Source organism: Nocardioides furvisabuli (assembly GCF_021083185.1).
Lineage (GTDB): Bacteria > Actinomycetota > Actinomycetes > Propionibacteriales > Nocardioidaceae > Nocardioides > Nocardioides furvisabuli.
This window is the reverse complement of the sequence record NZ_JAIGQB010000012.1, coordinates 1-54,768: the sequence shown is the minus strand read 5'-3', so window position 1 is coordinate 54,768 and position 54,768 is coordinate 1. Positions and strand designations below refer to the sequence as shown.

The window sequence follows — 54,768 nt, the reverse complement described above, 5'->3', positions numbered from 1 at the left end:
CGTCGAGCAGGAACCGCCCCGAGCCCGTGGTCACCACGGCCCGCATCAGCCCGCGGAGGGTGCCGGCCTCCCGGCCGGTCAGCGGCACCTGTGGCGCCACCTGCTGCACCTCGTGGTCCGGCAGCAGGACCGGCAGGACCGTGCGGCCCTCGACGACGGAGGAGGCGACCGTGGCCATCGCGAACGGGCTGGCGAGCACCGTCCCCTGGCCGATCAGGTCGGCCGCGGCACCGGTCTCGGTCTCCGCCGGCGGCACCTGGCCGAAGTAGACGCCGAAGCCGAGGTCGTGGTCGACCCCGAGACCGAGCGCGGCCGCCGCGGCGGAGAGGTCGCTCGGGTCGAGGCGGTCGGCGTTGGTGATGAGGGCGGTGTTGCACGACTGCGCGATCGCCTGGACGAAGGGGATGTCCCCGAGCGCGGAGGACGGGTAGTCGTCGTAGTTCTTGAAGGAGCGGCCGTCGACCACCGTGGTGGCCGGGCAGGACACGACGTCGTCGACGGCGAGCCCGCTGCGCAGGAGAGCCAGCGAGCTGACCACCTTGAAGGTCGAGCCCGGGGCGTACTGCCCGGTCGCTGCGAGGTCGGCACCCGCCGCGCCCTCGCCGTTGGCGGTGGCGAGGACCGCCCCGTCCGAGGGGCGGATCGCGACCAGCGCGGCAGCTGGAGCACCGGCGCCGAGGGTGGCGAGCGCGTCCTCGGCACGCTGCTGGAGATCCGGGGACAGCGTGGTGACCAGGTCGGCGCCGTCGGTGGCAGGCACCTCGAAGAGCGTGCGGAGCACGTCGTCGGCGCCCCGGGCGACCACGGCCGTGCCGGGGCTGCCGCGCAGCTGCTCGTCGTAGCGCGCCTGGAGGCCGGACAGCCCCACCTCGTCGCCGGCGACGATGCGGCCACCGGACTCCTCGACCACCTCGGCGGTCGCCGGGCCCACGCGTCCCAGCAGGGTGGCGGCGAACTCGCGGGTCGGGGCCAGCGGGAGGGTGTCACGCACCGCGAGCGCGCCGGGCACCCGGCGGAAGGCGGGCAGCACGTCCAGGGCGTCGTCCTCGCGCAGCACGACGGCCTCGACGAAGGCCTCGGCCCCCATCGCCTCGGCGCGCTCGGCGTACGCCGCCGCGTCGACGTCGAGGATGCGGGCGATCCGACGGGCGCTGCGCGCGACCTGCGTGCCCTCGACCTTGGTCTTGTCGAGGCCGTAGCGCAGGACCGGGCGTTCGGTGACGAGCACCGCTCCCCCGTCGCCGGTGATGTCGCCGCGTTGCGGGGTCAGTGTCCGCAGCCCGACCGTCTCGCCCTCGGCGAGCCCGGGGGCGAGGTCGTCGGGCGACCAGGCGACCACCCAGGTGCTGCCGTCGCCACCCTGTGTCAGCGCCACGGTGGTCTCGTACTCCCACGCCGCGGCGTCCGAGACCTCCCACCGCCAGGCGAGGGTCGCCTCCGCGCGCCCCTCCTCCTCGACCTCCAGGACGTCGACGACATCGACGACGACGGGCACCTCGTCGAGCGGCGCGACCAGCTCCGCGAAGGCGGTCCGCTGCGCCTCGTCACCCAGCGGCACGTCGCCGAGCGAGTGCTCCGAGAGCGCCGCGGCGAGGTCGGCGGCGAGGTCGGCGGCAGGGTCGGTGTCATCGCCGCCGAGCGCGGAGCAGGCCGAGGCGACCCCCACGAGCACGGCGGTCATCCCGAGACGGAGTGAACGCATGGCTCCATCGTGCCGGGGTACGGTCGATGTCGTGAGCGAGACACGCACCGAGCACGACTCGATGGGCGAGGTCGAGGTGCCTCGCGAGGCACTCTGGCGGGCGCAGACGCAGCGCGCGATCGAGAACTTCCCGATCAGCGGCCTGACCCTCCAGCCGCGCCACGTCCAGGCGCTGGCGCACGTGAAGGCGGCGGCTGCGAGCGCGAACGCCGCGCTCGGCGTCGTCAGCCACGAGCAGGCCCACGCGATCGTGGCGGCCGCCGACGCGATCGTCGCCGGGGACCACGACGGGGAGTTCCCCCTCGACGTGTTCCAGACCGGGTCGGGCACCAGCTCCAACATGAACGCCAACGAGGTGATCGCCACCCTCGCCGCGCAGGCCGACGTCGAGGTGCACCCCAACGACCACGTCAACGCCTCGCAGAGCAGCAACGACACCTTCCCGACGAGCATCCACGTCGCGGCGACGCTCGCCGTGGTCGACGACCTCGTCCCCGCGCTGGAGCGGTTGGCGTCGTCGTTCGAGGCGAAGGCCGAGGAGTTCGCCGACACGGTCAAGGCCGGGCGCACCCACCTCATGGACGCCACGCCGGTGACGCTCGGCCAGGAGATGGGTGCGTACGCCGCCACGCTGCGCCTCGGCGTCGAACGGCTCGAGGCGGTGCTGCCGCGGGTGCGAGAGCTGCCGCTGGGCGGCACCGCCGTCGGCACCGGCATCAACACCCCGGCCGCCTTCGCCGAGCGCGCCATCGCGGCGCTGGCCGAGCGCACCGGGCAGCCCTTCACCGAGGCCCGTGACCACTTCGAGGCCCAGGGCACCCGCGACTCGCTCGTCGAGCTGTCCGGGGTGCTGCGCACGGTCGCGGTCGGCCTGACCAAGATCTGCAACGACCTGCGCTGGATGTCGTCGGGTCCGACCACCGGCCTGGCCGAGATCCACCTGCCCGACCTGCAGCCCGGGTCGAGCATCATGCCCGGCAAGGTGAACCCGGTCCTGCCCGAGGCGACGCTCATGGTCTGCGCCCGGGTCGTCGGCAACGACGCGACGATCGCGTGGGCCGGCGCGTCGGGCAGCTTCGAGCTCAACGTGATGATGCCGGTGATGGCGCACGCGCTCCTGGAGTCGGTCCACGTGCTGTCCACCTCGACCGTCCTGCTCGCCGAGCGCTGCGTCGACGGCATCACCGCCGACGCCGACCGGATGCGCCGCTACGCCGAGTCCTCGCCGTCGGTCGTCACGCCGCTCAACGCGCACATCGGCTACGAGCAGGCCGCCACGGTCGCGAAGAAGGCGCTCGCCGACGGTGCGACCATCCGCGAGACGGTGATCGCGATGGGCTTCGTCGAGCGCGGCGAGCTCACCGAGGAGCAGCTCGACGCAGCCCTCGACGTGGACTCGATGACCGGGCGCTGAACCGGTGGACAGCACGAACACGATGGCGATCTCCGCCACCCTCCATGCCTCACGGGCTGTGCCATCGGCGAGATCCTCGGGCTGATGATCGGCACCGCGCTCGGGCTCGGGCACGTGGACCACCATCGCGATCGCGGTCGGCCTGGCGTTCGGTTTCGGCTACACCCTGTCGACCCTGCCGCTGCTGCGGGCCGGCCTGGGTGTCGGCGCCGCGCTCAGCGTCGTGCTCGCCGCCGACACGCTCTCGATCGCGACGACGGAGCTGGTCGACAACTCCGTCATGGCACTCGTGCCGGGCGCGATGGAGGCCGGCCTGGTCAACCCGGTCTTCTGGCTGTCGATGATGCTCGCGCTGACCGTGGCCTTCTTCGCGGCCCGGCCGGTCAACCGCTACCTCCTGGCCCGCGGCAAGGGCCACGCCCTGACGCACGAGTACCACGGCGCCGAGCCCGCCGGGGCCCGCCGCCGCTTCATGCCCGACCTGGCGACGCCGACGCTGGTGGCCGCCATCACGGCCTTCCTGCTCGGGCTCGCGGTGTCGGTCGCCGACGACCGCGGTGCGGAGCCGACCGCACGGCACTCGGCGCCGGCTCTCCGGTGACGACCGCCGCCCGGGTCAGTACCAGCCATTGCCCTGCTTGAAGCTCCACGCGCTGCACGGGGTGCCGTAGGTGTCCTGGATGTACTCCAGCCCCCACCGGATCTGCGACTCCGCGGAGGTCATGTAGTCGGCCGGCAGGTCGTGGAGCTGCGTGAGGGCCTGCGGGATGCCGTACGCCGACGACGTCGGGTTGTCGGCGTCGACGCGCCAGTCGGACTCGCTGACGTAGAGCGAGTCGAGGCAGGAGAACTGGTCGGAGGAGAAGCCGTACGCCGGCAGCAGCGCGCGAGCGATGTCGCGCGGATCGCCCTCGGACAGCGTCTCGGAGCGGGTGACCGCGGAGCCGGCCGACATCTCGAGGGCCGCGGCCTTGGTGGCGTCGGTGCGCCGCCCGGAGCGGGAGACCGTGGTGCGCTCCCGAGGCTGCTCGGGCGCTGCCGCGCCGGCGCCGGCCACGCCGGACGCGTCGCTCGACGGCGTACTGCGGGGCGTCGCGGTGTCCGCCGGCTCGGCGACGTCGGCCGCGGCCGGGACGAGCACGTCGCGGTCCTGGATGGCCAGGCCGCCGCTGACGCTCACGCCGGTCGCCGCGGCGGCGAGGCCGGACAGGACGAGGCCCGTGCGCAGGGCGCGGCGCGGGGCACGCGGGGCCTTGTGCTTGCCGGGGGCGCGGTGCGTGGGGACGTACTTCTCAGGCTTGGGCACGAGAGCTCACGGGGGTCGACGACGGGGGTGCACGCGTCACGAGGACGCGCGGGCGACCGTCCCGGATCCGGGCGGTGCAACGAGGTGCTGGCACGCTCCCCCGACCCTGCCGACGACCAAGATCACGAAACGGTCACGAGCCACCATGCATGAGGCGCGGAGGCCGTGCAAACCGAACGGCACAACCGCTGACGCCTCATTGATCACATGGGCCTCTGGCGCCCCTTCGCTCTCATCCGTCACGGGCCGGGCGGGTCGGGCATTGCTCGGGATCCCCGGTCGGCCGGTGATCCCATACGTTGTCGGCCCTTGCAGAGCCTGACAACCTACGGAACCACCGGCCAGCCGGGGATCCCTCGAGGCGGACACGGGCCGACCCTCAGAGCGTCACGTCCTCCAGCATCTCGGTCACGAGCGCCGCGATGGGAGAGCGCTCGGAGCGCGTGAGCGTCACGTGGGCGAAGAGCGGGTGGCCCTTGAGCTTCTCCACGACCGCCACGATGCCGTCGTGGCGTCCCACACGCAGGTTGTCGCGCTGGGCGACGTCGTGGGTGAGCACGACCTTGGAGTTGGCGCCGATGCGCGAGAGCACCGTCAGCAGCACGTTGCGCTCCAGCGACTGCGCCTCGTCGACGATGACGAAGGCGTCGTGCAGCGACCGGCCCCGGATGTGGGTCAGCGGCAGCACCTCGAGCATCCCGCGGTCCATCACCTCGTCGATGACGTCCTTGCCGGTGAGCGCGCCCAAGGTGTCGAAGACGGCCTGGGCCCAGGGCGACATCTTCTCGTTCTCCGAGCCGGGGAGGTAGCCGAGCTCCTGGCCGCCGACGGCGAAGAGCGGGCGGAACACGACGACCTTCTTGTGCTGGCGACGCTCCATCACCGCCTCGAGCCCGGCGCACAGCGCCATCGCCGACTTGCCGGTGCCGGCACGTCCGCCGAGGGAGACGATGCCGACGTCGGGGTCGAGGAGCATCTCCAGCGCCACCCGCTGCTCGGCCGAGCGGCCGTGGATGCCGAAGGCGTCGCGGTCGCCACGGACGAGGTGGACCCGCTTGTCGGCGCCGACCCGGCCCAGGGCCGTGCCCCGTTCGGAGAGCAGCACGAGTCCGTTGTGGCACGGCAGGTCGCGCGCGTCGGCGAGGTCGATGACGCCGTCCTCGTAGAGCTCGTCGAGGTCGGCGGCCGGCACCTCCAGCTCCGTCATGCCGGTGTAGCCGGAGTCGCTGATCTTCTCGGCGCGGTACTCCTGGGCGTCGAGGCCGACGGCCGAGGCCTTGATCCGCAGCGGCAGGTCCTTGGAGACGAGGGTGACGCGGTGGCCCTCGTCGGCCAGGTTGCGCGCCACCGCGAGGATCCGGGTGTCGTTGTCGCCCAGCCGGAAGCCCGAGGGGAGCGAGGCGGCGTCGGTGTGGTTGAGCTCGACGCGCAGGGTGCCGCCCTGCGAGCCGATCGAGACCGGCTCGTCGAGGCGGCCGTTGACGACCCGGAGGTCGTCGAGCGCCCGCAGCGCCGCCCGGGCGAAGTAGCCCAGCTCGGGGTGGTGGCGCTTGCCCTCGAGCTCGGTGATCACCACCACGGGGAGCACGACCTCGTGCTCGGCGAAGCGGGTCAGCGCGCCTGGATCGGCGAGCAGGACGCTGGTGTCCAGGACGTAGGTCTGACGGTCACCGCGGGTGGAGCCGGACGATGCGGAGCTGGATGAGGACTTGCTGGCCACGACTAACCCCTTGCTGCGGGTCGGCGCGCGCACTCCTCGCCCGGCCCGTGTCATTCAACGGACCGGAGAGCTCCCATCTGAGTGCTCAAGGACTGCCTCCCGGTACAGCAGGCTTCCCCACCTGCCGATGTCGCGAAAGTACGCCCGTACGCAGGCCGATCCGGGGCGACACGCCCGAACGCGAGGTGACGCCTCGGTTGACGTCCGACGACGGGCTGGTCAGCCGCCGAAGCGGCGCTCGCGGGCGGCGTACGCACGGATCGCGCGCAGGAAGTCGACGCGGCGGAAGTCGGGCCACAGCGCCTCGCAGAAGTAGAACTCCGAGTTCGCCGACTGCCAGAGCAGGAAGCCGCCGAGGCGCTGCTCGCCCGACGTGCGGATCACGAGGTCGGGGTCGGGCTGGCCCTTGGTGTAGAGGTGCTCGGCGATGTGCTCGACGTCGATGAGGTCGGCGAGCTCCTCCAGGGAGGTGCCGCGCGTCGCGTGCTCGGCGAGCAGGGCGCGTACGGCGTCGGCGATCTCGCGTCGCCCGCCGTAGCCGACGGCGACGTTGACCAGGATCCCGTCGATGTCGCGGGTCGCCTCCTCGGCTGCCTTGAGCCGGGCGGCGGTCTCGGGCGGCAGCAGGTCCAGCGCGCCCACCGGGTGGATGCGCCAGCGACCGGCCTCGGCCAGCGACGCCACGGCGCCCTCGATGATCGCCAGCAGCCCGGTGAGCTGCTCAGGGGGGCGGTTGGTGAGGTTGTCGCTGGACAGCAGCCACAGCGTCACGACCTCGACCCCGACCTCCTCGCACCAGCCCAGGAGCGGGCGGATGTTGTCGGCGCCGGCCTGGTAGCCCTCGGCAGTGTTGAGGCCGACGGCCTTGGCCCAGCGCCGGTTGCCGTCGAGCATGACGCCGACGTGCTGGGGGATCTGGTCGGTCGGGAGGAACTTCACCACCCGGGACTCGTAGGCCGGGTAGAGCACCCGTCGCACCGCGTCCTTGAGCCTCACCACCCACCGATGGTAGCGCCGTGTGACGGAGCCCTCCGCGTCGCTCGGGTGCGCGCGTCACCGCTCAACGGGTAATTTCGTCCCATGGAGACCACGACATGACGCCACGCGACCGTGTCGAGCACGCCGTGGAGCGCGCCGGCGAGGTCATGGCCGACAAGATGGCCGAGGTCAAGCCCCACCTGCGCGGCTGGCTCCACGCCGGGACCGCACCGCTGGCCCTCGCGGCGGGCATCGTCCTCGTGGCCCTCTCGCCCACCCCGTTGACCCGCATCGGCTCGCTGGCCTTCGCCCTGTCGGCGCTGCTCGTCTTCACCGTGTCCGCGATCTACCACCGCGGCAACTGGTCCCCTCGCACGTGGGCGTTCCTGCGGCGCTTCGACCACGCCAACATCTTCGTGCTCATCGCCGGCACCTACACGCCCTACGCGCTCCTCTTCCTCGACGGCACCGCGCGCACGACGCTGCTGGTCGTGGTCTGGGTGGCGGCGCTCGCGGGCGTGATCTTCCGCGTCTTCTGGACCGACGCGCCGCGCTGGCTCTACACGCCGATGTACATCGCCCTCGGCTGGGCGGCCGTCTTCTTCATCCCGCAGTTCATGGAGGGCGCCGACCGTTTCAGCACCGGCGTCGCCATCGCCACCCTGGTCCTGGTCGCCGCGGGCGGCATCCTGTACACGCTCGGCGGCGTGGTCTACGGGCTCAAGCGCCCCAACCCGTCACCGCGGTGGTTCGGCTTCCACGAGGTCTTCCACTCCTTCACCGTGCTCGCCTTCGCCGCGCACTACGTCGGCGTCTCGCTGGCGACGTACTCCCTGCGCTGAGCCGTCCGCGCGCCTGCCGGGTGAGGTCGCTCACGCTCGGAAACGATCGGCGGGTCGCGGGCGTCGTACAGGGGTACGCCCTGTCGCCGACCCGAACCTGTGAGATGACCCCACCCGAGAAGATGCAGCCCGAGAAGACCCAGCCCGACGCCCGCAAGCCCTTGCTCGACCTGTCCCTGCCCCAGCTCGTCGCCGGTGCCGTGGCGGCCGCCACCGCTGCGATCCTGAGCAGGCAGATCGGCCTGCTCGGCACGGTCGTGGGCGCGGCCTTCGCCAGCGTGGTGTCTGCGGTCGTCACCTCCGGTCTCGTGGGCGGGTGGCAGCGCGTGCGCACGGTCCCGAGCCGCTTCCCGCGCAACGTCAGCGGCATGCTGGTGACCGCGGCGGCCCTCGGCCTCGTCGCCGTGGCGCTCCACACCGGCGTCGACCTGCTGACCCGCGACCTCCCGCGTGACACCTTCGCCGCGCGCTGGCTGGCCGAGATCGGCGTCGGCGTCAACCGAGGCTGATGCCCGAGAGGACGGCGAACACCGCGACCGCCCCGACCACGACCACCGCGGCCAACGCCCACGCCAGGAGCGCGGAGCGACGGGCCAGCCGCTCGAGCGCGAGGTAGGTCGCCGCGATGACGGCCACCCCGACCGTCACGTGCAGCAGGACGGCGAGCATGACCCCGGCGATGGCGCCGGCGATCCGCAGCCGCCCCCACAGCAGGCTCAGCGCGAGCGGCAGCACGATCGCCCCCGACAAGCCCCCGAGCAGCTCCTGCCACCACGGCCGGTCACCCATCCACGGCACGTCGACAGCGCCGACCCACGACCGGTCGAACAGGTCGCTGGTGGCGCTCCAGCCGAGCCAGACGATGGTCACGATCGTGACGGCGGCCGCCACCCGGTAGGACCAGTGGCGCGCCCGCGACCACGGCACGGCGCGACCGACGAAGATCGTCGCGACCGTGACCGCGGTCCACACGATCCAGCGCCTGATCACCCCGGTGCCCGTGTCGGCCATCGCGTCGCGGAAGACCCGGTCGGCCTCGACCCGGTCGACGGTGCGCCCCTCGGTGGAGACGTACGACGTCGGGTCGTCGCGCCCGGCCACCAGCGCGTCGTGCAGCAGGGCCGCCGGCAGGTGGGCGCCGGTCTTGGGCACCAGCCAGGTGAAGATCGCCGGCACGGAGGTCAGGTCGGTGCGAAACGCCGCGTCCGCCGGCACCAGCAGCTCGCCGAGGTGGCGGTCGCGGTAGGCCAGGCGGCGCTCCAGGGAGAAGGTCTCGACGCCCTCCTCGGCGTGGCGCTCGAGGACGATCCGCATCTCCTCGGCCGGGTCGGGCGGCTGGCTCGGAGCACCGTCGCGGGGCAGCGTGCCGCCGTCGTAGAACCTGCTGACCTGCGCCTGCACCTGGTCGGACACCCGGCCGACGCGTTCTGGAGCCTGCATGACTCCCAGTGTGGCGACCGGGACCGACAGGTGCCAGAGCCCGTCCGGACTCAGCGCGGCGGCAGGAGCAGGTCGTTGCGGAACACCCCGTCCGGGTCGAGACGCGCACGAAGGGCCTCGAAGGCGGCCACGTCGTACGCCCCGGCCGGTGCGCGGAGCTCGGGGGTGGCGGTGATCTTGCCCCAGTGCGCGCGGGGCTCCCAGGGCGCCAGGGCGTCCTCCACGGCTCGCAGCGCCGGCAGCACCAGCTCGGGCTCGGGCCGCCAGGTGAAGTGCGCCATGACCGAGTCGCGACCACGCAGCGGGCTGAGCCACAGGTCGTCGGCGGCTGCGGACCGGATCTCGTGGACGAGCAGCGCGGACGCGACGAGGTCGCTGATGCGCGCGAGCGCGGGCAGCAGGTGCGGGGCGGCCTCGCGGGGGAGGAAGAGCTCGCTCTGCAGCTCCTCCCCCACGCTGGGCACGTGCGAGGCGCGGAAGTGCGGGAGGCGTTCGTGCCACGGCCCCGGCGTCCCTTGCTGCGGCGAGGCAGCGGCCGGGTCCACCCCCGGCACCGGGTGCACCTCCCGGGCGGCCGGGACGCGGGAGGCCAGGCAGGGCGCCAGGGTCCCCGGGCGGTCGAGCCTGTCCTTGACCCACACCGAGGAGACCGTGGCGGGGTCGGACAGGTCGGTGAAGACGCTCACGCTGGTGCCGCTTCCCAGGACCGCCAGCAGCTGCTCGGCCACCTCCGACGCCGGCAGCCCCTCCCACACCCGCTGGCGGACCTCGTAGGTCGGCTCGGTGCGCAGCCACAGCCGAGTCACCACGCCCAGCGCGCCGAGCGAGACCACCGCACCGCGGAAGTCGGCGTGGGCGCAGTCGAGGCGCACCAGCTCCCCCGACGCGGTCACGAGCTCGACGGCGACCACGGCCGTCGCCAGGGACCCGAGGTCGTCGCCGGACCCGTGGGTGCCGGTCGCACAAGCGCCGGCGACGCTGATGTGCGGCAGCGAGCCGAGGTTGTGCAGCGCACGGCCGCGCGCCTGGAGCACCGGAGCCACCTCCGCGTACGTCATCGCGCCGGGGACGACCGCGACCGCACCGTCGGCGCCCTGGAGCTCGACGGACAGGCCGAGGTCACGGGTGCTGACGTGCACCCCGTCGGTGTCGGCCACGCTCGAGAAGGAGTGCCGCGAGCCGAGCGCCCGCAGCCGGTCGCCGGCTGCGGACGCGGCGGACACCACCGCCTGCAGCTCGGCGACGCTCGCTGGGCGGACGAGCTCTCGTGCGGCGTAGGTCAGGTTCCCGGACCAGTTGGTCCGGCGGCCGCGGTCGGGGGTGCTCACCAGGTGCTCCTCGGGGTGGGGGTGCCCGGCCACTGCGTGCTGCGTGACCCGGCAGAGCCCTAGTGTGCCGCCATGACCACCGCCCGCACCGTGCCCGTCACCACCGAGATGGACGGTGACGAGCTCGACGCCGAGGACGCCTGGCACCTCGCCCGCCACCACGGCCTGCGCAAGATCGCTGTCGAGTCGTTCGTGCGGTTCCGCTACGGCGACGGGTTCACCAACTCCCGCGCCCTCGCGCTGCAGGTGTGCCTGGCGGTCGTGCCGTTCCTGCTCGCGCTGACCGGTCTCGCCTCCGACATCGACGAGGAACGCCCGGCCGCCGTCGTCGCACACGTGGTCGACGCGCTCTCCCCCGGCTCCGGCGACGGCGACGCGCTGGCGTCCGCGGTGGAGGACTCCGACACCTCCGAGATCGCCGGCGAGGTGGCGCTCGTCCTGGGCCTGGGCTTCGCCCTGCTCTCCATGACGACAGCCTTCGCACAGGTGGAGCGCGGCGCCAACCGCATCTACGGCATCCGGCGCGACCGCAAGGCGCTGCACAAGTACGGCCGCGCCGCCGTGCTGACGGTCGTGCTCGCGGTGCCGGTCGGCATCGGCTTCGTGATGATCGTCGGCGGCCGGGCGCTCGGCGACGCGATGGCCGAGAACTACGGGTGGTCCGACGGCTCCGTCCTGTGGTGGAACGTCCTGCGCTGGCCGCTCGGGCTGGCCCTGCTGGTGTTCGCCATCGCGGTGCTGCTCGACCACGCCCCGCGGCGGCAGCAGCCCGCCCTCTCCTGGCTGGCCCTCGGCTCGGGCATCGCGGTGGCGCTCACCACCGTCGCGACCGCCGGGTTGGCGGCGTACGTCTCGCTGAGCGGGTCGTTCGGCAGCGTCTACGGTCCGCTGGCCGGCATCTTCGCGCTGCTGCTGTGGGCGCTGCTGTCGTCGGTCGCGTTCTTCTACGGCACCGCGGTCTGCGCGCAGCTCGAGGCGCTGCGAGCCGGCGAGACCACGCCGGTCCTCGACGACCCCGGCCGCCCGCACGCGCGGACCGTCGACGACGGCGCCGTCGACTGAGGCTCCTCGCGGGCGCTCAGCCCTTGGTCGACCCGAGCGTGAGCCCGGAGACGAACTGCTTCTGCAGGGCGAAGAACACCACCAGCACCGGCAGCGCGACGATGATGGAGCCGGCCGCAACCAGGTTCGTGTCGGTGAAGAACTGCCCACGCAGGTTGTTGAGCGCCGACGTCACCGGCAGCTTGTTGCCCTGCTGGATGAGCACCGTCGCCCAGAAGAACTCGTTGTAGACCCACGTCACCTGCAAGGTGGCCAGGGCCGCGAGCGCAGGGCGTACGAGCGGCATCGTCAGCTGCCAGTACTGGCGCCACACGCTGGCGCCGTCGAGCTCGGCGGACTCGTAGATCTCGTGCGGCAGGGTCTTCATGTAGTTGCTGAGCACGAAGGTGCAGAACCCCATCTGGAACGCGGTGTTGACCAGGATCAGCGCCCAGAAGCTGTTGAGCATCGAGCCGGAGTCGCTCATGAACAGCGGCAGCGGGATCTCGCGGAACATCCTGAACACCGGGATCAGCAGCGCCTGCGGAGGGAGCAGGTTCGCCGCGAGGAAGATCCCGAGCAGCGTCAGGTTGAAGCGATAGCTGAACCGGGCGAGCACGAAGGCGACCATCGACGACAACCACAGCGTCATCAGCACCGCCGGGACGGTGATGAGCAGCGAGTTCTTCAGGTGCAGCCCGAAGTTGCCGCGCGACCACGCCTCCTCGTAGTTGCTGGTCGTCCAGCCGCCGAAGGAGAGGTAGCCGTTGGCCTGGGTGTAGTTGTAGTCCCGGAAGGAGTTCGCCAGCGCCCAGATCAGCGGGAAGAGCCAGGCGAGCGCCAGCAGCGCGATGATCACGGTGGCGACCGTCCCACGACGCTTGCCCAGGACGCCCCCCTCCTGGCGGGTCGGGGGCGTCGCCCTGACCGGGGCGGGTGCTGCGGCGACCGGCGTCTCGTACGTCATCAGGAGCGCTCCTCTCGGAAGACCGTCCGCAGGTAGAGGGTGATGAAGACCGACGAGATCAGCATCATGACCACGGCCAGCGCGGAGCCGAAGCCGTACCGCGTCGCCTCGCCGACGACGTTCTGGGCGACCAGGGCACCGATGACCTCGAGTCCGTTGCGTCCCTTGTTGATGACCCAGACGAGGTCGAAGGCACGCAGCGACTCGATGACCACGATCACCACGACGACGAGGTTGATCGGTCGCATGACGGGGAAGATGACGTGGAAGAACGTCTTCACCTCGTTGGCACCGTCCACCGCAGCCGCCTCGCGCAGGCTGGCGTCCACGCCCTTGAGACCCGCCAGGTAGATGAGCATGACGTAGCCGGTGTGCCGCCACGCCGTGGCGACGAGCACGGCCCACAGGTTCACGTCGGGATCGCCGTACCAGTCGACCTCGCTCCCGAAGACCTGGTTGATCAGGCCCTGGTCGCGGGAGTAGAAGAGCTGCCAGATGAAGCCGATCAGCGCCAACGAGAGCACGACCGGCATGTAGAAGGCCGTCTGGTAGACCCGGCTCCCCTTCATCTCCCGGTCGAGGACGACCGCGAGCAACATGCCCAGGAGCGTCGGGAAGACGACCAGGAAGCCGAGCCAGATCAGGTTGTGCTGGATCGCCGGCCAGAAGGCCGGGTAGATGGTGACGATGTCCTCGTAGTTCTGCAGCCCGACCCACTCGATGGTGTCGAGGTCACCGAACCCGTTCCACCTGCCGAAGGACAGCACCACCGACAGCAGCGCCGGCACCCACACCAGCAGGACGACGAGGGCGAGCGGGACGGTCACCATCGTGATGACGGTGAAGCGGTCCCTCGCCGGGAGCTTCTTCTCCTTGCCCTGGGGCGGTGCGCTCGCGCCCTGCTGCGGCGCCTCCTCGACGTGTGCCATGGCTCAGCCGAGGATCGAGGCGGCCTGTTCCTGGATGCTCGCCGTGATCCCGTCGATGTCGTCGGGGTCCTTCAGGAACGCCTGGATCGAGGGGATCATCACCGTGTTGGCGAAGTCGGCGTTGGTGTCACGGTCCATGAACTGGGCGATGTTGGCGGCCGCGCCCACGACCTCGGCCGACTTCTTCTGCAGGTCGGTGTAGGGGCTGGTGCTGGCGTTCGAGTTGGCGGAGATGAACGGGGCGTCGGCGCCCGCGTTGGCAGCGTCGGCGGCCGCCGCGCTGCCGAGCCACTTGACCATCGCCTTGGCGGCGTCCTGGTTCTTCCCGGCCGAGGCCACGCAGAAGCCGTCGATCGGGGCGTCCAGGGCGTCGGCGCCGATGCTGGAGTCGAGCGCCGGGAAGGTGAAGAAGTCGAGGTCGTCGGCGACGTCGCTGATGGCGTCGACCACGAAGGTGCCCAGCAGGTACATCCCGGACTCGCCGTTCCCCATCGAGGTCGCGGCCTCCTGCCAGGTGCGACCGAGCGGGTCGGCCTGGTGGTAGGGAAGCAGGTCCTTCCAGGTCTGGAACACCAGCTTGACCTCGTCGCCGTCCCACGCCTCGTCGCCGGCCATCAGGCTCATGTGGAAGTCGAAGCCGTTGAGGCGCATGTTGAGGATGTCGAAGGTGCCCATCGCGGGCCAGCCGTCCTTGTCGCCGAAGGCGAAGGGGGTGATCTTCTTGCCCTGCATGTCGTCCATGAGGGCGAACAGGTCGTCGCTGGTCTCCGGTGCGGTCCAGCCGTTCTTCTCGAAGACCGACTTCTTGTAGAAGACCGCCCACGGGTAGTAGCTGGCCGGCACGAAGTACTGCTTGCCGTCGGGGGCCGTGGAGGCTTCCTTGAAGGAGTCGTTGAGCCCGTCGATGGGCCACTGGTCGCTCAGGTCGGAGATCAGGCCGGCCTCGGCGAACTGCGCCATGCGGAAGCCTGCGAACCAGGTGAAGACGTCGTCGGGGGTGCCCTGCAGGTAGGTGTTGATGCTCTCCTGGAAGGTGTTGTGGTCGACGGCGTTGAGCGCGACCTCCGTGTCGGTCTCGGCCGTGTAGGCCTCGGCCATGGCCGCCAGGCGGTCGTAGGCGGGACCGGACCCCTTGGCCTCGTTGATGCCGAACTTCACGGTGGCGCCGGAACCGGTCGCCGGACCGTCGTCGCCACCGCAGGCGGCGAGCAGGCTCGCCCCTCCGACGGCGAGACCACTGAGCCCGATGCCCCGGAGGACGGAGCGTCGCGTCGCAGCCATGGTGGCGACGGCGGAGCGGGGGATGGCGGTGGATGTGGTGCGGGACACGTCGGCCTCCAGAGGACAAAACCCAACAAGGATGGACAGCATGTGACGGCTGACACAGCCCCGTCAAGCCCCCAGCAGGTTCCAGGTAGTCACAATTCGAACATTTCCCAACTCTTTTCCATCTCCAAGCGTTGACTTTCCCCTGTGAGGGTCGCCACAGTTGCGGCATGCCGAGCCCTCTGCCCCCTCTGGCGTACGGCGGCGACTACAACCCTGAGCAGTGGTCCCGCGACGCCCACCTGGAAGACCGCGACCTGATGCGTGAGGCCGGCGTCGACCTGGTCACCCTCGGTGTGTTCTCGTGGGCGTGGCTGCAGCCGACGCCCGACACGTGGGACTTCACGTGGCTGGACACGCAGATGGACGAGCTGCACGACGCGGGCATCCGCGTCGACCTCGCGACCGCCACCGCCTCCCCTCCGCCGTGGCTGACGCACCGCCACCCCGAGATGCTGCCGGTGACCCAGGACGGGCGCACGCTCTCCCCCGGCGGCCGCCAGGCCTTCTGCCCCAGCTCGCCGGTCTACCGCGAGCACGCCCTCGCCCTCTGCACCGCGCTCGCCGAGCGCTACCGGGACCACCCGGCGCTCGCGCTGTGGCACGTGTCGAACGAGATCGGCTGCCACAACGCTCGGTGCTACTGCGACGTCAGCGCAGCGGCGTTCCGGACCTGGCTGCGCGCCCGCTACGACGACGTGGCCCGCCTCAACGACGCGTGGGGCACGGCCTTCTGGTCGCAGCGCTACGACGACTTCGAGCAGGTGCTCCCGCCGCGGGCGGCCCCCGCGCACGCCAACCCCACCCAGCAGCTGGACTTCCTGCGCTTCTCCTCCGACCAGCTCCTCGACAACTTCGTCGTGGAGCGCGACGTGCTGCACCGCCTGTCCCCCGGCGTTCCGGTGACGACGAACTTCATGGTGATGCGCCAGACGATGGAGATGGACTACCTGCGCTGGGGCCGCGAGCTCGACGTGGTCTCCAACGACCACTACGTCATCGCTGCGGAGGGCGACGCGCACCGTGAGCTCGCCTTCAGTGCCGACCTCACCCGGGGCACCGCGGACGGCCGGCCGTGGCTGTTGATGGAGCACTCCACCAGCGCCGTCAACTGGCAGCCGCGCAACCGGGCGAAGAGGCCCGGCGAGATGATCCGCAACAGCCTCTCCCACGTCGCGCACGGGGCGGACGCAGTGCTGTTCTTCCAGTGGCGCGCCTCGCGTGCCGGGGCGGAGAAGTTCCACTCCGGGCTGCTCCCCCACGCCGGCACCGACACCCGCCAGTGGCGCGAGGTGGTCGAGCTCTCCCGCGTCCTCGACGCGGTCGAGGACGTCACCGGCAGCACGGCGCGCAACGAGGCGGCGATCCTGTTCGACTACGAGGCGTGGTGGGGCTGCGAGCTCGACTCCCACCCGAGCGTCGACGTGCGCTACCGCGATCGTGCCGAGGACCTGCACCGGGCGCTGTCGGCCCAGGGTGTGGGCGTCGACGTGGTCCACCCCAGCGCCGACCTGTCGGCGTACCGCCTCGTCGTGGTGCCCACCCTCTACCTCGTCAGCGACGGGACCGTCGCGGCGATCGAGGCGGCCGCCGAATCCGGCGCGACCGTGGTCGTGACCTACTTCAGCGGCATCGTCGACGAGCACGACCACATCCGCCTCGGCGGCTACCCGGGTGCGTTCCGCAACCTGCTGGGCGTCCGCACGACCGAGTTCCTGCCGCTGCTGGCCGGCGAGTCGGTGCGGGTCGAGGGACTCGGCGACACGGTCGGCGCCGACACCTGGACCGAGGACCTCGAGCTCGTCGGCGCCGAGGCCGTGGCGACGTACGCCGACGGTCCTGCCGCCGGCCTGCCCGCGATCACCCGCCGCGAGGCCGGCCGCGGGACCGCGTGGTACGTCGCGACCCGGCTCGACCCGGCCGGCACCGACCGCCTCGTCGAGCGGTTGGTCGCCGAGGCGGGCCTCGAGCAGCTGCCCGGGGCCGCTCCCGACGTCGAGGTGACACGACGGGTCGGCGACGACGCGAGCTGGCTCTTCGTGATCAACCACGGCGACGCCGAGGCCCGGGTGCCGGTCCACGGCCAGGAGCTGGTGACGGGGCGGTCGGTCGGGGGCGACCTCGTCGTGTCGGGCGGAGGGGTCGCAGTGGTGCGCGAGGCCGGCGTGGACCAGGGGGCCTGATGCTCGCCGCCCAGCGCCGGGGTCGGATCCTCGCCGAGCTCAGCCGCGACGGGACGGTGCGCGTCACCGACCTCGTCGAGCTGCTGGGGGTCTCCGACATGACGGTCCGGCGCGACCTCGTGGCGCTGCACCGCGACGGGCTCCTGGAGAAGGTGCACGGCGGCGCGCTGGCCGTGGCCGAGCCCTCGTCGTCCGAGCCGGGCTTCGCCGCCAAGTCGGTGCAGCGCCGGCGCGAGAAGGAGGCCATCGCCGCCGCGGCGGCCGAGCTGGTGCACACCGGGATGGCGATCGCCGTCTCCGCCGGCACCACCACCCACGCCCTCACCGAGCACATCGCCCGCATCCCCCACCTCACCGTCGTGACCAACTCGGTGTGGGTGGCGGACGTGCTGCACCGCACCGGCGAGGCCACCACGTCGGTGCTGCTGACGGGCGGCCTCCGCACGCCGTCGGACGCGCTCGTGGGGCCGGTGGCGGTGTCGTCGCTGCGCAGCCTGCACGTCGACGCCTTCTTCATGGGCGTGCACGGCATGGACGTGCGCGCCGGCTTCAGCACGCCGAACCTGCTCGAGTCGGAGACCAACCGCGCGATGATCGAGCGCTCGCGCCGCCTCATCGTCTGCGCCGACTCCAGCAAGTGGGGCGTGGTCGGGCTGAGCAGCATGGCCGCGCTGTCCGAGGCCGCGGTGCTGGTCACGGACTCCGGGCTCTCCGCGCAGGCCAGCGGAGCCCTCGCCGACCACGTCGGCGAGCTGGTCGTCGTCGACCCGGTCGACGATCACGACGACACGTTCGAGGAGGCGCACGACGCATGAGCCGCGATCCCGTCCACCTGACCCGCGGCGGCGTCAGCGTCGTCCTCGCGCGCGACGACGCCGGCATCCCCTCCGCCGTCCACTGGGGCGCCGCCCTCGGTGACCTCGACGACCGAGCCCTTGCCGCGTTGGCAGCAGCACGCCGCCCCGGCGTCTCGCGCTCGTCGTACGACGTCCCGCGCCTCACCGGCGTGGTCCCTGACGTGACACGTGGGTTCTCCGGCACGCCCGGGCTCTCGGGCCACCGGGTCGGCGGCACCGCGGGTGCCGCCGCGCCGAGCCTCGTGGACTGGGAGGTCCTGGTCGGCGACGCCGCGATCACCGCCACCGCGGACGACGACGAGGCCGGCTGGTCGGTGACGCTCCAGCTCGGCCTCGACGACGCCGGTCTGATCCACGCGCGCACCTCGGTCACCAACACCGCCGAGGGGGAGCTCCACCTCGCCTCGGCCCTGACCGCGCTGCCGGTCGCCGCGCACGCCACCGAGCTCCTCGACCTCACCGGTCGCTGGTGCAAGGAACGCACCCCCCAGCGGCACCGCTGGGTGCAGGGCACCCACCGCCGCGACGCCCGCCACGGCCGGACCGGCCACGACGCCACCTTGCTGATGGTCGCCGGGACGCCCGGCTTCACCTTCGGCTCGGGTGAGGTCTGGGCGGTGCACACCGCGTGGAGCGGCAACCACACCCACTACGCCGAGCGCACGCCCGAGGGCGACTGCCTCGTCGGTGGCGGCGAGCTGCTCGAGCCCGGTGAGGTGGTGCTGGCGCCGGGCGAGACCTACCGCTCCCCGTGGCTGCTGGGCTCCTGGTCCGGAGCCGGCCTCGACCCGATGAGCCACCGCCTGCACGCGCACCTGCGCGCGGTGACGCCGCGGGCGCGCACCGAGCGCCCGGTCATCGCCAACTCCTGGGAGGCGGTCTACTTCGACCACTCCCTCGAGCGGATCGCGGAGCTGGCCGACGCCGCGGCCGGAGTGGGTGTCGAGCGCTTCGTCCTCGACGACGGCTGGTTCCTCGGGCGCCGCGACGACACCGCTGGCCTCGGCGACTGGCAGGTCGACGCGGAGGTCTGGCCGCAGGGCCTGGCCCCGCTCGTGGAGCACGTCACCGGGCGCGGCATGGAGTTCGGCCTGTGGGTCGAGCCGGAGATGGTCAACCTCGACTCCGAGACCGCCCGGCGACACCCCGAGCGGGTGCTGCGGGGTCGCACGGAGGTGCCACCGTCGTGGCGCCAGCAGCAGGTGCTCGACCTCCAGGACGAGGCGGCGTACGACGACCTGCGCGACGCGCTGCTGGCACTCCTCGACGACCTCGACATCGCCTACCTCAAGTGGGACCACAACCGCGACCTCACCGATGTCACCCACGACCGCCGCCCGGCGGTGCACGGGCAGACGCTCGCCGCCTACGGGCTCCTCGACGAGCTGCGCGAAGCCCACCCGGAGCTGGAGATCGAGTCGTGCTCGTCGGGCGGTGGTCGCGTGGACGCCGAGGTGCTGACCCGCACCGACCGGATCTGGCCCAGCGACACCATCGACCCGCTCGAGCGCCAGCACCTCCAGCGCTGGACCTCCCTGCTGGTGCCGCCGGAGCTGATGGGCTCGCACGTGGGCGGACCGACCTCGCACACCACCGGGCGCACCCACGCGCTGCGCTACCGCGCGGCGACGGCGCTGCTCCACTCCTTCGGCATCGAGTGGGACATGTCCCGCCTCGACGAGGCGACGCTCGCCGAGCTGGCCGCGTGGATCGACCTGCACAAGCAGGTCCGCCCGCTCATCGGCACCGGCACCCTGGTGCACCCTGACCACCCGGACCCCGCTGTGCTGGTGACGGGCGTGGTGGCCGCGGACCGCTCGGAGGCGTGGTACGTCGTCGCGACCGTCGCCGCGACCGAGACCCAGCACCCGGCGCCGCTGCTGCTCACCGGGCTCGACCCCGACCGCACCTACCGGCTCTCCGAGGAGCTGCCGCCCGCTCCGGGTGGCGCGGACCTCAGCGGGACCTGGTCGGCGCGCGGTGCGGAGCTCGGCGGGCGCGTGCTGGCCACCGTCGGCGTCGCCCTCCCCGTCCTCGACCCCGAGGAGGCGCGGGTGCTGCGACTGGTGGCCGTTGCCTGAGCACAGGTCCCGCGGACCGGCCTAGGCTGTCGGACATGGACGCCGACGCCTGGGACCAGCGCTACTCCGCCAGCGAGCTGGTCTGGTCGCGCGAGCCCAACCAGTTCGTCGCCACCGAGCTCGCCGACCTGCCGCCGGGCACGGCGGTGGACCTCGCCGCCGGCGAGGGGCGCAACGCGCTCTGGCTCGCCTCACGCGGGTGGTCGGCGACCGCCGTCGACTTCTCGCAGGTGGCGCTCGACAAGGGGGCCCGGCTCGCGGGCGACCTCGACGTCACGTGGGTCCGCGCCGACGCCACGACGTGGCAGCCTCCCGCACTCGTGGACCTCGTCGTGATGGCCTACTTCCAGGTCCCGGCCGCCGACCGCCGCCGGGCGGTGCGCGGCGCCGCGACGATGCTGGCGCCGGGCGGCACCCTGCTGCTGGTGGCGCACGACTCGACCAACCTCGCCGAGGGAACCGGCGGGCCGCAGGACCCGGCGGTGCTGATGAGCGCCGAGGACGTGCTGGCCGACCTCGAGGGGATCGAGGTCGAGGTGGTGCGCGCGGAGCGGGTGGCGCGGGAGGTCGACGCGGCGGACGAGCACGGCGGCACCGAGCGGCGTACGGCCTGGGATGTCCTGGTGCGGGTGGTCCGGGCTCCCGAGCAGGCCTAGCGGTCCTCGGAGTCGGTCGGCGCCGCGGACCGGTCGACCGGCTCGTCGCCGAACATCCCGGCGTCCTTGTTCGCCTGGGCCCTGCGCAGCTGCCGGACGAGGAAGAAGCCGATCGCCACCACGGCGAGGATCATGAAGATCCAGATCGCGAAGGCCAGCGGCCCCGCCTTGACCTCGGTGGGCTCGGGCGTGGGGTCGTCCACCAGCAGGATGAGCATCAGGTCGAGCATGGCTCCAGTCTCCCACCAACCGTCTAGGGAGCGGGGGTCGGGATGCCGGCGAAGAGGTCGTCCTCCGGCAGGGTGCTCTCGACCTGGGAGTGCACCAGCTCGTAGTCCTCGGTGGGCCAGACCTTCTGCTGGATCTCGCGCGGGATCGCGAACCACATGCCGTCGGGGTCGATCTGGGTGGCGTGGGCCAGCAGCGCCTGGTCACGGACGCCGAAGAAGTCACCGCACGGCACCCGGGTGGTGATGCGGTCGTCCCACTCGGGCTCGCGCTCCCAGGTGGCCAGGCGCTCGGTGTAGGGCGACTCGAGGTCGTGGGCGAGCATCGCCTCGTGCAGGGCGTTGGTCTTCGCCCAGCTCCAGCCGTGGTGGTAGTACAGCTTCAGCGGCTGCCACGGCTCCCCCGCGTCGGGGAACCGCTCCGGGTCCCCGGCCGCGTGGTAGGCGGCGACGGAGACCTCGTGGCAGCGGACGTGGTCGGGGTGCGGGTAGCCGCCGCGCTCGTCGTACGTCGTCAGCACGTGGGGGCGGAAGTCCCGGATCAACCGCACCAGGCGCTCGGTCGCCTCCTCGAGCGGGACGAGCGCGAAGCATCCCTCCGGCAGCGGGGGCTTGGGGTCGCCCTCGGGCCAGCCGGAGTCGACGAAGCCGAGCCAGTCCTGGCGGATGCCGAGGATGTCGCGGGCCCGGTGCATCTCCTCGCGCCGGATCTCGGTGATGTTCTCCCACACCTCGGGCCGGTCCATCTTGGCGTTGAGCACCGAACCGCGCTCGCCGCCGGTGCAGGTGGCGACGTGGACGTCGACCCCCTCGGCGACGTACTTCGCCGTCGACGCGGCGCCCTTGCTCGACTCGTCGTCGGGGTGGGCGTGGACGTGCATCAGCCGGAGCCCGGTGCGGGGCTTTGCGGCAGGGGGCTGGGCCATGGGCGTGAGTCTAGGAGGCGCCGCTTAGGCTTGGACGCGTGACCACCGACCTCGCCGACCGCTACGGCGCTCCCGCCCCGTGGCGGCGACCGGTGACCATCACCCTCGCGGTGGCCCTCGCCGTGGTCGGGCTCGGCTGGCTCGGCTGGACGGCCTGGTTCCACAGCACCCCGGCGGTGACGTCCGACCTGGTGACCTTCGAGGTCACCAGCGACTACGAGGTGGCCGCCCGCCTCGACGTGCGGCTCGACGACGGCGTCGACGCCAGCTGCCGGCTGCGCGCCCTGGCGGAGGACAAGACGGCCGTCGGCGAGCTCGAGTTCTCGCCCGCCGCAGGCGTCAACGAGGTGGTCATCCGCACCGAGCGGCGGGCCACGAGCGTGGAGAAGCTCGGCTGCACGGCGCCCGACCAGCCGCGCCCGCGCTGACGTCGGCCTGCGCTTTCGCGCCCGACTTGCTAACCTGATCGTTCTGCCCGTCCGGGTGCGCTGGCCGATGTCCGTCGCCGCGCCGACTCCGATCGGACGGATGACACCAACCGACCCGGTGCGGGGCCGCTGAGGCGCACCCGCACGTGGTCCGACGCGAAGCAGGAGCAACGACATGACCGACCAGGGCACCATCTGGCTGACCCAGGAGGCCTACGACAAGCTGCAGGCCGAGCTCGACGACCTCAAGGGCCCCAAGCGCCAGGAGATCATCGAGAAGATCTCCGCCGCGCGCGACGAGGGCGACCTGAAGGAGAACAGCGGCTACCATGCCGCCAAGGACGACCAGGGCAAGCAGGAGGCCCGGATCCGCCAGCTCGAGGACATGCTGCGGCGTGCCGAGGTCGGCGAGACTCCTCCCGACGACGGTGTCGTCGAGCCCGGCATGGTCGTCACCGTCGACTTCGGCGGCGGCGACACCGAGAAGTTCCTCCTCGGCGCCCGCGAGAACCTCTCCGAGGGCGACACCCTCGACGTCTACTCGCCCGAGTCGGCGATGGGCGCCGCGATCAACGGCAAGTCCAAGGGCGACAAGGTCTCCTACACCGCGCCCACCGGCAAGGAGCTGAGCGTGACGATCGTCGACGCGGAGCCCTACAAGGCCTGAGCGTCGGCTGACGCCGCCTCCGTCGGAGCGGTGAGTGAGACAGGTTCTGGGACCACAGAACCTGCACCACTCACCGCTCCTCGGCATTTCGGCGTAGGAGCGGTGGGTGAGGCAGGTTTCGACACCGCAGAACGTGCGGCACCCACCGCTCAGTCGGCGAGGCGGTAGCCCCGCTCGCGCAACCGGGACCTCAGGTGCTCGGCGTGCGCCTCTCCCCGGGTCTCGAGCTGGATCCGGACCTCGACCTCGTTGAGGGTCAGCGACGGGGAGATGCGCTCGTGGGCGACCTCGAGCACGTTGGCGCCCTCGGCGCCGACCTCGGCCAGCAGCGAGGCGAGCCCGCCGGGGAGGTCGGGGATGCAGACGCGGAGGTAGAGGTAGCGCCCGGCGGCGGCGAGGCCGTGCTGGATCACCTTGCTGAGCAGCAGCGGGTCGATGTTGCCGCCCGACAGCACCGCGACAGCCGGCGTCTCGAAGCCGGTCGGGTTGTCCAGCAGCGCTGCGACGGCGGCCGCGCCGGCGGGCTCGACCACCTGCTTGGCGCGCTCGATGAGGGCGAGGAGTGCGCGTGAGAGCGACTCCTCGGACACGGTGACGACCTCGTCGACGTGGTCGCGCACGGCGGCGAAGGTGATGTCACCCGGGCGACCGACCGCGATCCCGTCGGCCATCGTCTGCATCGACTCCAGCGCCACCGGCTCCCCCGCGGCCAGCGAGCCCGGGTAGGCGGCGGCACCCTCGGCCTGCACCCCCACCACGCGTACGTCGGGGCGCAGCGCCTTGATCGCGATCGCGACGCCGGCCAGCAGCCCGCCGCCGCCCGTCGGCACCAGCACGGTGCGTACGTCGGGGGCCTGCTCGAGCACCTCGAGGCCGAGCGTGCCCTGGCCGGCGACGATGTCGACGTGGTCGAAGGGGTGGATGAGCACCGCCCCGGTCTCCTCGGCGAAGGCGCGCGCCGCGACGAGCGAGTCCTCGAGGTAACGGCCGTGGAAGACGACGTCGGCGCCGTAGCCGCGGGTCGCCTTCTCCTTGGGGATCGGCGCGCCCTCGGGCATGAAGACCGTCGAGGCGATCCCGAGCGTGGTCGCGGCGAGGGCGACGCCCTGCGCGTGGTTGCCGGCCGAGGCCGCCACCACGCCGTGCGCGCGCTCGTCGGCGGGGAGGCCGGCGATGCGGACGTAGGCACCGCGCGACTTGAAGGACCCGGTGCGCTGGAGGTTCTCGCACTTCAGCGACACCGGGCCGCCGACGAGCGCGGAGAGCCAGCGCGACTCCTCCATCGGCGTGGTCACGGTGACGCCCTCGAGGAGCTCACGCGCAGCCACGATGTCGGCCAGGGTCACCTGCTCGGTCATGACGGGTCCTTGTGCGAGGGGAGGTCGGGGTCTGGCTGGAGGTCTGGCTGGAGGTCGGGCTGGAGGTCGGGCTGGAGGTCGGGGTGGTTGTCGCGCTGGGCGGACTCCCCGACCGGGCTGTCGTTGTCGGGCACCGCGTCGGGTGGGATCCCGTCGGTGGCGAGGTCGTCGAGGAGCGCCTCGTCGGCGTCGTCGCCGACGCCGGTGTAGGTCGCGAGGTGCTGCGCGACGGCGTTGGCGGCCGCGGCGAGGGGTACGGCGATGAGCGCGCCCGCGATGCCGGCCACCAGCACGCCGCAGCCGATCGCCACGATCACGCCCAGCGGGTGGAGCGAGACGAAGCGGCCCATCAGGAAGGGCTGGAGGATGTGGCCCTCGATCTGCTGGACGACGATGACGCCGATCAGCATGAAGAGCGCGGTCAGCGGGCCCTGGTCGACGAGCGCGACGAGGATCGCGACGCTGCCGGCGATGGTCGCACCGATCATCGGGACGAAGGCGCCGAGGAAGACCAGCACGCCGATGGCGACCACGAAGGGCACGTCGAGGAACCAGGCGACGGCCATGATGCCGATCGCGTCGGCCATCGCCACCAGCACCGTCGCGCGGACGAACTGCGTGAGCGAGACCCACGCCACCCGGCCCGAGGCGTCGACGCGCTCGCGGGCGGCGCGGGGCGCCAGCCGCACGATCCACGACCAGATGCGGTCGCCGTCGGCGAGGAAGAAGTAGGTGGAGAAGAGCACGATGAAGAAGCCGGCCACCACGTGCCCCACGGCGGTGCCCACCTCGGTGACGCGGGTGACAACGCCGTCGGTGCCGGTGCTGTCGGTGACGGCGCCCTGGATCTCCTCGATGTAGCCGTCGAGCTGGGACTCCGAGACCGCGAGCGGTCCGTTGCGCAGCCAGTCGCGCACCTGGTCGAGGCCGGTGACGACCGAGTCTGCGAGGTCGCTGGCCCCCTGGGCGACCTGCTGGCCGACGAAGGTGAGCAGGAGCGCGACGGTGCCGATGCCCAGGACCATCACGATCCCGGTCGAGGGCCCGCGCGGCAGCCCGATGCGGCGCAGCGCGTCGACCACCGGCACCGCGAGGGCGGCGATGAGCAGCGAGATCGCGATCGGCAGGGTGATGACGGCGAAGTAGCGCATCGTCCACAGCAGGCCGAGGCCGGCGACGACGATCACGATGAGGCGCCACGACCAGGCGGCGGCGAGGTCGAGGCCCCACGGCACCTGGGCGCGGCTGAAGTTGGACGGGCCGGTCGTGAAGGCCGGCTCGCTGCGGCGCTCGGCGCGGGCCTGGACCCACTGCGCGACGATCCGCTCGGTCAGGCCGTCCTCGACGTCACCGCGACCCAGGGCGGCGAAGAGCCGACGGCGCCGCGACTCCTCGCTCTCCACGGTCCCGTCGCGTCCGGACGGCTGGTCGCTCACGCCGCTCACGGTAGGCGATACCCGCCCGGCGCGAGGCGGCGCACCAGCCGGTGCGCCGCGAGGGGGTGCTGCTCGGCCAGCAGCCCGGCGGCGGCGAGCACGTAGTCGCGGTCGACGACCACCTCCGGGTCGCGCGGGAGCTGCCAGCCTCCCTCGAAGGCGTCACCGGTCGCGGGGAGCAGCACCCGGCGTACGGCGTCGGGGCCGCCGTGGCGCAGCACGCCACCGGAACCGACCAGCAGGTCGACCTCGCGCAGGTCCTTGCCGCTGCGCTCGACGACGCGCCCCTCGGGGCTGACGACGACCTTGCTGCGTCCGGCGTGGCGCTCCAGCGCGATCCGCACCGCGGCAGCGGCGATCTCGAGGTCGGCGTCGCGCTCGTGGGCGTCGTCGGGGAGGAAGTCGGGCTGCTCGCGGCGGCGTACGGCGGCGGCGTGGAGGTCGTCACGACCGGCGGCCTCGACCGTCGTGATCGCCGACCAGCGCATCCCGAGGTCGCCCTCGACGGTGCGGGTCACGGGCGTCGTGGCGACGACCTCGCGGGCGAGACCACTGTCCTCGGGGTCGAGCTCCACGACGCTGTGCACGTCGGTCGTGGCGCCTCCGACGTCGACGACGACGACGTCGCCCGCACCGGGGTGCTCGTCATCGAGCCCGTGTGCGAGCAGCTCGACGCCGGTGAGCACGACGTCGGGGGTGGCGCCGCGGACCAGGTCGGTGAAGGCACGGCCTCGAGCGTCGGTGCGGCTGCTGAGGTGCTTGCCGCCGATGACGTGGCTGAGGAAGATCTCACGGATCGCACGCCGGGCGCTGTCGGGGGCGAGCACGCCGATGCGCGGGACGACGTTGTCGGCCAGGACGTACGGCGTCTGCGACTCCGCGAGCAGCTCGGCGACCAACTCTCGGGAGTCGACGTTGCCGGCCACCACCACGGGGCCCGCCCACGGGGCCGCGGACAGGACGGCCGCATCGCCCTCGAGCACCTCGGCGTTGCCGCCGTCGGTGCCGCCGACGAGCAGGACGACGTCGGGCTCGGCCCGGCGGAGCGCGACGAGCTTGTCGGGGTCGAGGCCCCCGTGGAGCACCAGCACCACCTTGCCACCGCTGGACAGCGCCACGCGGCGCCCGGCCTCGGCGGTGACGAGCTCCTCGTTGCCGACGACCGCGACGCGCAGCCCGCCACCGGCGCTGGAGCAGGCCAGCACGTCGGACTCGGGGGCGCGGGAGTCCTGCTCGGCGAGTGCGCTCATGCAGGCGTCGTACCCGTCGAGGACGTCGCCATCCCCCGCCGCGTCCGGGAGGGTGGTCGGGTGGCTGGCCGACGCGAGCAGGTCGCCGGTCACCAGGTCGACCAGGGCGGCCTTGGTGAAGGTCGAGCCGAAGTCGACGCAGACCACGGCCGTCGCTGCGGTGCTCACACCACCACCGAGATGCCGGCGGCCACGACGACGACCAGGACGGCGAGGGCCATGAGGTGGACCGTGGTGCCGGCGGGCAGGTCGTGGCCGGCACGGATCGCGCGGTCCGCCTGCCGGAAGCGCAGCCAGCCCCCTGCAGCCGCCACAGCCGCGGAGGTGAGGAGCAGCAGGCCCAGCATGCGCTGGGACCACGACGGCTCGAGCAGGTGGAAGACCGCCAGCGAGGCGGCGACCAGGCCCACGGCGGTGCGCTCGTAGGCCAGGAAGGTCCGCTCGTTGGCGAGCGAGAAGCGGATGTCGGGCTCGGCGGGAGCGGCCACCGCGCTCAGCCCAGCGACCGGTCGAGGTCGGCGACGAGGTCCTCGATGCTCTCGATGCCGACGCTGAGCCGGATCAGGTCGGCCGGGACCTCGAGGTCCGTGCCCGCCACACTGGCGTGGGTCATCCGTCCCGGGTGCTCGATGAGCGACTCCACACCGCCGAGCGACTCGCCGAGGGTGAAGACCTCCGCACGCTCGCAGACCGCGAGGGCCTGCTGCTCGCCGCCGGCGACGCGGAACGAGATCATCCCGCCGAAGCGCTTCATCTGGCGCGCCGCGACGTCGTGGCCCGGGTGGGCCGCGAGACCGGGGTAGATGACCTCGGTGACCCGGGGGTCGCCGACGAGGAACTCCACGACCCGCTCCGCGTTGTCGCAGTGGCGGTCCATGCGTACGCCGAGCGTCTTGAGGCCCCGGTGGGTGAGGAAGGCGTCGAAGGGTCCGGCCACGGCGCCCATGGCGTTCTGGTGGAAGCCGATCTTCTCGGCGAGGTCGAGGTCACGGACCACGACCGCGCCGCCCACCACGTCGCTGTGCCCGCCGACGTACTTGGTGGTGGAGTGGACCACGACGTCGGCGCCGAGCGTCAGCGGCTGCTGGAGGTAGGGCGAGGCGAAGGTGTTGTCGACGACCAGCAGCGCACCGGCGTCGTGAGCGAGGATCGCCAGCGCCTCGATGTCGCCGATGGTGAGCATCGGGTTGGTGGGCGTCTCGACCCACACCAGCTTCGTGCGGCCCGGCTCGATCGCAGCGGCCACGGCGTCGGTGTCCGCGACCGGCGCGGGGGTGTAGGCGGTGCCCCAGAGCCTGGCGACCTTGTCGAAGAGACGGAACGTCCCGCCGTAGGCGTCGTCCGGGATGACGACGTGGTCGCCGGGGGCGGTCAACGCCCGGATGATGGCGTCCTCGGCGGCGAGACCGGAGGCGAAGGCGAACCCCTTCTCGCCGTCCTCGACGGCCGCCAGCGCCCCCTCGAGCGCCGTACGCGTGGGGTTGGCCGAGCGGCTGTACTCGTAGCCGCCGCGCAGGCCGCCGACACCGTCCTGCTTGTAGGTGCTGCTGGCGTAGATGGGCGGGTTGACCGCCCCGGTCATCGCGTCGGGCTCGTAGCCGGCGTGGATCGCACGCGTCTCGAACCCGGCCTTGTTGGCATGTTCCTGGCTCACACCGCGAGCGTAGACCCCGCGGCGCCCGCTGCGGACAGCGGAACGGCCACCGTGCCCCCCGGCGCGGCGGCCGTTCCTCCTGGAGACCGAGACGTCTGTCAGCGGACGACCCCGCCGGCGCCGCTGTCGACCGTGCCGTTCTTGGCGCCGGGAGCCGCGGGCGCGAAGACGGGGTTGGTCACGGGGCCGGAGGGGCGAGCCGCCCAGCTGCCGAGACCTTCTCCTCGCGCTCCGCCCGGCGCGAACGCAAACATGCTGAAACCGAAGACGTCGGATCCACTGCTCAGGTTGTGCCGCACGATGCTGACGGCACCGAGGGACGACGAGGCCTCGAACACGCAGAGGTTCCCCGGGGCAGCGTTCGGCGCTGCGGCGGTGCCTGAGCAGCCCGCGGGCAGAGCGGCGCCGGCCGGGATGAAGTGCACCGTCGGCTGCGAGGGGAACGTCGCGCCGTACGAGATCCCCGTGCTGGCGACAGTTCCGGCGGCCGCTGACATGAAGTAGTTCCCGCGGTAGAGCGGCTGGGCCGGCGCGTACTTCGCGTCGGTCTCGGCCTTGGTGTACGACGACCCGGCGCCCGCGTACTTCGCGTCGCTCTCGGCCTTGGTGTAGCCCGAGCCGGCGGTCTCGTAGGACCCCTTCGGCTGGAACCTCGCCTTGGTCTGCTTCTTGGTGTAGAAGCTCTTCTGCGCGAGCGGCTTGAGGTTCTTCTTCCAGATCTTCTTCCAGTTGGTGCCCACGGCCTGGCTGACCTCGGCCCCGGCGGGTGTGACGGCCATCAGGCCACCACCCACCAGCACCCCCAGGAGGACAGCGACCAGGAGCTTCCGAACAGATCGACGTGACGACATGATGCGTTTCCCTTCGACGACTTGGTCCTGAGATCTCCACCGTCCTCCCAGGCATCCGCGTCCGCATCCGTGACAGCGCGAGGACTAGTCCAGGTAGTTCTACCGATGGGTGGTCCGACCGCTTGTGCGACCGGGGACAATCGAGACATGTTCGGATTCGGCAAGCCCACCTCCCTGCCCACCCCCGACCAGGCGCTCCCCGGCCGCTCGGAGTCGATGTGGAGCCTGGGCGACCACGTGGTCCTCGACGCGCCGGTGATCACCCCCGACGCACCCGCCGGATTCGAGGTCGCGATCCTCGGCCTCGGCTGCTTCTGGGGCGCGGAGGAGATCTACTGGCAGGTCCCCGGCGTGTGGTCCACGTCGGTCGGCTACGCCGGCGGCAGCACGCCGAACCCGACCTACGAGGAGGTGTGCAGCGGACGCACCGGCCACACCGAGGCGATCCGCGTGGTCTTCGACCCGACCGTCGTGTCCTACGCCGACCTGATCAAGAAGTTCTTCGAGATCCACGACCCGACCCAGGGCATGCGTCAGGGCAACGACGTCGGCACGCAGTACCGCTCGGCGATCTACTGGACGACGCCCGAGCAGGAGCAGACCGCCCGCGAGCTGACCAAGGTGTACGGCGAGGAGCTCGCGCGCCGCGGCCTCGGCGAGATCACCACCGAGATCCGCCCGTCGAGCCAGACGCCGTACTACTACGCCGAGGACGCCCACCAGCAGTACCTGGCCAAGAACCCCTTCGGCTACCGCTGCCACGCCAACACGGGAGTGAAGTTCCCCGAGACCGCCTGACGGGCTGTCGATCCCGGCGCTCCTCGTCCGTCACAGTGGTGACAGGCCGCACGGGCGGCCCCGACGGAGGAGCTCCCATGACCCGATACGCCATCTACTTCCACCAGCAGTGGGTCGGGGACCACGACGAGGAGTGGTTCCGCAGCCGGGTCGAGCCGTCCACGGCCGTCGTCCGCGAGATGGAGCAGGCAGGTGTCCTCGTCTTCGCCGGAGGGCTCGTGGAGGACATGGACCAGGCGTTCAGCGCCGACGGGACCAGCGGGTCCATGGTCGTCAGCGACGGGCCCTACACCGAGACGACCGAGCAGCTCGGCGGCATCACGGTCATCGAGGTCGCGACGATCGAGGAGGCCCGTGAGTGGGCGGCCAAGGTCGCCGAGGGGTGCGGCTGGCCGCAGGAGGTCCGGGTCGTCGTGTGACGACCCGGACCACGGCTCACTGCGCGACCCACTCGGTGAAGCTGCGCGGCTCGCCGAGCCAGTCGCGCCGCGTGCTGCTGCCGTCGGGGCGCGATCCGGCGACCTTCACCGCGACGCGGACCTCGTCGGGCGATCCGAGGGCCGCACGGGAGATCCGCATCCGCACCTGCTCGCGGTCGTAGTCGATCCGCATCGCGTACGCCCCCTCGACGGGCGCGCCCCACGAGGCGTTGGAGAAGCCGTCGACCTCGACCAGCTGGTAGTCGGTGCCGACGAAGTAGCCGCCGGCGAAGACGTACTCGGGGCCCGGGTCAGCGGGGTCGGTGTCGAGGTAGACCGCGCCGGACGAGCCGGACCGGAAGGACTCGCGCAGGTCGGTGTGGGTCGTCGTGACGACGATGTTGCGGGCCTTGTGCTCGACCTGGACCGACCGGAGGTCGGCGCCGTGGGCGAGGTCCTTCGGGTCCTTGACGCCGATGCTGTCGGCGTTGGCCGGGGCGAGCTGGGTCAGGGCGAGGGTGGCTGCGAGCGCCAGGGTGGCGGAGCCGAGGATGGTGGTGCGCATGGTGCTGTTTCCGTTCTCACAGGTGCCCCCGCGAGCCGGGGTGCACAGTGAGGACGCGGCCACGCCGCCGGAGGTTGCCTCCGATCGCATCCGCGCCTGACATGATCCGGTTGCGCAGCAGGACCCGTCCGACCGAGGAGTCGCGTGCCCGCCCCATCGCCGTACCGTCACACCGTCGCCGCCTGGCTGGTCCACGCCTACACGGCCTCCGGGGTCGTCCTGGCCTTCCTGATGTTCGTCGCCGTCATGGAGGGGGACACCGTCCGGGCGCTCTGGCTGTTCCTCGTCGCGATGGTCGTCGACGGCACCGACGGGATGCTCGCGCGCTGGGTGCAGGTCAAGCGCTACGCCCCGTCGTTCGACGGCGCGCTCCTGGACAACATCGTCGACTACATCACCTACGCCTTCATGCCGATGCTCCTGCTGTGGAGCGCCGGCTACCTCGGCGACGGGACCCGGGCGACCGTGCTCGCAGCGATCCCGCTGCTCGCCTCGGCCTACCAGTTCTGCCGGGTCGACGCGAAGACCGAGGACCACCTGTTCCTCGGCTTCCCCAGCTACTGGAACATCGCCGCGTTCTACGTCGTGGTGCTCGACCTCCGGCCCGCCACCGTCGCCGTCGTGCTGCTGGTGTGCGCGGTGCTCGTCTTCGTGCCCGTCGGTTACGTCTACCCCTCGCGCACCACGATGCTGCAGAGGACGACGCTCGCCCTGACCTGCCTGTGGCTGGCGAGCTACGCCGTGCTCCTGGTCCAGCTCCCCGACCCCAGTCCGGTGTGGCTGGCGATCTCGGTGGCCTACGTCGTCTACTACGTCGCGCTCAGCCTCCACCTGACGACCCGTCGCAGCCGCACTGTCCCCGCAGGCACCTGACTACGCGCCGACCCAGACGCGTACGTCGACCACGTCGCCGAGGTCGACACCCTCGGCCCGGCGTACGGCGTCCTTCACGGGGAGGAACCACGTCTCCTCTCGGGGAAACATCGACGTGGTGAACGCGGTGTCCCCGATGCGGGCGCGCACCGGCACCACGCCCCAGTAGACGACATCGGCCTTCACCTCGTCGACGAGGTCGGCCGCGTCCAGCGGCAGGCGTACGAAGTGGAAGGGCGCGGGTCCGCGCCACTCGACCACCTCGCCGCTGAACACGATCTCCATGCCTCACCCCACCACATGCAGAAGGCGGGCGGGAGTCCGAGAACTCCCGCCCGCCGGTCCACCGCGCCCCTGTTGCGCAGTGTCCCTCCCCTGGAGAGGGTCTGTGGTCAGCCCCGGTGGGTCACCCGAGGGCTGCGACGGCGGCCACGACGTCGACGAGGCCGTGGCCCTTGTCGTACGACGTGGTGCCGGGCGAGCCGGCCTCGTAGGCCGCGCCGTCGGCGTACTTGTGCGCCGAGACCTTCAGCGCCCGCTCGATCTCGCCCGGCGTCGCGGACGGGTCGGCCTGGAAGAGCTGCGCCACGATGCCCGCGATGTGCGGGGCTGCCATCGACGTGCCACTGATGGTGTTGAAGGTGCCGAGGTCGAGCGCGCCCGGACCGTTGCGGAAGTCGAGGCCGGTCGAGCAGATCGCGAGGTAGAGCCGGCACGAGGAGGTGATGTTCTCGCCGGGCGCCGAGATGTCCGGCCACGTGGAGGCGTCGGACGACAGGCCGCGCGAGCTGTACTCCGAGACGACGCCCTCACGGGTGCCGGTGTCCTGGTCGTAGTAGGAGGCGACCGACAAGATGCCGCCGGTCGGGTCCTGGCCGGGCGGGTTGGTCAGGCTCGTCGAGCCGTCGCCCCCGTCGTTGCCCGCCGCCCAGACGGTCACGACGCCCTCCGCTGCCAGCGCGCGCTGGAGCTTCACGGTCGCGGACTCGGGGTCGAACTCGCCGCCGCCGGTGGGGCCGTAGGAGTTGTTGGTGACCTTGATGGGCGGGCAGGTGGTCGCGGGGACCCCGGGGCCGCACGGCGCCTCGTGGTTCTCCAGCACCCAGTTGAGGGCGGAGTCGGCGCCGAGGATCACGATGCCCGCGCCGGTCGAGACGGACACCAGCTTGGCGCCGGGTGCGGCGCCCTGGAGCGTGCCGCCGTCGGTCAGCGTGGTCGGCCGGCCGGCGACGATGCCGCTGACGTGGGTGCCGTGGCCGCCGACGGAGAGGGTGTCGGTGTCGATGACGCCGGGGAGCCGCTGGACCGAGCAGGTCTCGGTGAGCGGCTCGCACAGCGCCTTGAGGTTGGCGACGACGGCGCTCGAGCCGTCGGCCTCCTTGAAGTAGGGGTGCGTCGGGTCGACCCCGGAGTCGATGACCGCAACGCTGACGCCCTGGCCGGTGAGGGCGGTGCCGTCGGCGCCGGTCAGCGTGGCGGCGGCCTCGACGCCGCGAGTGGCGGTGTTGGAGGTCTCGGCCACGTCCTGGCTGAAGAACTCGATCGGCTGCGCCCCGCCCTCGACGTAGGTCACGCCGGGTGCGCTGCGCACGGCCTGGACCTGGCTCCTGGTCGCGTTGGCGATGACCACGCCGATCGAGGCGAACTCGCCCTTCTTCGTCATGCCCGCGGCCGCGACGGCGTCACGCGCAGCCGCGAGCGAGGTGCCGTGCACCATCACGGTGGTGCGGCCGGACAGTGTCGTCAGCTGGCGGGCGAGGAAGTCGGACACGTCGGCCTGGGCCGTGTTCGCGCCGGCCGGGTCGGCCGCCGAGGCGGTGCCGCCGAAGGCGAAGGTCGCCGAGGCGGCCAGGACGCTCGCCGCGCAGGCGAGAAGGGGCTTGTGACGCACGGGGTCCTCCCGAGATTGGAGTGTGGTTGCTCCGTCAACGAGGCACCGTGGCCCGGGTCACGGCGGAGGGACACCCGGGTTTGGCGGACCGACGACAATGGCCCCATGACCGAGCTCCCCCGCAAGGCCGCCGCGCGCACAGCCCGGCTCGCAGCCCTCCCACTGGGCTACGCCGGACGACAGGCCATGGGCTTCGGCAAGCGGCTGGGCGGCAGGTCCGCGGAGTCGGTGCTCACCGACGTGCAGCAGCGCACGGCCGAGCAGCTGTTCCGGACGCTGGGCGAGCTCAAGGGCGGGGCGATGAAGTTCGGCCAGGCGCTGAGCGTCCTCGAGGCCGCGCTGCCGGAGGACGTCGCCGCCCCCTACCGCGAGCACCTCACCGCGCTCCAGGACTCCGCCCCGCCGATGCCGACCGCGACCGTGCGGCAGCAGCTCGCCACCCATCTCGGCGCCGACTGGGCCGAGCGCCTGGTGTGGCTCGACGGCGCGCCCACGGCTGCCGCCTCCATCGGGCAGGTGCACCGGGGCCGGTGGCTCGACCACACGACGGGCGAGGAGCGCGAGGTCGCGGTCAAGGTGCAGTACCCCGGCGCCGGCGAGGCGTTGATGAGCGACCTGCGCCAGATCTCCCGGCTGGCCCGCGGGGTCGCGCCCGTCTTCCCGGGCCTCGACATCAAGCCGCTCGTGGCCGAGCTGCAGGCGCGGGCGGCCGACGAGCTCGACTACCACCTCGAGGCGGAGGCGCAGTCGGCGTACGCCGAGGCGTTCGAGGGACACCCGGACATCGCCGTCCCGCCGGTGGTCGCCGTCGGTGGCGAGGTGCTGGTGACCGAGTGGATGGACTCCGCCCACTCGCTCGCCCACGTCATCCGGGAGGGGACGCAGGAGGAGCGCGACCACTACGGCGAGCTCTTCGTGCGGTTCCTCTTCGAGGGCCCCCGGCTCACCGGCATGCTCCACGCGGACCCGCACCCCGGCAACTTCCGGGTCCTGCCCGGTCCCGACGGCGGCCTCGGCCGGCTCGGCGTGCTCGACTTCGGCGCCGTGGCCCGCCTCGAGGACGGCGGCATGCCACCGGCCACCGGTCGGCTCATGCGGATCGCGCTCGACGCCGACGAGGAGTCACTCGTGGCCGGGCTGCGCGCCGAGGGCTTCATCAAGGAGCGCATCGAGGTCGACGCGCGCCAGGTCATGGACTACCTCGCGCCCTTCGTCGAGCCGGCCGCCCTGGAGCGCTTCACCTTCACGCGGGAGTGGATGCGCGAGCAGTTCGAGCGCGTCAACGACCCGCGGTCGGAGGAGTTCACGCTCGCGATGAAGCTCAACCTGCCCACGTCCTACCTCCTCATCCACCGGACCTGGATCGGCGCCATCGGCCTGCTCAGCCAGCTGGGGGCGACCGCGCCCTTCCGCGAGATCCTCGAGGAGTCGCTGCCGGGGTTCGCCGAGGCTGAGCCCGCGTAGTCCACCGGGAAGTGGTTGTCCCGAGGACCGGCCGACGACCAGATGCCGGTGGACTACCCCGGCGCCGGGGAGTGGGGAGGCCCCGCGGGTGGCACGATGGCGGCCATGGATGCCCCCACCCCGGCCGAGCAGGCGCTGGCCCGCTGGCACGCCGTCGTCGAGAGCCGCGACCCGGCAGGCCTGCCGGGGCTCGTCGCCGAGGACGCGGTCTTCCGCAGCCCGGCGGTCCACACCCCGCAGGTCGGGCGCGACACCGTCGTGGGTTACCTCACCGCCGCCTTCACCGTCCTCGGCCCGGAGCTGACCTACGAGCGCGAGTGGCTGGGCGAGGACTCGGCGGTGCTGCAGTTCCGCACCGAGGTCGGCGGCCTCGACGTCTTCGGCATCGACATGATCACGTGGGACGTCGACGGTCAGATCGTCGACTTCACCGTGATGGTGCGCCCCGCCAGGGCGCTCCAGGCCGTGATCGAGCACATGGGCGCCGAGCTGCTGCGGATGCTCGAGGCCGCGGGCCACTGATCCGCTAGACCCAGAAGCCGCGCCCGCCGCCCCAGTCGCCGAAGTGGTCGCGGTACGACGACGCGGGACCGCGCGAGCCGAGGTAGGACCCGACGACCGCGGCGCCGAGGTCGTCGAGCTCGGGGCTCACCATCCGGCCGTCGACCCGCCGGGCCATCGAGTCGATGAAGCGCGCCAGCCCGGGGTCCTCGCCGAGCCGGAAGAAGGTCACCTGCGCACCCAGCCGGGAGGCCGCGTCGAGCTCGCGCACCGCGTGGGAGATCGTCAGCGGGTGCGGCGGGTAGGAGAACCACACCTCGCCGTCGGCCTCGAGGTGCGCCGTGGGCTCGCCGTCGGTGACGACCAGCAGCACGGGCTGGGCGTTGGGGTGCTTGCGGAAGAAGCGGTTGGCCAGCAGCAGCCCGTGGTGCAGGTTGGTGCCCTTGTCCCAGCGTGCGTCGAGGCCCGTGAGCTCCTCGATCTCCATCACCTGGGCGTGGCGACCGAAGCCGATCAGCTGCAGGTCGTCGCCGCGGAAGCGGGAGCGTACGAGCTGGTGCAGCGCGAGCGCAGTGCGCTTCATCGGCACCCAGCGCCCGTCCATCGCCATCGAGAAGGACGTGTCGACCAGGAGCGCGACGGCCGCCTGGGTGCGCGCCTCGGTCTCGACGACCTCGATGTCGTCGACCTGGATCCGCAGTCTCGACACGCCGGCTCGTCCCTCGCCGGCTCCTCGACCGCCGAAGGACGAGGGATCGCGCAGCACCGCGTTGGTGATGGTGCGCGGCACGTCCCACGGCTCGGTGTACCCGAACTCCCACCGCCGGCTCGCACCGGACGGCTCGCCGGCGAGCCCGGTCGTACGTGTCTCGCGGGCGCCGGAGCGTCCGCTCATCCGCTCCGCCACGTCGCGCAGCAGCGCCTTGCCGAGCTGGCGCATCGCGCGCGGCGAGAGCCGCAGCTCGCCGTCGGAGCCGCGCTTGAGGTAGCCGCTGTCGCGCAGCGCCCGCTCGAGGTCCTGCAGGGTCTTTGCCGACACGGCTGCGTCGGCGCCGAGCTGCTGGGCGAGCGCGTCGAGGTCGACGTCGTCGAGCCGCGCGCCGCGGTGCGACTGGGCGAGCTGCTCGGCCAGGGCGTCGAGCTGGGCGAGGTCCTGGAGCGCACCCGTCCCGTCGCCGAGACCCAGGCCTGTCCCCGGTCCGCCCTCGAAGCTCTCCGACCCCGACCAGTCCTCACCGGGCCGGAGCGCCTGGAGGTTCGCGTCCATCCGGGCCAGCTGCTCCATCAGCTGCGGCGAGCCGAACGCCTGCTGCGAGAGCTCCATGAGCTCCTGGCGCTGCTCGGGTGTCATCGAGCTCATCATCCGCTGGGCCGCGGCCGCACGCTGGGCGAGGGTGTCGAGCAGCTCGTCCATGTCACGGGGGGTCCGCCCGTCGGAGTCCGCGAAGAAGTCCCCGTGCTTGTCCATGAAGTCACCGAACTCCTCGTCGGTGACGCCCCCGGCGGCGTGCTTCTCGAGCAGGTCGTTGAGGTCGGACAGCATCTCGCTGACGGCCGCGCGGTCCTCGTCGGTCGCGCCCTCCAGGGCCTGCTTCATGCCGGCGAAGCGCTGGTCCAGCAGCTCGCGGCCGAGCAGGTCCTTGATCGCCTCGAAGGCCTCGCGCGCCTCCGAGGACTGCCAGTCGTACGACGCCAGCTCGCTCACCGCGGCCGGCGTCGACGTCGGACCACCTTCGGGGTACGCAGAGTCGAGCACCAGCTCGCGGAAGGCCCGGTCGCCGTCGTCCATCGTGGTGTCGCGGGCGAGCTGCCCGCGCTCGGCCAGCACGGCCCTGTCGAGCAGCTCGCGGACCTCGCGCATCGTGCCGTCGAGGTTGTTGCGCCGGAGGATCTCTCGCCGGCGCTCCGCGACCCGCCGGGCGAGCTCGTCGAGGCCGGGCTGGTCGCTGCTGCCGCGACGCAGGAACTCCCGCATCGCGTGCTCGGGCGAGTAGCCGGCCATCACGTCCTGGCCGATCGCGTCCAGGGCCTCGGCGAGGTCGACGGGCGGGGCCAGCGGGTCGCCGCCGTCGTAGCGCGTGAAGCGACTCATCGCCCGGTCCGCCCCAGGCTCTTGCGGAGCCAGACGTCGTCGGGCCAGCGGCCGTCACTGACCCGCTCGACCTCGACGAAGCCCCGCGAGAGGTAGAAGTCGTACGCCTGGTCGTTGCCGTCCACGACCTCGAGCCACAGCTCGTCGCCCTCGACGAGCGCCTCGACCTCGGCGAGCAGCCGGCTGCCGATGCCGAGGCCCTGGTGGTCGGGATGGACGTAGAGCTTCCACATCACCTCGCGGTCGCCTGTGACGTGCGGATCGGTGACATGGGGGAAGGCGCGGTAGGAGCGCGAGAGCCGGCCGAGGTTGGCGAGCGCGACGACCTCCCCGTCGCGCTCGGCGACGAGGTGGGTGTTGCGCTCCAGGGACTTCTCGAAGATCTCGGGGATCCACCACTCGTCGAGCATCCGCTGGGCGTACGCCGCGTCGATGGGGCCGTAGGTCACGGGCACCACCGCCTCGCCGAGCGCGCGGAAGGCCGGGATGTCCGCGATCGTGCCGGGACGCAGCCGGACGGCGGACCCAGCCGCGGCTGAGTCACCCATAGACGGTCTCCCCCGCCTCGGTGTCCTTGCCGATCCTGCGGGCGAGGTAGAGCCCCTCGAGCGCGAGCTCCAGGGCGGCGGCGCGCTCGCCGTCGTTGGTGGCGCCGAGCCGGTCGCACACCTCGTCGTAGAGCTCGGACTCCCCGAGCACCGGCAGCCCTGCGAGAAAGTCGCGGGCGCCGACCCTGGCGCCCGTGCTGACCATCGCGCCGGCCTCGATGGCCTCGACGAGCAGGCGCAGGTCGATGCCGGCGAGGTGCGCGCGGACGGTCTCCGCCACGGCGGTGCGCAGCAGGTGGGTGAGGATCTCGGCCTCGCGACCCTCCTCGCCGGTCTCGAACTCGATCTTGCCGCCGAGCACGTCGACCGCGGTCTCCAGGTCGACCACGCGGGCGACCGCCTCGTCCTCGCGCTGGGTGGTCGCACGGTGCAGCGCCGCTGCCGCGATGGTCTCCGCGCCGGCGATCGCGAACCGGGCGCTGACGCCCGAGCGCTGGTCGACGGCCTGCGACTCGCGGAGCTGGCGGGTGAAGCGAGCCAACACCTCGAGCAGGTAGGCCGGCACCTCGGCGACGAGGTCGGCCTCCTGCCTCACGACGGCGATCTCGTCGGCGACCTCGCGCGGGTAGTGGGTGCGGATCTCGGCACCGAAGCGGTCCTTGAGCGGGGTGATGATGCGTCCGCGATTGGTGTAGTCCTCCGGGTTGGCGCTGGCCACCACGAGCACGTCGAGCGACAGCCGCAGCACGTAGCCGCGGATCTGGATGTCGCGCTCCTCCATCACGTTGAGCATCGCGACCTGGATCCGCTCGGCGAGGTCGGGCAGCTCGTTGATCGCGACGATGCCGCGGTGACTGCGCGGGATGAGGCCGAAGTGGATGGTCTCCGGGTCACCCAGGTGGCGCCCCTCCGCGACCTTCATCGGGTCGACGTCGCCGATCAGGTCGGCGACCGAGGTGTCCGGCGTCGCCAGCTTCTCGGCGTACCTCTCGTCGCGGTGGCGCCACGAGACGCGCAGGTCGTCGCCGTACGTCGCCACGGCCTGCTGCGACGTCACCGAGATCGGGTCGTAGGGGTGCTCGCCGAGCTCGGAGCCGGAGATGACCGGGCTCCACTCGTCGAGCAGCCCGACCAGCGAGCGCAGCAGCCGGGTCTTGCCCTGGCCGCGCTCACCGAGCAGCACGATGTCGTGTCCGGCGAGCAGCGCGCGCTCGACCTGCGGGATCACCGAGTCGGCGAAGCCGTGCAGGCCCGGCCACGGGTCCTCGCCGGCGCGCAGGCGCGCGAGGAGGTTGTCGCGGATCTCCTGGCGCAGCGGCTTGAGCTCGTGGCCGCTCGCGCGGAGCTCGCCGAGGGTGCTGGCTGCGGGGGCCTGCGTCTGGTGGGGCTGCGTCTGATCACTCTGGGGCTGCTGCAGGTCGGTCACGTCCTCCACGCTAGACCGGCGGGTCAACGTCGAGCGCGCTCGAAGCAGGCGGCCCAGCGGCGGACTCCGTCCCCTGCCCCTCGGGACCTTCGACCCTGCCCCCTGCCCCGGGCCCGGGCAAGGCTGGAGGTCCAGCTGAAGGAGGACCGATGACCACCACGACCCACGACCTCTCCCGGGAGGATTGTGCACGCCTGCTCACCGCCGGTGTCGCCGGCCGGGTGGCCATGGTCACTCCCACCGGTCCGCACATCGTCCCGGTGAACTACGCCGTCGACGGTGAGTCGATCCTGCTGCGCACCAGCGCCTACAGCCTGCTCGGGACCTACGGCCGTGACGCTTTGCTGTGCTTCGAGGTCGACCAGTTCGACTACGAGCTCAAGCGCGGCTGGAGCGTCGTGGTGCGCGGCCGGGCGTCGTTCGTCGACGACCAGGACGAGCTCGCCGAGATCGCCCGCACGTGGCAGCCGCGGCCGTGGGCCTCGGGCCAGCGCCACCTCGTCGTGCGCATCCCGTGGACCGAGATCACCGGGCGCCAGCTCGGCGGCGGCTGGGACCCCTGGGAGCACCTGCCCGTGCGCCGATTCGCCTGAGCGCTGACACCACGCCTCCGCGGAGGACAGACTGGGGCCCGTGACGCATCCCCAGACCCCTGACCTCGGAGCCGACGGCCGCCTGCTGCTGGAAGCCGTCACGGCGATCTCCAGCGACCTGGACCTGGCCAGCGTGCTGACCCGCATCGTCGAGGCCGCCACGGCGTTGACCGGGGCGCGCTACGGCGCCCTGGGCGTGTTGGGCAGCACCGGCCACCTCGTGGAGTTCGTCACCACGGGCCTCGACGAGCAGACCCGCGAGCTGATCGGCGACCTGCCGCACGGGCGCGGCATCCTCGGCGTCATCATCGACGACCCGTCGGGACTGCGTCTCGCCGACCTGTCGGCGCACCCCTCATCGGTCGGTTTCCCTCCCAACCACCCGCCGATGACGTCGTTCCTCGGCATGCCGGTGCGCATCCGCGGCACCGTCTTCGGCAACCTCTACCTCACCGAGAAGGCCGGCGGCGGGCCCTTCACCGAGGCCGACGAACGCCTCGTGGAGGAGCTGGCGCGCACCGCCGGCTACGTCATCAGCAACGCCCGGTCGTTCGCACTGAGCGAGCGCCGTCGCCAGTGGCTCGAGGCGTCCGCCGAGCTGTCCGAGCTGCTCCAGCCGCCGGTCGACCTGCCCAGCGCCCTCGACCAGATCGTGTCGACCGCGCGACAGGTCTCGCACGGGCAGGCCGTAGCCCTGTGGTCCTCGCGCGGCCCCGAGCACGACACCGTGAGCGTGGCCCCCGATGCCGATCCCGAGCAGATCGAGGAGCTGCTGGCCCGCGTCCGGCTGGACGCGACCCCGGTGGCGGGCGGGCCGGTGCACACCAGCACCATCGAGGGCGTGCCCGTCGTGGTCGTGCCGCTGCGCTCCCACCTCGCGCCCGTGACGGCACTGGTGGCCGTGACCAGGCCCGGGGCGGGGCTGCTCGACGTGCAGGACCGTGATCTCTTCGCCGGCTTCGCCGACCAGGTCGCGCTCTCCCTCGACCGCACCCAGGCGCTGGCCGACCGCCAGGAGCTGGCGCTCATCTCCGATCGCGAGCGGATCGCCCGCGACCTGCACGACGTGGTGATCCAGCGGCTCTTCGCCACCGGCCTCCAGCTCCAGGGCGTCGCCGCGATGGCCGGCGACGGCGCCGTCACCGAGCGGCTCGACAGCTCCGTGGCCGAGCTCGACGACACGATCAAGGCGATCCGCGGCACGATCTTCGAGCTCCAGGACCGCCGTGGCGACTCGTTGCGCGCGTCCGTGCGCCGCCTGGTCAAGGAGTACGTCCCGGTGCTGGGCTTCGCGCCGGTCGTGCGCACCTCCGGCCCGGTCGACACCGTCGTGCCGCCGACGGTCGGGACCCAGCTGCTCGCGGTGCTGCGCGAGGCGATCTCCAACGTCGCGCGGCACGCGCTGGCCGACAGCACCGAGGTCGACGTCTCGGTGACCTCCGTGCAGCTCGAGCTGCGGGTGGCCGACGACGGTGTCGGGCTGCCCGAGGAGGTCACCGAGAGCGGGCTGCGCAACGCACGCCGACGAGCCGCCGACCTCGGGGGCACCCTGGAGATCTCGCGGCTGGGCGATCGCGGGACAGTGCTGGTCTGGCGCGTCCCGCTGGTCTGAGCCGGGGCTCCGGACACGCCGAAGGGCCCGGCGCCGGGGAGGCGCCGGGCCCCTGGGGGCCTGGTGTCAGCGCAGGACGGGGTGGTTCTCGACCACCTCGGTGCGGTTCCACCAGTGACCCAGCCCCCACGTGGTGCCGGCCGCGCCGAGCGCGAGCACCGCCATCACGATGATGCCGACGAGGTGGTCGTCGACGACCGGGTTGTTCTCCAGCGGGAGCACGGCGGCGTACATGAAGGCGTACATCAGTGCGCCTGCCGCGGTGCCGATCCGCATGGCCACCCCGAGGAGGAGGGCGACGCCGATGCCGAGCAGGCCGAGCATGAACAGCCAGTCGACCACGGCGCTGCCGGCGAGACCGTTGAAGAAACCCTTGAACGGGTTGTTCTCCGGGATCGCGAAGGTGAGGAACCCTTCGGTGGGGCTCGCCCCGTTGATCCAGGCCGCGTCACCGAACCGGTCGAGGTTGCCCTCCTGGTCGTAGCCGGTGTGGAAGCCCAGCGCGAAGGTCTTGTCGAGGAACGCCCACAGGAAGGTGATCCCGAAGGCGATCCGCAGGGTGGCGAGGGCCCGGTCGAACCAGGGGCCTCGCGCGTCGTGGTCGGTGTGCGGCACGGCCCCGCCAGCTGCAGTGGCAGTGGTGGCGTCGGGCTCGTTGCGGTGACGATGGATGACGCTCATCGTCATCCCCTCCTTCGGTGGTGGGTGTTTCCGGGTCACCACCACAGTCGCGTGCGGCGCGGGCGCGCAGCAGGGCCTCCGGTCACCGTCCGGAGGGACCTTGGTCCCCCAGCAGCTTGGAGGCCAGCACCGCGGCCTGGGTGCGCCGTTCGAGACCGAGCTTGGCCAGGATGCTGGAGACGTAGTTCTTGACCGTCTTCTCGGCGAGGAACATCTGCTCGGCGATCTGCCGGTTGGTCAGGCCCTCGGCGATGTGGCCGAGCAGGATCCGCTCCTGGTCGGTCAGCGAGGCCAGCTCGTCCGGCGTGCTGGGGCCGCTGCGGATCCGCTCGAGGACGGTCGCGGTCATCGCCGGGTCGATCAGCGACTTCCCCGACGCCACGTGACGCACCGCGGTGACCAGGTCGGAGCTGCGGATCTCCTTGAGCACGTAGCCCGACGCGCCGGCCATGATCGCGGCGAAGAGCGCCTCGTCGTCGTCGTACGAGGTGAGGATGAGGGCGTTGATCGTCGGGTCGACGGCCCGCACCGCGCGGCACACCTCGATGCCTGAGCCGTCGGGCAGGCGGGCGTCGAGGACCGCCACGTGGGGCCGGAGCGCAGGGATCCGCGCCGTGGCCTCCGTGGCGCTGGCGGACTCGCCGACCACCTCGATGTCGTCCTGCTGCTCGAGCAGGAACCGGAGCCCCTGGCGTACGACGTCGTGGTCGTCGAGGAGGTAGACGCGGATCGTTTCGGGCATGTGGCACATTCCACCAGACATGCCGTCCGCGATGGGGAGATCGCACCCGGATCACCGGTCTGGATCACCGGTGCCGTCGCCGCGGATCGGGCGCACACTGGACAGATGTCGCTCACCCACCGCACGGTCGCGATGATGCTCCCGGTCACCGACGTCGACCGTGCCCGCACCTTCTACTCCGAGACCCTCGGTCTCGACTACACCGGCACCAACGACGAGGGCAGCGCGCTCTACGCGCTCGACGGCGGCACCACGCTCGTCCTGCTCCCCCGTCCCGACAGCGCCCCGTCCGCCAGCACGGCGATGAGCTTCGAGGTCGACGACATCACCTCCGAGATCGCCGACCTCGAGCAGCGCGGCGTCGTCTTCGAGGACTACGACCTGCCCGGGCTCACGACCGTCGACCACGTCTGCGTGCTGGGCTCCGAGAAGGCCGCGTGGTTCAAGGACCCGGCCGGCAACGTGCTCTGCCTGCACGAGCAGACCTGACGGCTCAGACGTCCGTCGCGCCGTCGATCGACTGGCGGATGAGGTCCGCGTGACCGGCGTGGCGGGCGTACTCCTCCACCATGTGCACCAGGACCCACCGCACGGTGACGGTCGGGCCCCGGGCCGGGTCGCGCGGCCGTGCGACCGGGCGGCCCGGGTCCGGGTCGGCGGCCAGCGTGGCGTCCAGGCACGCGTCCGAGCGCACGATCGCGGCGGCCAGCAGCGCGTCGAGGTCGGCGTGGGCCTCACCCGACGCGCTGTGCCAGTCCCAGTCCGGGTCGTCGTCCCACGGCGCGGTGTCCCACGGCGGGGCCGGGTCGTGGCCGGCGAGGTGGTGGGAGAACCAGTAGTCCTCGACGAAGGCGAGGTGCTTGAGCATGCCCCCGAGCGTGAGGTCGCTCGGCGCGAGCGACTGGTCGAGCTGCTCGTCGGAGAGTCCACTGGCCTGGAGCCGGATCGTGGCGCGGTAGTGGTCCAGGAAGCCGCGCAGCATCCCCACCTCGTCGGCGCTGTGGGGCGGGTCGGACCGCTCGATCGTCATGGACCCGAACCTAGTGCGTCAGAGCGCCGGGCCCTCACCGCGCAGCTTGTCGACCTCGGCCATCGCGTCCCGGAGCTGTCCCAGCCACTCGTCGGCGTGCTCCCCGACCAGCCGGACCGACCACGCGAGCGCGTCGGACCTCGACCGCGCGACCCCGGCGTCGACGAGGGTGTCGAGCACCCGTCGCTCGGGCTGGCGCAGGCGTGTCATGACCGGCGCGGCCACGTGGGTGAACAACACCTCGGTGTCGCCGAGCCGCACCCCCCACGAGACCTTGCGCTGGTAGCGCTCCTGCGCCTCCAGCGCGACCTCGATCCGCTCGGCGCGGGTCTCGGAGCGGAACCGGCTGATCCGGCCCTCCGCCTCCGCGCCGCTGGCGTCGTCGGCGGCGAGCGTGCCCACCACCAGGATCTCCTCGCGGTCGACGGTGACGTCGACCGCGCTGAACCATGCCTCGGGCAGGCGCCCGCGGAACCACTCGGACGCACTGCTCGCATCCGGCAGGTCGGCGACCTGCCACCCGCCGCGGCGACCGCGGCGGCTCTCGTCTGCTTTCATGCTTACATGATTACACCGCAACGCAAGCGACGTCGATAGGCTCACCCCGTGCTGACCACCCCCTGCCCGTGCGGCACCGGCGAGGCGTACGACGCCTGCTGCGCACCGCTGCTGGCGAACACCGCGCAGGCGACCTCTCCCGAACAGCTGATGCGCTCGCGCTACACCGCCAACGTCCGCGGCGACGCCGACCACCTGTTCCGGACCTGGCACCCGCGCACCCGTCCCGACGACGTCACGCCCGATCCGTGGACCCGGTGGACCGGGCTCCGGGTCCTGGCCGCGGAGGGCGACACGGTCGAGTTCGTGGCGTCCTTCGACGGCGGCTCGCTGCACGAGGCGAGCCGGTTCGCGCAGCGTGCCGGGCGGTGGGTCTACGTCGACGGTGACATCAGGTAGACAGGTCCACCCAGCGCTCCCCCACCGCCTCGGGCACCGAGGCGCCGCCCGTGGTCGCGGCGACCAGCTCCACGACGCGATCCACCTCGTCGGCCGGCGCGGCGAGCAGCAGCCGGACCCGGGCGTCGTACGTCGTCTCGAGGACCGTCACGCCCCGCGACCGCAGCTCGCCCTCCACCCGTCCCGCGTCCGCGTGGTCGAGGTCGAGCGCGAGCTCGGTGAGCAGCGCGCGGCGGAGCGTGCCTGCCTCGGCGAGCGCGGCGCGTACGGCGTCCCCGTAGGCACGCACCAGCCCGCCGGCGCCGAGCAGCGTCCCGCCGAACCACCGGGTGACCACGGCCGCGACGTCGCTGACCCCGGCGCCACGGAGCACGTCGAGCATCGGCGCCCCGGCCGTCCCGGCGGGCTCGCCGTCGTCGGAGGAGCGCTGGAACGCCCCGTCGGGGCCGAGCACGAAGGCCGAGCAGTGGTGCCGGGCGTCCCAGTGCTCGCGCCGCAGCGCTGCCACGAGCGCCCGGGCCTCGTCCTCGTCGGCGACGCGGCGCAGCGTGCACAGGAAGCGCGAGCCGCGGTCCTCCACCTCGCCGGTCGCGTCACGGGCGACGGTGAGGTAGCGCGTCACGCCGACCTGTCGGACGGCTCGTCGGGCTCCCGCTCGACCGGACCCGGCTCCCAGCGCACGACCACCTTCTCGAAGCCCTTGTGCCGCTGCATCCGGGCATAGAGGGCGTACGCCTCGCGATCGGCGTCGGTGAGCTGCACGTTGTCGGTGAAGGGGGTGAGCAGGGCCCGTGGCCACAGCCGCCGGGCGAGGACCACGTTGATCTCGGTCGCGAGCACCGCCATCACCGCACCGATCCAGAGGAAGCCGATGAGACCGAGGACCAGGCCGAAGGTGCTGGTCATCGACGAGGTGTTGACCAGCACCCGGTCGACGTAGGCGGCACCGCCGAGCTGGAGCAGCTGCCACAGCACGGCGAGGGTGTAGCCGCCCGGCGCCGCACGCCAGAACGAGTGCTGGCCGGTGGCGGCGAAGCGGAAGAGGTAGGTCAGTCCGGTGCCGACGACCAGCACCGTCAGCACCGGCAGGAGGGTCCTGAGACCGCCGCCGATGACGTCGGTGAACATGTCGGTGGTGCTGGCGATGGTGGAGACGATGGTGACGGCGAGCAGCGAGAGACCGGCGGTCAGGAGCAGCAGCAGCGTCTTGACGCGGGCGTAGAACGGGTTGGGCCGGCTGTTGCGCGGCACCGACCAGGCGACGTGCTGGGTGTTCTGCAGCGCCTGCCCCAGGCCCAGGGCGCCGTAGAGGGCGGCCAGACCACCGACCGCGACACCGGCGAACGAACCCTGGAGGCCGTCGGGCCGACCGAGCTCGTCGCCGATGATCGGGAACTGGGCGAGCGCGGAGTCGAGGATGGACTCCTGCCAGTTGGGCTCGCCGCGCAGGATGATGCCGAGGATCGACGTCCCGAGAAGCATCAGCGGGAAGATCGCGATGAAGGCGTAGTAGGTCAGCGCCGCCGCGAGGTAGGGACCTTGGTCGTCGAAGTACTTGTAGACCACCGCGAGGGGGAAGCCGAGGACGGGGTGCCGGCGCTGGAACGCGTCGACTGACCCCACTGCTCCCACGCAGGGAGGCTACCGCCTGGGTGAGTGGCGGCCGGTCACCACCAGCCGAGCAGGTCCGCGCCGATCCGCACCACGAAGCCGGACACGACGACCAGGAAGAACGCGCGCACGAACCTCGCGCCGCGCGCCATCGCCAGCCGGGCCCCGAGATAGCCGCCGGCGATGTTGGCCGCCGCCATCGGCAGGGCCAGCTGCCAGATCACCGCCCCCTGCGGGACGAAGACGACCAGCGCGGCCAGGTTGGTCGCCCAGTTGGCGAGCTTGGCCTTGGCCGAGGCCTCGAGGAAGTTGTAGCCCAGCAGCCCGACGAGGGCGAAGACGAGGAACGAGCCGGTGCCGGGACCGATGGCGCCGTCATAGAAGCCGATCGTCAGCCCGGTCAGCACGACGACCGTCAGGTGCCGGCTGCCGGCGAAGCGCAGGCTGGTCAGCTCGCCCACGCTCGGGCGGAACCAGACGTAGCCGCCGACCAGCACCAGCACGACCAGGATGATCGGGTCGAAGGCGCTGCGCGGCAGCAGCGAGGCCACCAGCGCGCCGCCCGCCGAGCCGACGAAGGCGGCACCCATCAGCGGCAGGAACGTCCGCGGGTCGGGGCGGATGCGCCGGACGTACGTCGCCGCGCTGATCGAGGTGCCGCAGAAGGACGCCAGCTTGTTGGTGGCCGCGATCTGGACGACCGAGGCCCCGGGCAGGCCGACGAGCAGGGCCGGCAGCTGGACCAGCCCCCCACCGCCGACCACGGCGTCGACGAAGCCAGCCACCAGGGCCGCGAGGACCAGGAAGCCGATGACCTCGCCCGAGAGGTCCCCCACGTCAGCGCACGAGCTCCTGGACGACCACGGCGTCGTACTCCTCGGGCATGACGGCGCTCAGACCCGGGCAGAGGAACTGCTGGGACTGGTCGGTGACCATGCTCGCGGCCGAGCAGCTCAGGGTCGCGACCGGCTCGCCGTCGGCGGAGAAGACCATCTCGAAGATGGCGGTCCGCTCCTCGTCGAGGGTGTTGGTGATCGTGCCCTTGACCTCGGGGGTGGTCACCTCCTCCATGTTGACCGCGCGGTCGATGCCGTTGATCTCCCAGCCGTCCTCGACGGTGAAGCCGTTCCACTCGAAGGCCTCGCCGACCTCGACCTCGACCGGGTCCGTGCTGGTGTTCACGTCGTCGCCGCACGCCGCGAGGGCGCCGAGGCAGCCCACGACGAGCAGCGCCCGCGTCAGGCGCTTCACGACGCCGCCACGAAGGTGAGGAGGTCCTGGCGGGTGAGCACACCGATCGGCTTGCCGTCCTCGTGGACCAGGACCGCGTCGGCCTTCTCCAGCAGGGAGACGGCGTCGGCGGCCGACTCGCTCGAGCCGACGGTCGGCAGGGGCGCGGACATGTGGTCCTCCACCTGGTCGGTCATCTTGGCGGTGCCGGTGAAGAGGGCGTCGAGCAGGGTCCGTTCGGACACCGACCCGGCGACCTCGGCGGCCACGATCGGCGGCTCGGCCCGCACGACCGGCATCTGCGAGACGCCGTACTCCTGCAGGATGTGGACGGCCTCGGCGATGGTCTCGCCGGGGTGGGTGTGCACCAGGTCGGGCAGCTGGCCGGACTTGCCGCGCAGCACCTCGCCGACCGTGCGGGAGTCGCCGTCGGCGCCGCTGGCGAAGCCGTACTGCGCGAGCCACTCGTCGTTGAAGATCTTGGTGAGGTAGCCGCGGCCCGAGTCGGGCAGCAGCACCACGATGACCGCGGACTCGCCCTCGGGCGTGCCGGCGAGCTCCTGCGCCACCTGGCGCGCGGCCCAGGCGGCCATGCCGCACGAGCCACCCACGAGCAGGGCCTCCTCACGGGCGAGGCGGCGGGTGAAGGCGAAGGAGTCGGCGTCGGAGACCTCGATGACGCGGTCGGCGACCCCGCGGTCGTAGGTGTCGGGCCAGAAGTCCTCGCCCACGCCCTCGACGAGGTAGGGGCGACCGGTGCCGCCGGAGTAGACCGAGCCGGCCGGGTCGGCGCCGATCACCTGGATGGCCGGGTTCTTCTCCTTGAGGTAGCGACCCACGCCGCTGATGGTGCCGCCGGTGCCCATGCCGCACACGAAGTGCGTGATGCGTCCCTCGGTCTGCTCCCAGATCTCCGGACCGGTGGTCTCGTAGTGCGAGCGCGGGTTGTGGGGGTTGGAGTACTGGTCCGGCTTCCACGCGCCGGGCGCGGAGGCGAGCCGGTCGCTGACGTTGTAGTAGGAGTCCGGGTGCTCGGGCGCGACCGCGGTCGGGCAGACCACGACCTCGGCACCGTAGGCCTTGAGCACGTTGCGCTTGTCGACGCTGACCTTGTCGGGGCAGACGAAGACGCACTGGTAGCCCTTCTGCTGCGCCACCATCGCCAGGCCGACGCCGGTGTTGCCGGAGGTGGGCTCCACGATCGTGCCGCCGGGCTGGAGCGCGCCGGAGGCCTCGGCCGCCTCGATCATCCGCGTCGCGATGCGGTCCTTCACCGACCCGCCGGGGTTGAGGTACTCGACCTTGGCGAGGACCAGCGGACCCCCCTCGGCGGTCGCGTCACCCCCCTCGGCGAGGTCGAGGGTGCGGCTGAGCCGGACCAGCGGGGTGTTGCCGATGAGGTCGAGGACGGAGTTCGCGTACTGCACCTGCTCAGGCTACCCATCCACCGCTCCGGAGCCCGCAACGCCGCTTGCGTAGCATCGTGGGCGTGGGGGCAACTGGAGCAGCACGCAAGCTGGCGTCGGCCGCCGCCCTGGGCGGGGGCGGACTGTCCGTGCTCGGGGCCGGGCTCTACGGAGTCCTGGTCGCCGAGGCGAGGTTCGCGCGCAGGGTGATCGGCGTGATCGGCGACGGCCCGCCGCCCGACGCGACCGGCTGGTACGGCCGCGGACGCCCCGGCCCGGCCATCCGCATCGCCCTGCTGGGCGACTCCAGCGCAGCCGGCTACGGCGTCGAGCGGGTGGAGGACACCCCCGGCGCCCACCTGGCCAGCAGCATCGCCGCCCAGGCCGACCGCCGCGTCCACCTGCGCTCGTTCGCCGTCGTCGGTGCCATGTCGAGCGCGCTGGCCGACCAGGTCGACACCGCGATCGCGACCCACCCCGACCTCGCCGTCGTGCTCATCGGGGCCAACGACGTCACCCACACCGTGCTGCCGTCCGCGTCGGTGCGCCACCTCGCCGAGGGCGTACGCCGCCTGCGCGAGGAGGGCATCCACGTCGTGGTCGGCACCTGCCCCGACCTCGGCACCATCCGGCCGATCCCGCCGCCGCTCAAGCAGGTGGCCCGTGAGTGGTCGCGCCGGCTGGCGGCCGCCCAGACGATCACCGTGGTGGAGAACGGCGGTCGCACGGTGTCCCTCGGCGACGTCCTGGGCCCGGAGTTCGACGCCGCACCCGCCGTGCTGTTCGGCCCGGACCGCTTCCACCCCTCCGCCGACGGCTACGAGCAGCTCGCCTCCGTGCTGGTCCCCTCCTGCCTCGCGGCGCTCGACCTGCTGCCCGAGGACGAGGTCCAGCCCGAGCCGCGGCGCCGCGAGGGCATCCTGCCCGTGGCGGCTGCGGCCGTGCGCGCCGCGCGTACGCCCGGCACCGAGGTCGACGGCACCGAGGTCGGCGGCAACCAGCGCGGCCTGCGCGGACGCTGGGTGGAGCTGCGCCACCGCCGCCGCCGTCCGTCCACGGACGCTGAGTCGCCGGACGAGAACGAGGAGCAGGACCAGGATCCCGACGCGGACGCAGCGATCGATCCCGTCCCCAGCCAGAGGTGAGCCGGACATGACTACGACCCGCCGAGCTGAGCTCGGCGGGCCGGAGTGTGGTTCAGGTGGTGACGATCAGCGGATCAGTCGCCACCGCGGATGATCGCGAGGATGCGGAGCAGGTTGGTGTAGATCCACACCAGGCTGACCGTGAGGCCGAAGGCCGCACGCCACGACTCGCGCTCCGGGAGACCGGCGGCGACGCCGTTCTCGACGAAGTCGAAGTCGAGGATCAGCATGAAGACACCGAGCACGAGGCCGGCGACGGCCATCAGCAGGCCGAGGGCACCGAAGCCGAAGAGGCCGGTGTTGATCCCGAAGAAGCTGAGCACCAGCGACAGCAGGCCGAGGCCCACCATGCCGAACATGCCGGCGATGACGAAGGTGCGGAACTTCTGGCCGACCTTGATGTCGAAGAACTTGTAGGCCGCGAGCGTGCCGACGAAGGCCGCGAACGTGCCGAGCACGGCCTGGGTCACGATCCCGTCGCCGAACTGGGCGTCGAAGAGCTTGCTGATCGCGCCGAGGGCCACACCCTCGATCGCCGCGAACGCCATCACGAGCGCCGGGCTGATCACCTTCTTGAACGAGTTCACCAGCGACAGGAGGAACGCGCCGCCGGCGCCAACGACGCCGAGCGTGGACGCGAGCGTCACGGCGTCGCTGTCGACGGTCGTGTTGCCGAGCGAGTCCGTCGTGATCATGTCGCCGATGGCCCACCACGTGGCGAACGCGGTGGCGAAGACCAGCGCGATCGAGATGGCGGTCTTCTGCACGACCGAGTCGACCGTCATCCGGCCCTGGTCGACCTGTCCGGGCGTGCCGGTGCCCCAGGTGGCGGGGTCGTTGGAGGTCTCGCCGTAGCCGGGGTAGGCGGCACCCCCACCGGCGTACGTCTGGTTGCCGTAGGCGTTCGAGGAGCGGTTGAACTCCTCGGAACGGTTGAAAATGGGATTGCTGCTCTTCATGGTCTCTCCTTGGAGGCCGCCCCTGTGTGTCCGGGGCTCCGACGCCGTCATGGTGACGGCACCTGTCGCGTCACACCACTCTAACCGGGGTGACACCAGTTCAAACGCGCACCGTGGGCCTGCTGTTCCCGCCACAGCAACTTCTCAGGTTGGGCGGTCCTGCTGCGAGAATGGGCGCGGTACGCCGACGGACTTGAGAGGACGGGCGATGGTGCTGGCACTGGTCGGTGCGTGGGGGCTGGTGACAGTCGCTGCGGCCATGTGGTTCGTCGCGGGGGCCGGCGAACGGGGCGACCTGTCGCGCAACGGCCTGGTCGGGATCCGTACGTCCGCGACGCGCGCCTCGGACCGCGCCTGGGAGGCCGGCCACCGTGCCACCTCCGGCCCCGCGCGCACGATGGCGCGCGTGGTCGTCGGCATCGCTGCGTTCGCTGCGAGGACGGGAATCCCGTCAGGCTTCTCGAGAAAGGCGACGTTCCGCATCCTTGTGCCCCGGACACACCCAGCGGAACAGGCTGAGGCCGGGACGTTGGCACCAGCAATCGTCTGCACAGTGACATCGCCTGGCGCCTGCGGCCTCCGCGACCTTGTTGCCCACGGCAAGCAGCACGTAGCCGCCGAGCAGGAACACCGCGGCTCGCCTCATGAGAGCGCGTCCACCAGCTGCGCCACGCTGGGCGACCCAGCCAGCCCGTGTGGGGTCGAATAGACCCGGCAAGCCAGGCCCACCCGCCCATCGCCGGTCGCGAACGGATCTTGTCCGTCCACCAGGATGGTCGGTGAACCGGTGAAGCCAACGGCGATTGCCTCTTGCTCAGTCTCTATCTCTCGCCGGTGCACCGTGAGGTCCTCGCGCGACACCAGCTCAGCAGCCTCGGCGATGCGCTCGTCGGCCACCGCCCAGTTCGGACATCCGTCGAAGTAGAGCAGCTCAACCTCCATGGCCTGACCCTCCTGCCTGCCCGGGGCCAGCGACCCTCGTCTCTTCAGTATCCACGGACGCCATCGCGCGGAGCTCGGCACGGCAGGACGTCGATCTGTGCCGGAGGAAGGCGCGGCAGTGCTGTCCGTCCGACCTCGGCCAGTTCCTGCTGTCCTTCGACGCTGAGACGCGCAAGAGCACCGGCTAGGACGCGAGGGTGAAGTTGCTGGCGAGCTGGCGCTCGGCCGGTGAGTAGTCGGTGGCCCCGGCTGGTCCTCCCGGGAGGGGTGGCGAGGTCGACCTGGTGATCCGGAGGTGCTCGGTGACGCCGTGGACCTCGTGGCGTGAGCGGGGAGGAAGGACCGGCACCCAGGAGGTCCAGCCGGGGGTCTCCTTCACGTAGTTGCAGCGCTCGCAGAGCCCTTGGCCGTTGACGGCAGAGGTGCGCCCGCCGTCGGCGTCCCGCTGGACATGGTCGAGGTGACGGATCACCGCATTGCAGCCAGGCGTGCGGCAGGTGCCGCCGTCGCGCAGGCGCAGCAGCTCGGCGAGGAGACCGTCGAAGCGGCGGCTGGAGGACTCCATCGCGACCAGCGACCGGCCGTCGGGAGCGGCGAAGAGGCGACGGAGCGTGGCCTTGGCGGCGGCGCTGGCACGGCGTACGAGATCGGTGCAGAGCGCAGCGGGCAGGAACCCCTCGCCGGGGATCAGGCCGGGCTCGGTGCCGGCGCCGAGGAGCGACTCGACGCCGATGACGAGGTTGACCCGCACCTGCGGGGACTCCACGGACGGATCGAGGCCGGTGACCCGCGCGGCGAGGACATCGGCGCGGACCTGTCCAGCGGTGCGCGGGTCGCCCTCCGCCCGGGCCGTCGCGACGGCGTCGTCCAGGCTCGCACGAACTCCAGCGAGGACCTCGAGCGGAAGCGTGGCGACCAGCTGGCCGGTGCCGTCGTCGAGGCGACGCGTGGTGACCCTGCGGTCGGCCCGCGCCCGGCGGTGGCGACCGGCCTCGGCGTCGGCGGCGGTGGTCTGGCAGGAGCGGCGCACGGCCTCGCGGATCCGGTGGTCGCCGAGCCCCGGGAGCCGGGGCTCGAGGTCGGCGTCCACGACGCGGCGCCGGGCAGGGTCGAGGTGGCCGACCTCGCGAGCGACCGCGAAGGCACGGTCCTCGGTGAGGTCTCCGCGGGCGAGCGCGGCACACGTGCACGGGAGGTCGTCACGCAGGCGTCGCGAGAGCAGCACCCGCTGCTCTCCGGCCCACGGGCTGGCGAGAGTCGCGAGGGCGACCTCGGCGCCGATCGACATCGCGCGTGGTGGCGTACGCCTGCCTCTCGTCTGGACCTGCTCGGCGTCGGCCTCATCGGCGAAGGCGGCGGTCACCGCCACCTGGGCGGCCGCGGCCGCGGCCTTGACCCGCTGCAGGGCCTCGAGCTGGTCGAGGAGGTCGGCCGGGAGGCCGGACGGGACGAGCCCGGCGAGGAGGTCGGCGAGGTCGTGCAGGTCGGAGGCCTGCCACGCAGCTCCCGCTCGGTCTGCTCCCACCGCTGCCTCCTTCCCCTCGTCGATCATGCGTTCGATCCTAGGGAAGGGGTCCGACAACGGTGCGTGTGATGTCTCAGGACATGGGTGACAGTTCTGTATCAGGACATCGGTGACAGTTCATGTCTCAGGACTTCGGTGACACTTCAGCGGTCTTGGGGCGGGGGCCAGGGCGTCGGCCGTTGCCGACGTAG

56 protein-coding genes and 1 pseudogene (1 of these 57 only partly in view) are annotated in these 54,768 nt (G+C 72.1%); 22 read left to right on the top strand and 35 right to left on the bottom strand.

Annotated features, from left to right (window positions below; translation table 11 throughout):
* A protein-coding gene (locus tag K4G59_RS18345; RefSeq protein ID WP_231252506.1) for a penicillin-binding transpeptidase domain-containing protein crosses the window boundary here: on the bottom strand, positions 1-1,702 show its 5' portion. The gene continues 185 nt to the left of window position 1, outside the view; the window shows 1,702 of its 1,887 coding nt (coding positions 1-1,702); its start codon is at positions 1,700-1,702; the stop codon falls past the left edge of the window.
* Between K4G59_RS18345 and K4G59_RS18340 the strand changes: the two genes are divergently transcribed.
* Both K4G59_RS18340 and K4G59_RS18335 read left to right on the top strand, forming a co-directional pair.
* On the top strand, positions 1,701-3,116 hold the full coding sequence (locus K4G59_RS18340) for a class II fumarate hydratase (RefSeq protein ID WP_231252505.1): 1,416 nt from the start codon (positions 1,701-1,703) through the stop codon (positions 3,114-3,116). The two genes, K4G59_RS18345 and K4G59_RS18340, sit on opposite strands and share 2 nt — an antisense overlap.
* Positions 3,117-3,231: 115 nt before the next feature.
* Positions 3,232-3,717: pseudogene (locus K4G59_RS18335) on the top strand (DUF4396 domain-containing protein); the annotation flags it as partial.
* A 15-nt stretch (positions 3,718-3,732) separates the two neighbouring features.
* Here K4G59_RS18335 and K4G59_RS18330 read toward each other — a convergent pair.
* From K4G59_RS18330 to K4G59_RS18320, 3 genes are all read right to left on the bottom strand, one after another.
* The gene (locus K4G59_RS18330) at positions 3,733-4,422 is read right to left on the bottom strand and encodes an aggregation-promoting factor C-terminal-like domain-containing protein (protein ID WP_231252504.1); all 690 of its coding nucleotides are present in this window, start codon (positions 4,420-4,422) and stop codon (positions 3,733-3,735) included.
* Between the two features lie 379 nt (positions 4,423-4,801).
* Entirely contained in the window at positions 4,802-6,142 is a 1,341-nt protein-coding gene (gene phoH2, locus K4G59_RS18325) for an RNA 5'-3' helicase PhoH2 (protein WP_231252503.1), read from the bottom strand.
* Between the two features lie 219 nt (positions 6,143-6,361).
* Positions 6,362-7,141 carry an isoprenyl transferase gene (locus K4G59_RS18320; protein WP_231252502.1) on the bottom strand — a complete coding sequence of 260 codons (780 nt, stop codon included), beginning with the start codon at positions 7,139-7,141 and terminating at the stop codon, positions 6,362-6,364.
* Positions 7,142-7,236: 95 nt separating this feature from the next.
* Between K4G59_RS18320 and trhA the strand changes: the two genes are divergently transcribed.
* Together trhA and K4G59_RS18310 are read left to right on the top strand one after the other, a co-directional pair.
* Positions 7,237-7,962, top strand: coding sequence for a PAQR family membrane homeostasis protein TrhA (gene trhA, locus K4G59_RS18315; RefSeq protein WP_231252501.1), 726 nt, complete (start codon positions 7,237-7,239; stop codon positions 7,960-7,962).
* Positions 7,963-8,066: 104 nt separating this feature from the next.
* A complete protein-coding gene (locus tag K4G59_RS18310) occupies positions 8,067-8,471 on the top strand; it encodes a hypothetical protein (RefSeq protein WP_231252500.1) in 405 nt (134 codons plus the stop codon).
* Here the strand turns inward: K4G59_RS18310 and K4G59_RS18305 are convergent.
* Together K4G59_RS18305 and K4G59_RS20270 are read right to left on the bottom strand one after the other, a co-directional pair.
* Entirely contained in the window at positions 8,458-9,402 is a 945-nt protein-coding gene (locus K4G59_RS18305) for a DUF1353 domain-containing protein (RefSeq protein WP_231252499.1), read from the bottom strand. The genes K4G59_RS18310 and K4G59_RS18305 overlap by 14 nt on opposite strands.
* A 50-nt stretch (positions 9,403-9,452) precedes the next feature.
* Positions 9,453-10,730: an FAD-binding protein gene (locus tag K4G59_RS20270; RefSeq protein WP_308189434.1), complete on the bottom strand. Its 1,278-nt coding sequence runs from the start codon at positions 10,728-10,730 to the stop codon at positions 9,453-9,455.
* A 72-nt stretch (positions 10,731-10,802) separates the two neighbouring features.
* Between K4G59_RS20270 and K4G59_RS18290 the strand changes: the two genes are divergently transcribed.
* The gene (locus tag K4G59_RS18290) at positions 10,803-11,792 is read left to right on the top strand and encodes a YihY/virulence factor BrkB family protein (RefSeq protein ID WP_231252498.1); all 990 of its coding nucleotides are present in this window, start codon (positions 10,803-10,805) and stop codon (positions 11,790-11,792) included.
* A gap of 16 nt (positions 11,793-11,808) precedes the next feature.
* Here K4G59_RS18290 and K4G59_RS18285 read toward each other — a convergent pair whose 3' ends face one another.
* Genes K4G59_RS18285 through K4G59_RS18275 form a run of 3 tightly spaced genes read right to left on the bottom strand, consistent with a single transcriptional unit; the run spans position 11,809 to position 14,996 of the window.
* Entirely contained in the window at positions 11,809-12,738 is a 930-nt protein-coding gene (locus K4G59_RS18285; RefSeq protein WP_231252497.1) for a carbohydrate ABC transporter permease, read from the bottom strand.
* Positions 12,738-13,667 (bottom strand): carbohydrate ABC transporter permease, encoded by a 930-nt coding sequence (locus K4G59_RS18280; protein WP_231252496.1) that lies wholly within the window; start codon positions 13,665-13,667, stop codon positions 12,738-12,740. Before K4G59_RS18280 ends, K4G59_RS18285 begins: the two co-directional genes overlap by 1 nt.
* A 3-nt stretch (positions 13,668-13,670) precedes the next feature.
* Positions 13,671-14,996, bottom strand: a complete 1,326-nt coding sequence (locus K4G59_RS18275) for an ABC transporter substrate-binding protein (protein WP_231252495.1) — start codon at positions 14,994-14,996, stop codon at positions 13,671-13,673.
* A gap of 167 nt (positions 14,997-15,163) precedes the next feature.
* Between K4G59_RS18275 and K4G59_RS18270 the strand changes: the two genes are divergently transcribed.
* From K4G59_RS18270 to K4G59_RS18255, 4 genes are read left to right on the top strand one after another with little or no spacing between them, the layout of a single operon-like run.
* On the top strand, positions 15,164-17,176 hold the full coding sequence (locus tag K4G59_RS18270; protein ID WP_231252494.1) for a beta-galactosidase: 2,013 nt from the start codon (positions 15,164-15,166) through the stop codon (positions 17,174-17,176).
* Positions 17,176-17,991, top strand: a complete 816-nt coding sequence (locus K4G59_RS18265; protein ID WP_231252493.1) for a DeoR/GlpR family DNA-binding transcription regulator — start codon at positions 17,176-17,178, stop codon at positions 17,989-17,991. Before K4G59_RS18270 ends, K4G59_RS18265 begins: the two co-directional genes overlap by 1 nt.
* Positions 17,988-20,114: an alpha-galactosidase gene (locus K4G59_RS18260; RefSeq protein ID WP_231252492.1), complete on the top strand. Its 2,127-nt coding sequence runs from the start codon at positions 17,988-17,990 to the stop codon at positions 20,112-20,114. The genes K4G59_RS18265 and K4G59_RS18260 overlap by 4 nt, the downstream gene beginning before the upstream one ends.
* A 35-nt stretch (positions 20,115-20,149) precedes the next feature.
* Positions 20,150-20,770, top strand: coding sequence for a class I SAM-dependent methyltransferase (locus K4G59_RS18255; RefSeq protein WP_231252491.1), 621 nt, complete (start codon positions 20,150-20,152; stop codon positions 20,768-20,770).
* Here the strand turns inward: K4G59_RS18255 and K4G59_RS18250 are convergent.
* Positions 20,767-21,000 (bottom strand): hypothetical protein, encoded by a 234-nt coding sequence (locus K4G59_RS18250; RefSeq protein WP_231252490.1) that lies wholly within the window; start codon positions 20,998-21,000, stop codon positions 20,767-20,769. The two genes, K4G59_RS18255 and K4G59_RS18250, sit on opposite strands and share 4 nt — an antisense overlap.
* Before the next feature lie 23 nt (positions 21,001-21,023).
* The gene (gene mca / locus K4G59_RS18245) at positions 21,024-21,923 is read right to left on the bottom strand and encodes a mycothiol conjugate amidase Mca (RefSeq protein WP_231252489.1); all 900 of its coding nucleotides are present in this window, start codon (positions 21,921-21,923) and stop codon (positions 21,024-21,026) included.
* Positions 21,924-21,961: 38 nt separating this feature from the next.
* Here mca and K4G59_RS18240 point away from each other — a divergent pair, with 38 nt between their 5' ends.
* Both K4G59_RS18240 and greA read left to right on the top strand, forming a co-directional pair.
* Positions 21,962-22,351: a DUF4307 domain-containing protein gene (locus K4G59_RS18240; RefSeq protein ID WP_231252488.1), complete on the top strand. Its 390-nt coding sequence runs from the start codon at positions 21,962-21,964 to the stop codon at positions 22,349-22,351.
* A gap of 175 nt (positions 22,352-22,526) precedes the next feature.
* Entirely contained in the window at positions 22,527-23,018 is a 492-nt protein-coding gene (greA, locus tag K4G59_RS18235) for a transcription elongation factor GreA (RefSeq protein ID WP_231252487.1), read from the top strand.
* 149 nt (positions 23,019-23,167) lie between these two features.
* On the opposite strand, the gene ilvA is transcribed toward greA, so the two are convergent.
* From ilvA to K4G59_RS18205, 6 genes are all read right to left on the bottom strand, one after another.
* On the bottom strand, positions 23,168-24,376 hold the full coding sequence (gene ilvA, locus K4G59_RS18230) for a threonine ammonia-lyase (RefSeq protein WP_231252486.1): 1,209 nt from the start codon (positions 24,374-24,376) through the stop codon (positions 23,168-23,170).
* Positions 24,373-25,812, bottom strand: a complete 1,440-nt coding sequence (locus K4G59_RS18225) for an AI-2E family transporter (RefSeq protein ID WP_231252485.1) — start codon at positions 25,810-25,812, stop codon at positions 24,373-24,375. The genes ilvA and K4G59_RS18225 overlap by 4 nt, the downstream gene beginning before the upstream one ends.
* A gap of 5 nt (positions 25,813-25,817) precedes the next feature.
* A complete protein-coding gene (locus tag K4G59_RS18220) occupies positions 25,818-27,230 on the bottom strand; it encodes a glutamate mutase L (RefSeq protein WP_231252484.1) in 1,413 nt (470 codons plus the stop codon).
* Positions 27,227-27,550: a YidH family protein gene (locus tag K4G59_RS20605; protein ID WP_231252483.1), complete on the bottom strand. Its 324-nt coding sequence runs from the start codon at positions 27,548-27,550 to the stop codon at positions 27,227-27,229. Before K4G59_RS20605 ends, K4G59_RS18220 begins: the two co-directional genes overlap by 4 nt.
* Positions 27,551-27,555: 5 nt before the next feature.
* On the bottom strand, positions 27,556-28,716 hold the full coding sequence (locus tag K4G59_RS18210; RefSeq protein WP_231252482.1) for a cystathionine gamma-synthase: 1,161 nt from the start codon (positions 28,714-28,716) through the stop codon (positions 27,556-27,558).
* Positions 28,717-28,814: 98 nt separating this feature from the next.
* Entirely contained in the window at positions 28,815-29,567 is a 753-nt protein-coding gene (locus K4G59_RS18205; RefSeq protein ID WP_231252481.1) for a hypothetical protein, read from the bottom strand.
* A 147-nt stretch (positions 29,568-29,714) separates the two neighbouring features.
* On the opposite strand from K4G59_RS18205, the gene msrA reads away from it, so the two are divergent.
* Positions 29,715-30,365 carry a peptide-methionine (S)-S-oxide reductase MsrA gene (gene msrA, locus K4G59_RS18200; RefSeq protein ID WP_231252480.1) on the top strand — a complete coding sequence of 217 codons (651 nt, stop codon included), beginning with the start codon at positions 29,715-29,717 and terminating at the stop codon, positions 30,363-30,365.
* Positions 30,366-30,442: 77 nt separating this feature from the next.
* A complete protein-coding gene (locus K4G59_RS18195; RefSeq protein WP_231252479.1) occupies positions 30,443-30,784 on the top strand; it encodes a YciI family protein in 342 nt (113 codons plus the stop codon).
* Positions 30,785-30,800: 16 nt separating this feature from the next.
* On the opposite strand, the gene K4G59_RS18190 is transcribed toward K4G59_RS18195, so the two are convergent.
* A complete protein-coding gene (locus K4G59_RS18190) occupies positions 30,801-31,349 on the bottom strand; it encodes a hypothetical protein (RefSeq protein WP_231252478.1) in 549 nt (182 codons plus the stop codon).
* 144 nt (positions 31,350-31,493) lie between these two features.
* On the opposite strand from K4G59_RS18190, the gene K4G59_RS18185 reads away from it, so the two are divergent.
* Entirely contained in the window at positions 31,494-32,222 is a 729-nt protein-coding gene (locus tag K4G59_RS18185; RefSeq protein ID WP_231252477.1) for a CDP-alcohol phosphatidyltransferase family protein, read from the top strand.
* On the opposite strand, the gene K4G59_RS18180 is transcribed toward K4G59_RS18185, so the two are convergent.
* Together K4G59_RS18180 and K4G59_RS18175 are read right to left on the bottom strand one after the other, a co-directional pair.
* Positions 32,223-32,507, bottom strand: coding sequence for a DUF1905 domain-containing protein (locus tag K4G59_RS18180; RefSeq protein ID WP_231252476.1), 285 nt, complete (start codon positions 32,505-32,507; stop codon positions 32,223-32,225).
* A 121-nt stretch (positions 32,508-32,628) separates the two neighbouring features.
* Entirely contained in the window at positions 32,629-34,113 is a 1,485-nt protein-coding gene (locus K4G59_RS18175; RefSeq protein WP_231252475.1) for a S8 family serine peptidase, read from the bottom strand.
* A 105-nt stretch (positions 34,114-34,218) separates the two neighbouring features.
* Between K4G59_RS18175 and K4G59_RS18170 the strand changes: the two genes are divergently transcribed.
* Positions 34,219-35,577, top strand: coding sequence for an ABC1 kinase family protein (locus K4G59_RS18170; protein WP_231252474.1), 1,359 nt, complete (start codon positions 34,219-34,221; stop codon positions 35,575-35,577).
* Positions 35,578-35,682: 105 nt separating this feature from the next.
* Positions 35,683-36,099, top strand: coding sequence for a nuclear transport factor 2 family protein (locus tag K4G59_RS18165; RefSeq protein WP_231252473.1), 417 nt, complete (start codon positions 35,683-35,685; stop codon positions 36,097-36,099).
* 4 nt (positions 36,100-36,103) lie between these two features.
* Here the strand turns inward: K4G59_RS18165 and K4G59_RS18160 are convergent, their stop codons facing one another.
* Genes K4G59_RS18160 through K4G59_RS18150 form a run of 3 tightly spaced genes read right to left on the bottom strand, consistent with a single transcriptional unit; the run spans position 36,104 to position 40,135 of the window.
* Positions 36,104-38,170, bottom strand: coding sequence for a vWA domain-containing protein (locus K4G59_RS18160; protein ID WP_231252472.1), 2,067 nt, complete (start codon positions 38,168-38,170; stop codon positions 36,104-36,106).
* Positions 38,167-38,718, bottom strand: a complete 552-nt coding sequence (locus K4G59_RS18155; RefSeq protein WP_231252471.1) for a GNAT family N-acetyltransferase — start codon at positions 38,716-38,718, stop codon at positions 38,167-38,169. The genes K4G59_RS18160 and K4G59_RS18155 overlap by 4 nt, the downstream gene beginning before the upstream one ends.
* The gene (locus tag K4G59_RS18150; RefSeq protein ID WP_231252554.1) at positions 38,711-40,135 is read right to left on the bottom strand and encodes a sigma 54-interacting transcriptional regulator; all 1,425 of its coding nucleotides are present in this window, start codon (positions 40,133-40,135) and stop codon (positions 38,711-38,713) included. Before K4G59_RS18150 ends, K4G59_RS18155 begins: the two co-directional genes overlap by 8 nt.
* A gap of 158 nt (positions 40,136-40,293) precedes the next feature.
* Here K4G59_RS18150 and K4G59_RS18145 point away from each other — a divergent pair, with 158 nt between their 5' ends.
* Both K4G59_RS18145 and K4G59_RS18140 read left to right on the top strand, forming a co-directional pair.
* Positions 40,294-40,737, top strand: a complete 444-nt coding sequence (locus K4G59_RS18145) for a pyridoxamine 5'-phosphate oxidase family protein (RefSeq protein WP_231252470.1) — start codon at positions 40,294-40,296, stop codon at positions 40,735-40,737.
* Positions 40,738-40,777: 40 nt separating this feature from the next.
* Complete coding sequence (locus K4G59_RS18140) at positions 40,778-42,349, top strand: GAF domain-containing sensor histidine kinase (protein WP_231252469.1); 1,572 nt, start codon at positions 40,778-40,780, stop codon at positions 42,347-42,349.
* 66 nt (positions 42,350-42,415) lie between these two features.
* On the opposite strand, the gene K4G59_RS18135 is transcribed toward K4G59_RS18140, so the two are convergent.
* A complete protein-coding gene (locus tag K4G59_RS18135; protein WP_231252468.1) occupies positions 42,416-43,030 on the bottom strand; it encodes a hypothetical protein in 615 nt (204 codons plus the stop codon).
* An 82-nt stretch (positions 43,031-43,112) separates the two neighbouring features.
* Positions 43,113-43,772, bottom strand: coding sequence for a response regulator (locus K4G59_RS18130; RefSeq protein ID WP_231252467.1), 660 nt, complete (start codon positions 43,770-43,772; stop codon positions 43,113-43,115).
* 105 nt (positions 43,773-43,877) lie between these two features.
* On the opposite strand from K4G59_RS18130, the gene K4G59_RS18125 reads away from it, so the two are divergent.
* Positions 43,878-44,261: a VOC family protein gene (locus tag K4G59_RS18125; protein WP_231252466.1), complete on the top strand. Its 384-nt coding sequence runs from the start codon at positions 43,878-43,880 to the stop codon at positions 44,259-44,261.
* Between the two features lie 4 nt (positions 44,262-44,265).
* On the opposite strand, the gene K4G59_RS18120 is transcribed toward K4G59_RS18125, so the two are convergent.
* Together K4G59_RS18120 and abmR are read right to left on the bottom strand one after the other, a co-directional pair.
* Entirely contained in the window at positions 44,266-44,802 is a 537-nt protein-coding gene (locus tag K4G59_RS18120; RefSeq protein ID WP_231252465.1) for a DinB family protein, read from the bottom strand.
* A gap of 18 nt (positions 44,803-44,820) precedes the next feature.
* Entirely contained in the window at positions 44,821-45,360 is a 540-nt protein-coding gene (abmR, locus tag K4G59_RS18115; protein WP_231252464.1) for an ATP-binding transcription factor AbmR, read from the bottom strand.
* Positions 45,361-45,408: 48 nt separating this feature from the next.
* Between abmR and K4G59_RS18110 the strand changes: the two genes are divergently transcribed.
* A complete protein-coding gene (locus K4G59_RS18110; RefSeq protein WP_308189433.1) occupies positions 45,409-45,759 on the top strand; it encodes a YchJ family protein in 351 nt (116 codons plus the stop codon).
* On the opposite strand, the gene K4G59_RS18105 is transcribed toward K4G59_RS18110, so the two are convergent.
* The 5 genes from K4G59_RS18105 to K4G59_RS18085 are packed head-to-tail and all read right to left on the bottom strand — an operon-like array spanning position 45,752 to position 50,027.
* Positions 45,752-46,381, bottom strand: a complete 630-nt coding sequence (locus tag K4G59_RS18105) for a YigZ family protein (protein ID WP_231252463.1) — start codon at positions 46,379-46,381, stop codon at positions 45,752-45,754. The two genes, K4G59_RS18110 and K4G59_RS18105, sit on opposite strands and share 8 nt — an antisense overlap.
* On the bottom strand, positions 46,378-47,391 hold the full coding sequence (locus K4G59_RS18100; RefSeq protein ID WP_231252462.1) for a YihY/virulence factor BrkB family protein: 1,014 nt from the start codon (positions 47,389-47,391) through the stop codon (positions 46,378-46,380). Before K4G59_RS18100 ends, K4G59_RS18105 begins: the two co-directional genes overlap by 4 nt.
* Positions 47,392-47,426: 35 nt before the next feature.
* Positions 47,427-48,206, bottom strand: coding sequence for a TSUP family transporter (locus K4G59_RS18095; protein ID WP_231252461.1), 780 nt, complete (start codon positions 48,204-48,206; stop codon positions 47,427-47,429).
* 1 nt (position 48,207) lies between these two features.
* Positions 48,208-48,621, bottom strand: coding sequence for a lipoprotein (locus K4G59_RS18090; RefSeq protein WP_231252460.1), 414 nt, complete (start codon positions 48,619-48,621; stop codon positions 48,208-48,210).
* Complete coding sequence (locus tag K4G59_RS18085; RefSeq protein WP_231252459.1) at positions 48,618-50,027, bottom strand: cystathionine beta-synthase; 1,410 nt, start codon at positions 50,025-50,027, stop codon at positions 48,618-48,620. Before K4G59_RS18085 ends, K4G59_RS18090 begins: the two co-directional genes overlap by 4 nt.
* Positions 50,028-50,089: 62 nt before the next feature.
* Here K4G59_RS18085 and K4G59_RS18080 point away from each other — a divergent pair, with 62 nt between their 5' ends.
* Positions 50,090-51,151 carry an SGNH/GDSL hydrolase family protein gene (locus tag K4G59_RS18080; protein WP_231252458.1) on the top strand — a complete coding sequence of 354 codons (1,062 nt, stop codon included), beginning with the start codon at positions 50,090-50,092 and terminating at the stop codon, positions 51,149-51,151.
* Positions 51,152-51,225: 74 nt separating this feature from the next.
* Here the strand turns inward: K4G59_RS18080 and K4G59_RS18075 are convergent, their stop codons facing one another.
* Positions 51,226-52,110, bottom strand: a complete 885-nt coding sequence (locus K4G59_RS18075) for a Bax inhibitor-1/YccA family protein (protein ID WP_231252457.1) — start codon at positions 52,108-52,110, stop codon at positions 51,226-51,228.
* Between K4G59_RS18075 and K4G59_RS20700 the strand changes: the two genes are divergently transcribed.
* A complete protein-coding gene (locus tag K4G59_RS20700) occupies positions 52,091-52,819 on the top strand; it encodes an SdpI family protein (RefSeq protein WP_372461837.1) in 729 nt (242 codons plus the stop codon). The genes K4G59_RS18075 and K4G59_RS20700 overlap by 20 nt on opposite strands.
* On the opposite strand, the gene K4G59_RS18070 is transcribed toward K4G59_RS20700, so the two are convergent.
* Positions 52,753-53,052: a thioredoxin family protein gene (locus K4G59_RS18070; RefSeq protein ID WP_231252456.1), complete on the bottom strand. Its 300-nt coding sequence runs from the start codon at positions 53,050-53,052 to the stop codon at positions 52,753-52,755. The genes K4G59_RS20700 and K4G59_RS18070 overlap by 67 nt on opposite strands.
* 184 nt (positions 53,053-53,236) lie before the next feature.
* A complete protein-coding gene (locus tag K4G59_RS18065) occupies positions 53,237-54,604 on the bottom strand; it encodes an HNH endonuclease (protein ID WP_231252455.1) in 1,368 nt (455 codons plus the stop codon).
* Positions 54,605-54,768 lie beyond the last annotated feature (164 nt).

What these genes read in the sequence shown, in the direction of transcription:
- K4G59_RS18340 (WP_231252505.1), top strand. Translation starts at nt 1,701, where the DNA reads ATGGCTCCATCGTGCCGGGGTACGGTCGATGTCGTGAGCGAGACACGC.
- trhA (WP_231252501.1), top strand. Translation starts at nt 7,237, where the DNA reads ATGACGCCACGCGACCGTGTCGAGCACGCCGTGGAGCGCGCCGGCGAG.
- K4G59_RS18310 (WP_231252500.1), top strand. Translation starts at nt 8,067, where the DNA reads ATGACCCCACCCGAGAAGATGCAGCCCGAGAAGACCCAGCCCGACGCC.
- K4G59_RS18305 (WP_231252499.1), bottom strand. Translation starts at nt 9,402, where the DNA reads ATGCAGGCTCCAGAACGCGTCGGCCGGGTGTCCGACCAGGTGCAGGCG.
- K4G59_RS18290 (WP_231252498.1), top strand. Translation starts at nt 10,803, where the DNA reads ATGACCACCGCCCGCACCGTGCCCGTCACCACCGAGATGGACGGTGAC.
- K4G59_RS18285 (WP_231252497.1), bottom strand. Translation starts at nt 12,738, where the DNA reads ATGACGTACGAGACGCCGGTCGCCGCAGCACCCGCCCCGGTCAGGGCG.
- K4G59_RS18280 (WP_231252496.1), bottom strand. Translation starts at nt 13,667, where the DNA reads ATGGCACACGTCGAGGAGGCGCCGCAGCAGGGCGCGAGCGCACCGCCC.
- K4G59_RS18270 (WP_231252494.1), top strand. Translation starts at nt 15,164, where the DNA reads ATGCCGAGCCCTCTGCCCCCTCTGGCGTACGGCGGCGACTACAACCCT.
- K4G59_RS18265 (WP_231252493.1), top strand. Translation starts at nt 17,176, where the DNA reads ATGCTCGCCGCCCAGCGCCGGGGTCGGATCCTCGCCGAGCTCAGCCGC.
- K4G59_RS18260 (WP_231252492.1), top strand. Translation starts at nt 17,988, where the DNA reads ATGAGCCGCGATCCCGTCCACCTGACCCGCGGCGGCGTCAGCGTCGTC.
- K4G59_RS18255 (WP_231252491.1), top strand. Translation starts at nt 20,150, where the DNA reads ATGGACGCCGACGCCTGGGACCAGCGCTACTCCGCCAGCGAGCTGGTC.
- K4G59_RS18250 (WP_231252490.1), bottom strand. Translation starts at nt 21,000, where the DNA reads ATGCTCGACCTGATGCTCATCCTGCTGGTGGACGACCCCACGCCCGAG.
- mca (WP_231252489.1), bottom strand. Translation starts at nt 21,923, where the DNA reads ATGGCCCAGCCCCCTGCCGCAAAGCCCCGCACCGGGCTCCGGCTGATG.
- greA (WP_231252487.1), top strand. Translation starts at nt 22,527, where the DNA reads ATGACCGACCAGGGCACCATCTGGCTGACCCAGGAGGCCTACGACAAG.
- ilvA (WP_231252486.1), bottom strand. Translation starts at nt 24,376, where the DNA reads ATGACCGAGCAGGTGACCCTGGCCGACATCGTGGCTGCGCGTGAGCTC.
- K4G59_RS18205 (WP_231252481.1), bottom strand. Translation starts at nt 29,567, where the DNA reads ATGTCGTCACGTCGATCTGTTCGGAAGCTCCTGGTCGCTGTCCTCCTG.
- msrA (WP_231252480.1), top strand. Translation starts at nt 29,715, where the DNA reads ATGTTCGGATTCGGCAAGCCCACCTCCCTGCCCACCCCCGACCAGGCG.
- K4G59_RS18195 (WP_231252479.1), top strand. Translation starts at nt 30,443, where the DNA reads ATGACCCGATACGCCATCTACTTCCACCAGCAGTGGGTCGGGGACCAC.
- K4G59_RS18190 (WP_231252478.1), bottom strand. Translation starts at nt 31,349, where the DNA reads ATGCGCACCACCATCCTCGGCTCCGCCACCCTGGCGCTCGCAGCCACC.
- K4G59_RS18180 (WP_231252476.1), bottom strand. Translation starts at nt 32,507, where the DNA reads ATGGAGATCGTGTTCAGCGGCGAGGTGGTCGAGTGGCGCGGACCCGCG.
- K4G59_RS18170 (WP_231252474.1), top strand. Translation starts at nt 34,219, where the DNA reads ATGACCGAGCTCCCCCGCAAGGCCGCCGCGCGCACAGCCCGGCTCGCA.
- K4G59_RS18165 (WP_231252473.1), top strand. Translation starts at nt 35,683, where the DNA reads ATGGATGCCCCCACCCCGGCCGAGCAGGCGCTGGCCCGCTGGCACGCC.
- K4G59_RS18160 (WP_231252472.1), bottom strand. Translation starts at nt 38,170, where the DNA reads ATGAGTCGCTTCACGCGCTACGACGGCGGCGACCCGCTGGCCCCGCCC.
- K4G59_RS18155 (WP_231252471.1), bottom strand. Translation starts at nt 38,718, where the DNA reads ATGGGTGACTCAGCCGCGGCTGGGTCCGCCGTCCGGCTGCGTCCCGGC.
- K4G59_RS18145 (WP_231252470.1), top strand. Translation starts at nt 40,294, where the DNA reads ATGACCACCACGACCCACGACCTCTCCCGGGAGGATTGTGCACGCCTG.
- K4G59_RS18135 (WP_231252468.1), bottom strand. Translation starts at nt 43,030, where the DNA reads ATGAGCGTCATCCATCGTCACCGCAACGAGCCCGACGCCACCACTGCC.
- K4G59_RS18130 (WP_231252467.1), bottom strand. Translation starts at nt 43,772, where the DNA reads ATGCCCGAAACGATCCGCGTCTACCTCCTCGACGACCACGACGTCGTA.
- K4G59_RS18125 (WP_231252466.1), top strand. Translation starts at nt 43,878, where the DNA reads ATGTCGCTCACCCACCGCACGGTCGCGATGATGCTCCCGGTCACCGAC.
- K4G59_RS18120 (WP_231252465.1), bottom strand. Translation starts at nt 44,802, where the DNA reads ATGACGATCGAGCGGTCCGACCCGCCCCACAGCGCCGACGAGGTGGGG.
- abmR (WP_231252464.1), bottom strand. Translation starts at nt 45,360, where the DNA reads ATGAAAGCAGACGAGAGCCGCCGCGGTCGCCGCGGCGGGTGGCAGGTC.
- K4G59_RS20700 (WP_372461837.1), top strand. Translation starts at nt 52,091, where the DNA reads ATGGGATTGCTGCTCTTCATGGTCTCTCCTTGGAGGCCGCCCCTGTGT.
- K4G59_RS18075 (WP_231252457.1), bottom strand. Translation starts at nt 52,110, where the DNA reads ATGAAGAGCAGCAATCCCATTTTCAACCGTTCCGAGGAGTTCAACCGC.
- K4G59_RS18070 (WP_231252456.1), bottom strand. Translation starts at nt 53,052, where the DNA reads ATGGAGGTTGAGCTGCTCTACTTCGACGGATGTCCGAACTGGGCGGTG.
- K4G59_RS18065 (WP_231252455.1), bottom strand. Translation starts at nt 54,604, where the DNA reads ATGATCGACGAGGGGAAGGAGGCAGCGGTGGGAGCAGACCGAGCGGGA.